The 57671-nt window shown below is 48.2% G+C and carries 50 protein-coding genes and 2 tRNA genes (1 of these 52 cut by a window edge); 23 read left to right on the top strand and 29 right to left on the bottom strand.

Translation table 11 applies throughout. The annotated features are described in order from the left end of the window. Together QVP94_RS05470 and QVP94_RS05465 are read right to left on the bottom strand one after the other, a co-directional pair. Nucleotides 1-482 carry the 5' portion of an RNA polymerase sigma-70 factor gene (locus QVP94_RS05470; protein ID WP_008780573.1) on the bottom strand. Its footprint begins 121 nt before the window's first position, so the window shows 482 of its 603 coding nt (coding positions 1-482); the start codon lies at nt 480-482; its stop codon lies off the left edge, out of view. 284 nt (nt 483-766) lie between these two features. After that, nucleotides 767-2032: a DEAD/DEAH box helicase gene (locus tag QVP94_RS05465; RefSeq protein WP_005856813.1), complete on the bottom strand. Its 1266-nt coding sequence runs from the start codon at nt 2030-2032 to the stop codon at nt 767-769. A 108-nt stretch (nt 2033-2140) separates the two neighbouring features. Between QVP94_RS05465 and recQ the strand changes: the two genes are divergently transcribed. The 11 genes from recQ to QVP94_RS05410 all read left to right on the top strand — a co-directional run bounded on the left by recQ (nt 2141) and on the right by QVP94_RS05410 (nt 20365). Further along, on the top strand, nt 2141-3976 hold the full coding sequence (recQ, locus tag QVP94_RS05460) for a DNA helicase RecQ (RefSeq protein WP_022192151.1): 1836 nt from the start codon (nt 2141-2143) through the stop codon (nt 3974-3976). Nucleotides 3977-4070: 94 nt separating this feature from the next. Further along, nucleotides 4071-5249 (top strand): DUF4876 domain-containing protein, encoded by a 1179-nt coding sequence (locus tag QVP94_RS05455; protein WP_009275980.1) that lies wholly within the window; start codon nt 4071-4073, stop codon nt 5247-5249. 6 nt (nt 5250-5255) lie between these two features. Further along, the gene (locus tag QVP94_RS05450; protein WP_022192150.1) at nt 5256-6773 is read left to right on the top strand and encodes a DUF6850 family outer membrane beta-barrel protein; all 1518 of its coding nucleotides are present in this window, start codon (nt 5256-5258) and stop codon (nt 6771-6773) included. Nucleotides 6774-6787: 14 nt separating this feature from the next. Then, the gene (locus QVP94_RS05445) at nt 6788-9277 is read left to right on the top strand and encodes a TonB-dependent receptor plug domain-containing protein (RefSeq protein WP_022192149.1); all 2490 of its coding nucleotides are present in this window, start codon (nt 6788-6790) and stop codon (nt 9275-9277) included. A 4-nt stretch (nt 9278-9281) separates the two neighbouring features. Then, a complete protein-coding gene (locus tag QVP94_RS05440) occupies nt 9282-10886 on the top strand; it encodes an AraC family transcriptional regulator (RefSeq protein ID WP_022192148.1) in 1605 nt (534 codons plus the stop codon). 180 nt (nt 10887-11066) lie between these two features. Then, nucleotides 11067-11456, top strand: coding sequence for a helix-turn-helix domain-containing protein (locus QVP94_RS05435; protein ID WP_005862182.1), 390 nt, complete (start codon nt 11067-11069; stop codon nt 11454-11456). Nucleotides 11457-11464: 8 nt separating this feature from the next. Next, on the top strand, nt 11465-12319 hold the full coding sequence (locus QVP94_RS05430) for a hypothetical protein (RefSeq protein ID WP_022192147.1): 855 nt from the start codon (nt 11465-11467) through the stop codon (nt 12317-12319). 21 nt (nt 12320-12340) lie between these two features. After that, nucleotides 12341-14857, top strand: a complete 2517-nt coding sequence (locus QVP94_RS05425) for a hypothetical protein (RefSeq protein ID WP_022192146.1) — start codon at nt 12341-12343, stop codon at nt 14855-14857. A 14-nt stretch (nt 14858-14871) separates the two neighbouring features. Further along, the gene (gene preA / locus QVP94_RS05420) at nt 14872-16365 is read left to right on the top strand and encodes an NAD-dependent dihydropyrimidine dehydrogenase subunit PreA (RefSeq protein WP_022192145.1); all 1494 of its coding nucleotides are present in this window, start codon (nt 14872-14874) and stop codon (nt 16363-16365) included. 4 nt (nt 16366-16369) lie between these two features. Continuing rightward, complete coding sequence (locus tag QVP94_RS05415) at nt 16370-18505, top strand: DUF5686 family protein (protein ID WP_022192144.1); 2136 nt, start codon at nt 16370-16372, stop codon at nt 18503-18505. A gap of 18 nt (nt 18506-18523) precedes the next feature. Continuing rightward, nucleotides 18524-20365, top strand: coding sequence for a hypothetical protein (locus tag QVP94_RS05410; RefSeq protein ID WP_022192143.1), 1842 nt, complete (start codon nt 18524-18526; stop codon nt 20363-20365). A gap of 101 nt (nt 20366-20466) precedes the next feature. Here QVP94_RS05410 and QVP94_RS05405 read toward each other — a convergent pair whose 3' ends face one another. From QVP94_RS05405 to QVP94_RS05385, 5 genes are read right to left on the bottom strand one after another with little or no spacing between them, the layout of a single operon-like run. After that, nucleotides 20467-21081: an aminotransferase class IV family protein gene (locus tag QVP94_RS05405; protein ID WP_022192142.1), complete on the bottom strand. Its 615-nt coding sequence runs from the start codon at nt 21079-21081 to the stop codon at nt 20467-20469. After that, nucleotides 21065-22072, bottom strand: a complete 1008-nt coding sequence (locus QVP94_RS05400; RefSeq protein WP_022192141.1) for an aminodeoxychorismate synthase component I — start codon at nt 22070-22072, stop codon at nt 21065-21067. Before QVP94_RS05400 ends, QVP94_RS05405 begins: the two co-directional genes overlap by 17 nt. Beyond that, a complete protein-coding gene (locus QVP94_RS05395; protein WP_022192140.1) occupies nt 22072-22947 on the bottom strand; it encodes a carbon-nitrogen hydrolase in 876 nt (291 codons plus the stop codon). The genes QVP94_RS05400 and QVP94_RS05395 overlap by 1 nt, the downstream gene beginning before the upstream one ends. Before the next feature lie 19 nt (nt 22948-22966). Continuing rightward, nucleotides 22967-23995, bottom strand: a complete 1029-nt coding sequence (locus tag QVP94_RS05390; RefSeq protein ID WP_022192139.1) for an agmatine deiminase family protein — start codon at nt 23993-23995, stop codon at nt 22967-22969. Further along, the gene (locus QVP94_RS05385; protein WP_022192138.1) at nt 23985-25334 is read right to left on the bottom strand and encodes an MATE family efflux transporter; all 1350 of its coding nucleotides are present in this window, start codon (nt 25332-25334) and stop codon (nt 23985-23987) included. Before QVP94_RS05385 ends, QVP94_RS05390 begins: the two co-directional genes overlap by 11 nt. A 62-nt stretch (nt 25335-25396) precedes the next feature. Between QVP94_RS05385 and msrC the strand changes: the two genes are divergently transcribed. After that, nucleotides 25397-25873, top strand: coding sequence for a free L-methionine (R)-S-oxide reductase MsrC (gene msrC / locus QVP94_RS05380; RefSeq protein WP_022192137.1), 477 nt, complete (start codon nt 25397-25399; stop codon nt 25871-25873). A 151-nt stretch (nt 25874-26024) separates the two neighbouring features. Here msrC and QVP94_RS05375 read toward each other — a convergent pair whose 3' ends face one another. The 9 genes from QVP94_RS05375 to QVP94_RS05335 form a co-directional block, all read right to left on the bottom strand. Beyond that, on the bottom strand, nt 26025-28904 hold the full coding sequence (locus QVP94_RS05375; protein WP_022192136.1) for a PD-(D/E)XK nuclease family protein: 2880 nt from the start codon (nt 28902-28904) through the stop codon (nt 26025-26027). A gap of 69 nt (nt 28905-28973) precedes the next feature. Then, on the bottom strand, nt 28974-29966 hold the full coding sequence (mgrA, locus tag QVP94_RS05370; protein WP_022192135.1) for an L-glyceraldehyde 3-phosphate reductase: 993 nt from the start codon (nt 29964-29966) through the stop codon (nt 28974-28976). Between the two features lie 19 nt (nt 29967-29985). Further along, entirely contained in the window at nt 29986-31521 is a 1536-nt protein-coding gene (locus QVP94_RS05365; RefSeq protein ID WP_022192134.1) for a sulfatase, read from the bottom strand. A gap of 181 nt (nt 31522-31702) precedes the next feature. Beyond that, complete coding sequence (locus QVP94_RS05360) at nt 31703-32164, bottom strand: DUF4293 domain-containing protein (protein ID WP_005862150.1); 462 nt, start codon at nt 32162-32164, stop codon at nt 31703-31705. A 76-nt stretch (nt 32165-32240) separates the two neighbouring features. Further along, entirely contained in the window at nt 32241-32573 is a 333-nt protein-coding gene (locus tag QVP94_RS05355; protein WP_005856752.1) for a DNA-directed RNA polymerase subunit omega, read from the bottom strand. A 24-nt stretch (nt 32574-32597) separates the two neighbouring features. Continuing rightward, nucleotides 32598-33407 carry an outer membrane protein assembly factor BamD gene (locus tag QVP94_RS05350; protein WP_005856750.1) on the bottom strand — a complete coding sequence of 270 codons (810 nt, stop codon included), beginning with the start codon at nt 33405-33407 and terminating at the stop codon, nt 32598-32600. Between the two features lie 66 nt (nt 33408-33473). Beyond that, on the bottom strand, nt 33474-33899 hold the full coding sequence (locus QVP94_RS05345; RefSeq protein ID WP_005856748.1) for an ACT domain-containing protein: 426 nt from the start codon (nt 33897-33899) through the stop codon (nt 33474-33476). Between the two features lie 20 nt (nt 33900-33919). Next, the gene (locus QVP94_RS05340) at nt 33920-35221 is read right to left on the bottom strand and encodes a phenylacetate--CoA ligase family protein (protein WP_005856746.1); all 1302 of its coding nucleotides are present in this window, start codon (nt 35219-35221) and stop codon (nt 33920-33922) included. A 106-nt stretch (nt 35222-35327) separates the two neighbouring features. Beyond that, the gene (locus tag QVP94_RS05335; protein ID WP_022192133.1) at nt 35328-36137 is read right to left on the bottom strand and encodes a 3-keto-disaccharide hydrolase; all 810 of its coding nucleotides are present in this window, start codon (nt 36135-36137) and stop codon (nt 35328-35330) included. 114 nt (nt 36138-36251) lie between these two features. On the opposite strand from QVP94_RS05335, the gene QVP94_RS05330 reads away from it, so the two are divergent. Next, the gene (locus QVP94_RS05330) at nt 36252-36890 is read left to right on the top strand and encodes an HAD family hydrolase (RefSeq protein ID WP_022192132.1); all 639 of its coding nucleotides are present in this window, start codon (nt 36252-36254) and stop codon (nt 36888-36890) included. A 262-nt stretch (nt 36891-37152) separates the two neighbouring features. On the opposite strand, the gene QVP94_RS05325 is transcribed toward QVP94_RS05330, so the two are convergent. From QVP94_RS05325 to QVP94_RS05300, 6 genes are all read right to left on the bottom strand, one after another. Then, nucleotides 37153-37635 carry a porin family protein gene (locus QVP94_RS05325; RefSeq protein ID WP_008772096.1) on the bottom strand — a complete coding sequence of 161 codons (483 nt, stop codon included), beginning with the start codon at nt 37633-37635 and terminating at the stop codon, nt 37153-37155. A gap of 43 nt (nt 37636-37678) precedes the next feature. After that, on the bottom strand, nt 37679-39319 hold the full coding sequence (locus QVP94_RS05320) for a dipeptidase (RefSeq protein ID WP_022192131.1): 1641 nt from the start codon (nt 39317-39319) through the stop codon (nt 37679-37681). Nucleotides 39320-39331: 12 nt separating this feature from the next. Then, entirely contained in the window at nt 39332-40741 is a 1410-nt protein-coding gene (gene nhaD / locus QVP94_RS05315) for a sodium:proton antiporter NhaD (RefSeq protein WP_022192130.1), read from the bottom strand. A gap of 4 nt (nt 40742-40745) precedes the next feature. Beyond that, nucleotides 40746-41591, bottom strand: coding sequence for a deoxyribonuclease IV (gene nfo, locus QVP94_RS05310; protein WP_022192129.1), 846 nt, complete (start codon nt 41589-41591; stop codon nt 40746-40748). Nucleotides 41592-41619: 28 nt separating this feature from the next. Next, complete coding sequence (locus tag QVP94_RS05305; protein WP_005856732.1) at nt 41620-42096, bottom strand: PaaI family thioesterase; 477 nt, start codon at nt 42094-42096, stop codon at nt 41620-41622. 107 nt (nt 42097-42203) lie between these two features. Beyond that, on the bottom strand, nt 42204-42743 hold the full coding sequence (locus QVP94_RS05300) for a pyruvoyl-dependent arginine decarboxylase (protein ID WP_005856730.1): 540 nt from the start codon (nt 42741-42743) through the stop codon (nt 42204-42206). A 196-nt stretch (nt 42744-42939) separates the two neighbouring features. Here QVP94_RS05300 and QVP94_RS05295 point away from each other — a divergent pair, with 196 nt between their 5' ends. From QVP94_RS05295 to QVP94_RS05285, 3 genes are all read left to right on the top strand, one after another. Then, on the top strand, nt 42940-43587 hold the full coding sequence (locus QVP94_RS05295) for a superoxide dismutase (protein WP_005862137.1): 648 nt from the start codon (nt 42940-42942) through the stop codon (nt 43585-43587). A gap of 148 nt (nt 43588-43735) precedes the next feature. After that, nucleotides 43736-43809: transfer RNA gene (locus QVP94_RS05290), tRNA-Thr, on the top strand. Between the two features lie 19 nt (nt 43810-43828). After that, nucleotides 43829-43911 (top strand) — tRNA-Tyr (locus QVP94_RS05285). A gap of 143 nt (nt 43912-44054) precedes the next feature. Here QVP94_RS05285 and QVP94_RS05280 read toward each other — a convergent pair. Both QVP94_RS05280 and QVP94_RS05275 read right to left on the bottom strand, forming a co-directional pair. Further along, entirely contained in the window at nt 44055-44810 is a 756-nt protein-coding gene (locus QVP94_RS05280; protein ID WP_022192128.1) for a NigD1/NigD2 family lipoprotein, read from the bottom strand. Between the two features lie 126 nt (nt 44811-44936). Beyond that, entirely contained in the window at nt 44937-45770 is an 834-nt protein-coding gene (locus tag QVP94_RS05275; RefSeq protein WP_036617977.1) for a DUF5032 domain-containing protein, read from the bottom strand. Nucleotides 45771-45975: 205 nt separating this feature from the next. Here QVP94_RS05275 and xyl3A point away from each other — a divergent pair, with 205 nt between their 5' ends. Further along, on the top strand, nt 45976-48582 hold the full coding sequence (gene xyl3A, locus QVP94_RS05270; RefSeq protein ID WP_022192126.1) for a xylan 1,4-beta-xylosidase: 2607 nt from the start codon (nt 45976-45978) through the stop codon (nt 48580-48582). Between the two features lie 99 nt (nt 48583-48681). Here xyl3A and lpxZ read toward each other — a convergent pair whose 3' ends face one another. Further along, nucleotides 48682-49920 (bottom strand): LpxZ family protein, encoded by a 1239-nt coding sequence (gene lpxZ / locus QVP94_RS05265; RefSeq protein ID WP_022192125.1) that lies wholly within the window; start codon nt 49918-49920, stop codon nt 48682-48684. A 123-nt stretch (nt 49921-50043) separates the two neighbouring features. Next, entirely contained in the window at nt 50044-50289 is a 246-nt protein-coding gene (gene rbp / locus QVP94_RS05260; RefSeq protein WP_005856718.1) for an RNA-binding regulator, read from the bottom strand. Nucleotides 50290-50638: 349 nt separating this feature from the next. Between rbp and QVP94_RS05255 the strand changes: the two genes are divergently transcribed. The 6 genes from QVP94_RS05255 (at nt 50639) to QVP94_RS05230 (ending at nt 55392) form a co-directional block, all read left to right on the top strand. After that, nucleotides 50639-51337, top strand: a complete 699-nt coding sequence (locus tag QVP94_RS05255) for a nucleotidyltransferase family protein (protein ID WP_022192124.1) — start codon at nt 50639-50641, stop codon at nt 51335-51337. Between the two features lie 16 nt (nt 51338-51353). Then, the gene (locus QVP94_RS05250; protein WP_022192123.1) at nt 51354-52217 is read left to right on the top strand and encodes an ATP-grasp domain-containing protein; all 864 of its coding nucleotides are present in this window, start codon (nt 51354-51356) and stop codon (nt 52215-52217) included. Nucleotides 52218-52238: 21 nt separating this feature from the next. Further along, a complete protein-coding gene (locus QVP94_RS05245) occupies nt 52239-53144 on the top strand; it encodes a CDP-alcohol phosphatidyltransferase family protein (protein ID WP_022192122.1) in 906 nt (301 codons plus the stop codon). Nucleotides 53145-53165: 21 nt separating this feature from the next. Further along, a complete protein-coding gene (locus QVP94_RS05240) occupies nt 53166-53888 on the top strand; it encodes an HAD family hydrolase (protein ID WP_009275990.1) in 723 nt (240 codons plus the stop codon). A 90-nt stretch (nt 53889-53978) separates the two neighbouring features. After that, the gene (locus tag QVP94_RS05235; protein WP_005856708.1) at nt 53979-54785 is read left to right on the top strand and encodes a metallophosphoesterase family protein; all 807 of its coding nucleotides are present in this window, start codon (nt 53979-53981) and stop codon (nt 54783-54785) included. Beyond that, nucleotides 54766-55392, top strand: coding sequence for a hypothetical protein (locus QVP94_RS05230; protein WP_005856706.1), 627 nt, complete (start codon nt 54766-54768; stop codon nt 55390-55392). The genes QVP94_RS05235 and QVP94_RS05230 overlap by 20 nt, the downstream gene beginning before the upstream one ends. Nucleotides 55393-55470: 78 nt before the next feature. Here the strand turns inward: QVP94_RS05230 and QVP94_RS05225 are convergent, their stop codons facing one another. The 3 genes from QVP94_RS05225 to QVP94_RS05215 form a co-directional block, all read right to left on the bottom strand. Beyond that, entirely contained in the window at nt 55471-56100 is a 630-nt protein-coding gene (locus QVP94_RS05225; protein WP_005856704.1) for an outer membrane beta-barrel protein, read from the bottom strand. Nucleotides 56101-56130: 30 nt separating this feature from the next. Continuing rightward, nucleotides 56131-56781, bottom strand: coding sequence for a DUF4136 domain-containing protein (locus QVP94_RS05220; protein ID WP_005856702.1), 651 nt, complete (start codon nt 56779-56781; stop codon nt 56131-56133). Between the two features lie 108 nt (nt 56782-56889). Further along, a partial coding sequence (locus QVP94_RS05215) for an endonuclease/exonuclease/phosphatase family protein (RefSeq protein ID WP_288213178.1) occupies nt 56890-57671 on the bottom strand: 782 nt, incomplete at its 5' end.

The raw sequence follows: 57671 nt of genomic DNA, 5'->3' as shown, positions 1-57671 counted from the left end.
GTTATCGCTATTTCCTCATAGGTCTTGTTATGGTAAAGATATTGCACGAAGATATCCCGGCATTTAGCGGGCAAGGAATCCACGGCACGATAGATTTTCTCCTCGAATTCCTTATTCTCCAGATAAGCCAACGGATGGGGGTCCGCGTCGATTTGCAACTCTTGTATCGACAATAAGCTTTCTTGTACATCTGATAAAGGGACTTCTTGCTGACGTTTATCTCTTAAATAATTCAGGCAATAATTACGTACCGAGCGAATTAAATAAGCGTTTACCGGATGTATTAACGCCGAATGGTGATTCCATACATTCATAAAAACATCATTAACGATCTCACGTGCCGCCTCCGAATTATAGACATATTTAGTCGCTACGGCGCACAAGTACACGTAGAAGGTCGTATATAATTGTTCAAATGCTTTGGCATCGCCATTATTGATCCGAGATATTATGTCCTCCTTTACAATCAGCACAAACGTCAACCCTTAAGTTTCACTCACAATTGAATCACAAAAATAATGAAATATTCCAGAGATTACCTCATTTTAAAAGAAAGTATAGGGTAATAGCGCCAAACAGCTCGCTAAAGCGGACTGTTTGGATACTTAGGTGACGAACCGGATGCCATACGGGTGGCATAGCTGTGCCATCCTTGTGGCACGCCCTTGCTATCCTTGTGGCACTGCTATGCCACCGGCGTGGCACGACTGTGCCAATGCTATGGAAAGGACTGACACTATACGTCGTTACAATACAACAACTTAGATTACTTAGAAGAATTGGCGGCACGCTTCTTGTTACGCCAGTAACTACCGTCACGTTTGCTTCCGAACATATTACGGCGTTTCGACTCTTGCTTGATCGCTTCTTTCTTCTCGGCTACGGCGGCTTTCACCTCCTTGGTCTCATACATATGGCCACCGGCTATGGGGACTTCCTTGCCGATCAGTTTCTGGATATCTTTCAACAAAGGTACCTCCTCGGCGTCGCAGAAAGAGAACGCCACACCTTCACGGCCCGCACGACCCGTACGCCCGATCCGATGTACATAAGTCTCGGGTACGTTAGGAAGCTCATAGTTAATGACGTGTGTCAGATGATCCACGTCGATTCCACGGGCGGCGATATCCGTAGCGATCAGCACACGGGTCGTATGATCCTTGAAATTCGTCAAGGCACGCTGGCGGGCAGTCTGGCTCTTGTTGCCATGGATCGCCTCCGCCCCTATCTCCGCTTTCGACAAGACACGGGCCACCTTGTCCGCCCCGTGTTTCGTACGGGTAAAGATCAATACGGATTCCAGTTCCGGGTTCTCCAACAAGCTTTTCAGCAAGTTGATCTTCTCGGCCTTCTCGACGAAATAAACGGATTGGTCGATCGCGTCCACGGTCGATGAGGCCGGGGTTACTTCCACCTTTTGCGGCTCGCTCAAGATCGTACCTGCCAAGCGCTCGATCTCAGGGGGCATGGTAGCGGAGAAGAACAAGGACTGGCGTTTCTTGGGCAATAGCGGTAAAATACGCTTGATGTCATGGATAAAGCCCATGTCCAACATACGGTCCGCTTCGTCTAAGACGAAATACTCCAAGGTATCCAAGTGGATGAATCCTTGTCCAATCAAGTCCAGCAGACGTCCCGGCGTAGCGATTAATATATCGATGCCTCTTTCCAAGGCTTCCGTCTGGGGCTTTTGCCCTACTCCCCCGAATATCACCGTATGGCGTAATCCAGCGAAACGGCCGTAAGCGGCAAAGCTCTCTCCGATCTGGATGGCAAGCTCACGGGTAGGCGTAAGGATCAATGCCTTGATACCCCGTTTGTAACCTTTCTTCTTCTGGAGATATAACCGCTGGATAATCGGGATGGAGAAGGCCGCCGTCTTACCGGTTCCTGTCTGGGCGCAACCCAATAAATCATAACCTTGCGAAACGATGGGAATCGCTTCTGATTGTATAGGTGTTGGAGTCGTATAACCTTCTTGCACGAGAGCCTTACGTATCGGCTCTATCAAATCTAAATCTTCAAATGTCATTCTAAAATAGGGTGAGCCATCACGGCTCGTTATGTAAATAATGTGGGCAAAGGTAGTAAAACTTTATGATATAAACTATCTTTGCGCTTTTTATGCCCGTAAAGCGATATGAAAGAATTATTACTACTACTGAAAAAGTTCTTCGGATATACCTCCTTCCGTCCCTTGCAGGCGGACATCATACAGCGTATCTTACAGAAAGAGGACTCGTTGGTGCTGATGCCCACGGGTGGAGGCAAGTCGATCTGTTTTCAGCTACCGGCTATCTATCTGCCGGGTACGGCTTTGGTGGTGTCCCCCTTGATCGCCTTGATGAAGGATCAAGTAGAGGGGTTGATCGCCAACGGCATCCCTGCGGCGGCGTTGAACAGTATGATGCCGGAAGAGGAGCAACAACAGGTGAAGCAACTTTGCGTGCAGGGCAAGATCAAATTATTGTATATCTCCCCGGAACGGATCAAGATGGAGGCGGACTGGTTCCTGCCCCGGCTGGACATCTCGCTCATCGCTATCGACGAGGCACATTGCGTATCGCATTGGGGACATGACTTCCGTCCGGAATACACGCAACTGGCGATATTGAAGGAACGTTTCCCGAAAGTCCCGGTCGTGGCCCTGACCGCTACCGCCGATAAAATCACCCGGAAGGATATCCTAGAGCAGTTACGGCTTCGTACGCCCCAAACGTTCATATCATCGTTCGACCGCCCGAACATCTCCCTCACGGTACGCCGAGGGCTTAACAAGAAAGAGAAGATCGCCGCCATCGTCCATTTCATCCGGGGGCACCGGGAGCAGAGCGGTATCATCTATTGCATGCGCCGCAACGATACGACCGAGCTGGCCGATGAGTTGGCGATGTATAATATCAAGGCGATCGCCTACCACGCCGGCCTCCTGCCCGCCCAACGGGAACAGGCCCAGAACGACTTCATCAACGACCGGGTGGACGTGGTGTGTGCCACGGTAGCTTTCGGGATGGGTATCGACAAGAGCAATGTCCGCTGGGTCGTGCATTACAGCATGCCGGGGAGTATCGAGAATTACTACCAAGAGATCGGCCGTGCCGGAAGGGACGGGATGAAAAGCGATACCCTCCTGTTCTATTCCTTGAGCGACTTGATCGTACTTCGCCGTTTCGCCGAGGAGAGTGGCCAAAGCGAAGTGAACTTGGAGAAGCTAAACCGGATGAGACGGTATTGCGAGTCCGACATGTGCCGCCGCCGTGTCTTGCTCAGTTACTTCGGCGAGGAGGCGGACCATGATTGCGGCAACTGCGACGTGTGCAAGAACCCTCCGCGACGCTTCGATGGCAGTGTCTTGATACAAAAAGCGCTGAGCGCCGTCATCCGGACCGGCGAGCATGTAGGCATGCAAATGTTGATCGACATATTACGTGCCTCCGGTCGGGCGGAACTCTTGGAGAGAGGATACGATAAGCTAAAGACGTACGGCGCCGGACGGGACCTCTCTTATAAGGAATGGAAGGAGTACATTTACCAGATGATCCAACTCGGGTACATGGAGATCGACTACGCCGCCGAGCGTGTCTTGCGGATGACCCCGTTAGGCAGGCGTGTCCTGTACGGGGAGCAAAAGGCCCAGCTCGTCATCTATCGGGAACCGGATGAGCTGACACGCCCCGTCCGGAGAGGCGAGCGGAAATCCTCCTTCAAGGCCCAGCCGATCCGGCCGATCCGGTCCGCCTCCACGGACGAGACCTTGCTGGACTCCCTCCGCCAGCTTCGCAAGCAAATCGCCGAGCGAGAGCATACGCCGGCTTATATCATCTTCTCCGACGATTCCTTGGAAGACATGGTGGAGAAGAAACCGGTCACCTTGGACCAGTTCAGCGACATCCGGGGCGTGGGGCAAATCAAGCTGGACCGGTACGGGAAGGTGTTCGTGGCCTTGATCCGGTTCGTGCTGAAGCTACCGAAATAAGAAGAACACATGTTAATGTTTTTAGCTCCTAAATGGAAATATAAAAAAATCACATATATTTGTCTACAGTTATTAAGCACAATGCCCCATATTCATGATAGACAAACATCTTTCTCTCCTCACCCACCTGCTCTGTCTGTGTTTTCTGGCAGGATGCGAGAATGAGTATTTCAAAACGGGGAGTATCCATATCCAATTGAAGAAACCTTCCGGATACGCAGATATCTCCTTGGCGAATATCCCGGTCACACTAATCAATCAAAGTATAGGCTGTGTCTACACCACGACCACCGACACAAATGGACTAGCTCTATTTGAACTAACCGCTGGCATATGCGCAATCTCCGCAAATCAGGAAACCACGACTGGCAACAGGGATTATATATTGAGTGGTAGCCTCTCCAATATCCAGTTCGAGGCCAATGGAGAAGAACGATCCGTGGAAATACCTTTGGAAGTGTCCGAACGAGGCCGTCTGCTGATTAGCGAGATTTATTTCAGCGGTTGTCTCTGGCCTGACGGGAAAAATGTCTATAACAAAGATCAATACCTCACGTTGGTCAATAACTCCGATGACTTGATTTTCCTAGATGGCCTATGTATCGCACAAGCAGGACCCGTAAGCGTGACAAAGCCTTCCGGATGGATGCTCCATACCGATATGAAAGAAATACCTTTATTCATGATGTGCTGGGAGTTTCCGGGAACGGGAACCGAATATCCCATTCAACCGGGGGAGCGACAAACGATAGCGATTAACGCCATAAACCATACCAATAGCGAAGTGGGAGTTCCGGCCTCGCTCGATTTATCCAGCGTGGAATGGGCTTTTTGGGATCCTATCTTGACCGGAAGCCAAATCTCCGCCGGTGTAAAACCTCTAAACTTGGTATGGCGTGGCACCGGTTTCTCCTATCTGTTTTCCATGAACGGCCCGACGATCCTCTTGTTCCGTCCCAAAACGGACTTAAGAGAATGGATCGCCAATCCGGATCACATCCAAAAAGAACCTGAGAGTTTCAATACGCTAAAATACCTCCATATACCCGCTGATTGGGTGCTGGATATCGCAAATTTCGTCTCTTCAACCTCTACGGTAGCTTACACACGTATCCCATCTTCTATGGATGTGAGTCCGGGTATAGCCACATCCGGCGGCTCCGGCCTGGCAATGCGTCGGAAATATGAGCAAGAGGGGAAACGCTTCCGCTGGAAAGATTCCAATAACACCGCCGAGGATTTCGAGAAAAGTCCACCTTCCTTAAAACGGTAAGCCTCTATGAAGATCACTATCATTCTATATATGATATCACTATCTGTCTATGCCTCACGGTCATGGGCTCAACAAGAGAGCGCATGGGCTTTATCCGCCAATCCTGTCAGCATCAGCTATGTGCCTAAGGACAGCGCTATGGAAGCTGGTTTAAGTTATTTGATCCATCAAGCCGCCTTACCTGCCAGCGACCAGCCGGATCAAACACAGACCTATAGGGCTTATGTATTCGGTAACCGAAAGCTGGGTCTGCTTTGGCTGGCGGGTGGTATCAATTGGTCGCAAAGCCTACTGGAAGGGAGAAAATGGAATTTATTATCGCAACCGGACTATCTGATTACGGCCGGCGATTCCTTGGGAGAGCCACAACGCATCGAGAAATACAGGATCTACGGACAAGCGGCTTACGTCTTATCTCCGAAAATCAAGGTCGGGATAGATGGAGACTATACAGCTACAAGCAACGAAGATCGCTCCTCTTACCATATCTACCATGGGATGGCACACTTAATCCGGATATCAGGAGGTATCGTTTACGAACAAGTACGCAGACGTTTTGGAGCCTCGATCCATTATACCCATCGTACAGAGGAATTAACGTATGATACGGATAGTAAAGATAAACTTTATACATTTCCTCTGGGTTATTGGCTTCCGATGCAAGAATTATCGGGAAGTTTCCTGTTTCGCAGCCAAGGAAAACGCCTAGGTGTTTCCTTGCAAACGGAAACCCTAAAAGAGCATTGGAGTCTTTTCCATGATCTCTTCTACGAGACCCAGCAATTAGCGGACAATCCAAATAACTCCGGCAACTTGAGAGGCTGGGAAGAACGGCTGCATCAAATCAGTTACCAAGGTCGTTTTACCCGAACGAATAAATCGTGGACGCATATCTGGTCGCCCACAGCCCGATTCAACCAAACTACGGCCAACCGCATATTACAACGGAATCCCACCACAAGCTCGTCTGCCATATGGACTACATTCGCCACCTATCGCCTAGCAAGGCAACGGATGTTATCTACCCAACTAAGTTACGAGGCGACAAAGAATGATACTTCGGGCGAAAAGGTATCCACATGGCAAATGACTGTCGGATGGAATCGTTTGGAAAATGATTTCTACATATATCCTTTTACGGTCAAACAATATACAGGGCTCTTCCACGGAGAGATCGCGTTTCTTCGACAAATCCGCCTACCTAAAGAAAGCAAACTAGGCATCCGCCCATCCGTGTACATCGTGTCGGGCTATGGCACCGAGATCAAATGGGAGAAGGATACGCAGAAGGATGAGAATGGCTCAGCAGAAATCAAGCTAGAGCAGAACATGCAAAAAGTGAACGAGGATTTTATTGCTCGCACGGCAACCCGTCTGGGTATCGGTGCGGAAATGGAATATCGGCATCCCATTCATTCCGCCTTATCAGCGGGATTTCGTTTAATGGGTAGTCTCGAACAAACGACAAGCCCTCAATCGCCCCTCGGAGGGGGCGGAAACCTCAGTATTGTCATCTGGCTATAAATAGGTCTAATACTATGCGTTACTCAACTTTGTACAAAATACCAATAAAGATCGTGACGATATTTCTCTTATTGTCATCACTTCATCCGGGCAATTACCTTCACGGGCAAAAGCAACCGGATACTCTGTCCTTCTATTTACCCAACATTTTGGTAACAGCCATAGAGTCTAAGACTCCGGGTACGGTTTCCTTGCTTCCAGCGTCAACGTTGGAACATACGCAACCGATCACGATCTCTGATCTGACACAATTATTACCGGGAGGTCTCACCAATAATTCTGGGGTGACAGACGCACAATATTTCTCAGTGCGGGAGGTTTCTTTAAAGAACGGGGTAAACCAATTTCATAAGAACGCAGCTATGGGTGCCCAAATATGGGTAGACGGCTCTCCTCTTCATTTCAACACCGGCATCAACGAGCCTTACGAAGGATATGATGCCCGTTTTCTATCTCTCAACCAAGTGAAAGAGGCGGAAATCATCCGGGGAATACCTTCTGCCCGGTACGGAAACTTAACAAATAGCGTATTATTACTCAAGACTCATCAAGGTAGAATGCCTCTCTCCACCAGCATACGTTACAATCCGAAACTGAAACAATATATGCTTGGAAAAGGCTTCTGTATCTCCCCACAAGGCCATACGCTCAACCTGTTAGCGGACTATACCAGCCAAGGCGATTTCCATACCGGCGGCATACGCTTGGCAAACCTTTACCATTGGTTGCCCGCAGGGAAAAAACTAGAATTAAGCCTTACTTACACCTCTCGCATAGGAAAGGAAAAGCAATTCGTCAACGAGCAGAATCATACACAAAGACAACGATTGGATCAGCGTTTTTCCATACAAGGGGAATGGCAACCCGACCGACGTTGGCTCAAGAAGCTGTCTCTGAGAATAGACGGTTCCCTTCAAAAAAGCAAACAAACAAAGAGTCAGGTCAACAATGCCTCTAGCCAGCTTTATACAGACCAGAAAGAGAGCGGCGAATGGGAAGCCCGTGTTTTATCCTCAAACTACATGTACACATTAGTCAATGAAAGCCGACCTTTTTATGTAGAAACCGAGATGCTGGCGTCTACCTTATTCCCTCTACGACAAGGGAGGGATATCAGCTTAGTAGCCGGATTCTCATACCGTAGTGAGGGTAACGAAGGGCGAGGCAGGGATTTCGATCGGCAGAGGCCTCCTTCTACATCTATCCGTCCCCGCTCATTCCGGGAAATCCCGTCCTTGCATACGTTCGGTGGCTTCATTGAGGCCACATACCGGACTTCCAACCTCCATGTAGAAGCCGGATTAAGAAATCAAGGATTGAAAAGCCGGGATTATGCCTTAATCTATCAGACAGAACCTCGCCTGAATCTCTTATGGTCTCTCTTCTCCTCTCCCTCCGGCTATACATTGAGTTTAAAAGGTGGGCTCGGATGGATCAGTTTCATGCCGACATTGGATAAACTCTACCCGGAAGCTATTTATAATGATAAGGTCTCTTTCTATTATAATGATAGCAATGAAAGTGGAAACACCCTTGGTATTCTCACGACACATGCCCCCGGAATGGAACAAAATATGAAATTAAAACCTACCGTAAATCGAAAGATAGAGGTTGGCCTTATAGGGAAGACTCCGGCCATCCGACTTGACATGACCGCTTTTTTCGAGAAACAAACGGATGGCTTTTCCTCCTCGGCGCAATATATTCCATTCAGCTATCGGGAATATGATTATCTATCAACCGCCCAACTTCGTCCTGAATACAAAGATGGACAGGTATGGGTGAACGGTAAGGCTGTCCCTTATCAAGAGAAATATAGTTACACGCCGGTATCTGTACCAGTCAATACACTCCATAGGAAGAAACATGGGATCGAGATGGTAGCGGACCTCGGGACTTTCTCACCCTTGCGTACCTCCCTAATCGTAGACGGGATCTGGTTATATGTACGAGAAAAGAATACGGCCCTTAACGGGATCTGGCCGATCCAGTACACAGATAAAACAGAATACCCCTACGTAGGTTTTTACGACAAGCAAGGCGGACCGGGAAATGAAAGTCGTTCGGAGATCATCTCCACGAACTTCCGTTTCATCACGCGCATCCCCAGAATCGGACTGGTCACTACCCTTACGTGGCAAATGATATGGCTCTATAAATATCGTACGCTCTACAACGGTAGCACTGGCGAGAATGTATGGCCCCTATATTGGTGTGGAACAGACGGAATCATACATCCGTTCACCGAGACACAGAAAGAGGATCCAGCCTTCGCGCCTTTACTCTCCACCACCGCACCGGAACGATTCCTGCCAAACTCTTATAAACCATATGGTATGCTGAATATTCGGGTAAACAAAGCTTTCGGAGAGCACATCACGCTGGCATTCTTTGCCAACAACCTCGCCGATTTACGCCCCACTCGCTATTCGGCCAGCACGAGATCTTACCTTCAACAAAATACCCAGCCTTTTTTCGGTCTGGAATTACAAATAAAACTATGACATCATGAAAACAAGCATACTTTACATATTCCTACTGTCAGTCCTTTACGCCTGCGACTCCCACTCTCTTCTTCCACCCAAGCAGCAATTGGATCAGCAAATAGCGCAACTGAATGATTATTCTTTGTTGAGCGGTCCCTTGAACGACCAGCTATGCGAAGAGATAGAAACCCATGCCCAAGAAATAGGGAATGACTCGCTTTTGCTGGCAACCCGCCAAATCATATACACCCGCTATTGCAGATTACAGGACACGGCCCATGCGAGAATGCTACTCGACCGCATGAAACCTTATGCCATCCGCATAAAAGACAAGCACCTTCTCATGAATCACCTGCGTATGGCATTTCTTCACGCACAGATACGCCAACCCGCAGAATGCGAGCGATGGATAAACGAGGCACGAAAATATGCATATATAAATCCTCAAAACTGGTATATCACGGCGGCTAGCGCTTGTCTTGAATGTGGATTATATCCCCAAGCACTCATCTATGCGGATTCAGCATTGGTGAACTTGAAATATAAAGTGATAAGCTCTCCTCACTTAGTAAAAGCTATAGCATTAAGCCGTACGGGAAAGACCGCCGAAGCGGAGGAATGGACCCAACGATGCATTACCGATATCCGCCACTTTCAGGCGAAACACCAAATACACACGATCAGCTATCTGCAATATCAACTCTTCATGGAATACGCCGTCTCTCTCCGGAAACATGGAAAAAACAAAGAGGCACTATCCGTATTGGAGGAATTAGACAGAGTCTCATTCAATAATGTCGCCACGCCTCTCTTGAGGAACAAAGACAATATCGAGGAATATAAGGTGCGTGTGGCACGTATGTTGTCCGAATGCCATTATGCGACCGGAAATCAATCGGAAGCCATCCAACAGGCAAACCGGGCAGACTCCCTACAATCCCATTATGCCCAAGAGCAAATGAACATACGCAGAAAGATGATCAGCGAAAGCCTGCAAAACGAACTATTATCCACCCGCTTAAAAAGTCAGAAGGTGGAGGCGGAACAGGCACGGCTCATCCAGTATATCCTTACCGGAATCATTATTTTGCTCATGGCTATCCTAACCGGAGGATATCTTTGGTGGAGAAATCATCGCCGTCGCCTACGCCAGTTATTCGATTTATTGATAAGCCATCATGCGGCTTGGTTGCTAATACACGATCCGCTTCCGCTAATCTCCCGGCCACAAATAAAGTTACCAGATCATTCAGAGGCAAACACCGAGGTCACAACAAAATCTGATAATCTCCTATATCAACGAATCCTATCAGTTATGAAAGAGCTAAAGCCTTTCTTAAATCCTAATCTCGACCTTGTGACCCTCTCCCGTCTAGTGGGTACTAACCGAACACAACTATCCACCACCCTCAATAGGCAGACGGGAATGAACTTTAGTCGTTGGCTGGCTGAATACAGGGTACACCACCTCCTTTCGCTCGTCGCCCTACGTCCCGACAGCGACATCACCGCACTAGCCTCCGAATCAGGCTTCACCTCCCGAACCTCCTTCTTCCGGCAGTTCCGGCAAGTCACCGGACTTACGCCCAACCAATACAGAAACGTACGAAAAGAGACCGGCAAATAATCTGTTAAAGTACGTGTCTAGCCTTTGATGCAGGGGCTTTACGGCCTTTGGTGTACCAGATCGTTCGGATCAAGTTTCAATACGTTCGCATCTTTTCTCATCCCTTGATTTACCAAATGGGACTGTCTATATTTGACCTCGCAAGTCCCTCTTATGCGGGTTACTTAAGACAGTACCAATATGGAAGAAAAGCAAAAGCCATCCCTAATCGAACGCAGGCTATATGCCCGCATCTTACAAATCATGGAGGATAAGAAGCCTTATCTCGATCCACAGTTCAATTTGTGCCAGTTGGCCAACCTCGCTTGCACGAACCGTACCCGGCTATCCTCTACCTTGAACAATCAGACGGGTATGAACTTCAGTCGCTGGCTGGCTATCTATCGGGTAGAGTACCTCATACGGGAATTTTCCAAGTGCCTCACACAAGAGCCGCAGGAGTTATACAAGACGGCTGGGTTTACCTCCCGTACCTCTTTCTACCGCCAATTCAAGGAGGTGACGGGCAACACTCCCATCGAGTACTTCGCCAACCTATATTATAACAACGTAAATGATTCAACTAAATAAATAGCGATATGAGACATTTTACACTCCTACTCTTATCCGTTTTTACTGTCTATCAAGCCAAGGCGGATATATTGATCCCCTTAGACAAATATCCTACGGGGGAAAAACGTTTCAACTTACAGATCAACGGAAGTCACGATACCAGTACCCCTTGGCTCTCCACCACGTCATTTGGCGTGGATGAAGATGGGCAGATGGGAAACCCGGAGAATTGGACATCCGAACAAATCGACGAGGACAATCACTCGGTAAGTCACCGACTCATCATGAACAGTATTTCCCTGCGCCTCTCCTATCGTGTATGGGACAATCTCAGCCTGTGGGCAGGCATCGGTACCACCAACTTCACCCACGAGGAGACTTTCCGAGATGATGACGACCTAAGCAGTACCATCTTCAGCAAGAACATGATACCCATCTACAGCGGAGGGCTAGGTTACGGCCATGCCTTCACCGACCGCTTTTTCATGTCTACCCAACCCGGCGTGCGCTATGCCAACAGCGATAACATGACCACCGAGGTGTATTACCAAGGCAAGACCATCCCCTTGCGAGACCTCAGCCTCAACCGCCGTTACCTAGAGTGGGCCGTGCCCGTGGTGGCCGGATACGCACTGGGGAATTTCGTGCCCTATGCCGGCATCCTCTACAAGGACTACACGATGAAAGACCGGTACGAGTTCACCAAGACATATGCCGGCGAGGACTATACCGTTCGTATCGACGAGACCTTCCACGCCCGTCACAAGCTGTACGCTTTGGCCGGGGTGAACTATTTCCTCGCTGACAACATCTCGCTCGGAGTAAACGGAAGCTTCGGCAAGAGGCAGTCCGTACAGTTACAATTCAATATCAGTTTCTAAACCTCTTAAACAGATATATACATGAGAACGACACTCAAAGCACAAGCGATACGGCTGATCGCCATATTTTTGCTTATCTGTGCCTCTACCACCACCGTCAAGGCACAGATCAGCCAACATCCCGAACTGTATAAGGTGAAAGAATTCCACAATATGGATAAAGACGGAGGTGCCTATTACTGCTTCACCGACGCACAATACTACCAAGGGAAGCTCTACGGGGTCTACATAGATAATAACGGCCCCTCATCCATACGCCTCATCGCTTTCGAGGTGAACGGCGAGACCCGGACAATGGAACAATCCACCGTTGGCGACACCGGTAAGAAAATGATCTTTCTCAATGATTTCGGCGTATACCAAGATGCCGAGATCATCGTATACCGCAATCGCTTCTACGTGCTCTGGAAGAATAATACCAATGGCCAGATATGGATCGGCGAGGTGGATATGAAAAAGGGAGAATACAAGAAAACTCGTATGCTCGATGACGGGAAAACTTACGCCAACTTCGCCGCCACCATCTACCGTGACAAGATCTGCGTCATCCTACACCGCCGCACCAACAAGAAACTGCAAGTCTACCAATACGGCGACCCCGAGCTGAACAGCGGCTGGGACTGGTGCGGCACCGTGCGCAACGCCGGACACGATAATATCGAGCTAAAAGGCTCAACAGGCATATCAATGGAATACGATCCCGACGACCACTGGGACGACACCTCGTGGTACGGCTACGACGACACCGAGAAAAAGAACGTGGAGAAACTCATCATAGGCCGACTCAAGAGCGGTACCTTCGAGGCATTCAGCTACAGCGGCGAGTATGGCAAGGATAACATATGGCCCTCCAACTGGGAAGAATACGCGCATCACGACATAGGACGCTCGAAGACCTTCTCGCTCAAGCTCATCCAAGCCGATATAGAAGGCTACGCAGCCGACAATACCAGCGGCTACAAAGCTTCCTCAAATCCCCTGATCTTCAGCTACTGTACCTATGATGGCAAGGGAACGGGCGAACACTTCCTAAAGAAATTCTACCCCGGCAGCAACAGCTTCGCCACCGACGCACCCATCTACACCGACCTGCCCTACGGCTACACGGTCGTAGCCACCGCGGCAGATCCTACCACCGAGACAGCTCCCGGCGGAGGGCTCTACTACAAGCAATATATCTACCTGCTGCGAGGTAACCAGACTCCATACCATTGGTACAAGCACGCCTACATCGCCTCCATCCGCTCCAACGAGATCGTGGAGAGACGCAGTTCCTTCAACGACGAGAAGGCCCTGTTCGGCAACAGCGAGCTACGCAATCTCGTGCGCCTCGTCGGCATCATCGAAGGACCACCTCCAACGGTAGTGGATAATAACGAGTGGTTCGGCGACCTCGGCGTAGCCTCAAGCCTTGCCTTCACCATGGGATCGGGCACCAGCAACTCCGTGAGCCGACTCTATAAAAGTGACCTAAAATGCTCCTTCGGACCGCATACGGATAAACTCACGGCAGCATTCGGCGGCGGATACTCCTTCCAGAAACAACACGAGGAAGTAACAAGCCAGTCCGAGTCCATCACCGTTACCTTCGAAGCAAACGACACAGCAGACTACCGGGCCATCGCCCTCTACTCTGTACCCATTCTGACCCGTTGCGACCTAGAATACCTCTCCCCCACCCGGAGACAGAGTGTACGAATGCCCATATTCAGCTATACTTACATGACACGGCAGAGTATCAAACAAGTAGAAGTGCCTCTCGACCTAGAGCCTTTCCGCATAGACAATCCAAGCAAACTTGGAGACTGGGAGGCCCGTGAGATCCTCACCATGACCGCCAGCGAGCCAAATGTCAGCAAGTCCGTCAACTTCAGCCTCAACTCCGAACGGATCGACATGACGCTGGAAACCAGCGGCACAATCTCCGACAGTCAGACCAAAGGTGCCATCAGCCTTATGGATTTGAAATTCCCCTTCTTCCAACTAGAGAACCAAAGTTCTTGGGAATGGACAGACCAGACCACGGCGACAACCTCGCAGGGTATCAGCGCATCCTATTCGAAGATACGACGCACGGACAAGCACGTCAGGCCGGAAGAGACAGCCGAGTCCTTCTCATCCACCCTCTATCTGCTCACTGCCGAGAAGTCGAACACGCTCCGTGACCAGTACTACCCCAAGCTACTCGAACGGAAGATCAGCTTCGGCACCGACACCTTTCCCTTCATGGTAAACAGCGACAAACCCTTCGTATTGGCGTGGGACATCAACAACATCACCTATGTACGAGGTGACGTGAGCGCCACTGGCAATGAGGAGGTAACGACCGACGAGCCCCTGTCTATCCGCTTCCTCGACGGCATGCTTACGGTAGACTGCCTGCCGGGGGCCACCGTCAACGTCTACAGCATGAACGGCACGTTAACCGGTCACCAGCAAGCGGTATCCGGAAAAGCAATCTTCAGCCTGCCCGGACACCTGTACACCGTGGAGGTAGTGACCGAACGTTACCGGAAAGTACAGAAAGTAGTGAGATAATACAGTTAGAAGCCATGAAGACAAACCTCCTCCAGAGAAAACGCCTCCTAACGGAAGAATCGAATCGCTGTTATCTGTGCGATGACCCTGTCTGCACGAAGGCATGCAAGCCCGGACTAGATCCGGGCCGCTTGCTGCGGGCCTGTAAAATGGACAACCTAGCGGGAGCTATCCTCCGGGCCTACCGGATGGAAGCCTGCAAGGATTGCGACGGGCATCCTTGCGAGAAGGCCTGCCTCCGCGGACGAACCGACCGGGCGATATCCATCACCCAGATCGTACGGCAATTACAAGATATGCCAAACCCGACGGATAGTTCTCCCCTCACTTCGTCTCCGGACTTGGCGATCGACTTTTGTGGTGTCCGCTGCGCCAACCCCTTTATACTGGCCTCCTCGCCCGTAGCCCATAATTACGAGATGTGCGTCCGGGCCCTCGAAGCCGGTTGGGCCGGTATCTGCTTCAAGACGATATCATTCTATCCGAGCCATGAGGTATCTCCCCGCTTCGACCAAATGGAGGTGGATGGCGTGCCTTTCATCGGATTCAAGAACATGGAACAATTGTCGGAAGCCTCTGTCGAAGAGAATTTCGATACTCTCTATCGCCTCAAGCAACGCTATCCTGACAAATTAATCATCTCCTCCATTATGGGACGGACAGACGATGAGTGGACACGGCTTGCCCAATATTCCACGCAGGCTGGGGCCGATATCATTGAGTGCAACTTCTCTTGCCCACAAATGACGCAAGAAGGGATGGGCAGCGACGTAGGACAAAGCCCGGAACTGGTACGCCGGTTCACCGCCGCCACACGCCGGGGTACCCATCTGCCGATACTAGCGAAGATGACACCGAATATCGGGCAGATGACACCCGTGGCGCTCGCCGCCCACGAAGGAGGAGCCACCGGGATAGCCGCCATCAACACCATCAAATGTATCACCCGTATCGATGAGAAAGCGCTTACGGCCCGGCCCGTTGTCTGCGGACTGAGCAGCGTGTCCGGCTATTCGGGGAAAGCCGTGCGCCCTATCGCTCTCCGGTTCATACATGAGCTGGCGAGCGATCCTTCTGCCGGCAAGATGCCTATCAGCGGGATAGGCGGTATAGAGACTTGGCGGGATGCCCTCGATTTCCTGCTACTAGGCTGCACGAACCTACAGATATGTACCGCCGTGATGCAATACGGCTTCCGGATCATCAACGATCTATGCGAAGGGTTACGACTGTTCATGCAAGAGAACGGATATAAAACCCTATCCGACCTCATAGGTATCGCTTTACCGAACATCGTACCCCCCGAGAAACTGGAACGTACGCAGATACACCGCCCGACAGTAGATAACAGCCTATGCCTCGGCTGCGGACGCTGTTTCGTTTCCTGTAACGACGGTGGACATCAAGCTATCCGTTTCACCTCTATGCGCAAACCGGTGATAGACGAGCAAAAATGTGTCGGCTGCCATCTTTGCGCATTAGTATGCCCAACCTTCGCCATACATTGACAGGATGAGGATCGAGACGGGACACCTTATTCTACTATCCATACTTCTTCTGTGCCCGCTAGTCCATTCAGACCTGCGGGCACAAGAGAAGACACCCGTCACACGAGCCGACTCCATCATGCGGCAGGTAATCCATCAAGCCCCCATCTACGAGCACGTCCTCGAGAGCTATGAAGCGGAGACCTACGTGAAAGGCCGTACGCACGTTCCCCGGAAGAACAAGCTGCTACGATACGCCTATCTGGTCTTCCCGATAGAGCGTCATCCCCGCGATGCCTTCTTCGAGATGAGTGGCCTCACCCGCTACGACGCTCCCAACCATTATCGCAACGAGATTGTAGCCATCAACAGCAGCCATCTCGCCGCCGGAAGGCATTACAAGGAGATAGCCTCGTTCGTCAACTTGAACGTCTACTCCCCCACGATCTACAATAAGGGAATGATCATGCCACTCTCGCCCGATGCTTTCAAATATTACACGTTTCGGCAGGAAGGCACGGACACGATCTCCGGCATCCCTGTGTATAACATCCGTTTCACCCCTCGCCAATGGAGCCAGAAACTACTATCCGGAAACCTGTACGTAACCGACGAACTCTGGACCATCGACCGTATCGAGATACAAGGGCACTCCTCTTTCTCCGAGTTCAACCTAAGCATACGTTTCAACCGTGACGAGAAGCATTTCATCCTCCCGGAAGAGGCTGACCTGCAAGTCTGCTACCATGCCCTAGGCAACCGGATAGAGAGCGACATCCACGCCGCTTTCCGCTATAAATCGATCTCTTGGGTAGAGGAAGACCATGAGAGCAGGAAATTATACTCGCTCGATCAAACCCAATACTATACGATCACCTCCGACACACTCTCCTTTACCCAAGACAGCGCTTATTGGAACAGCCGGAGGGACAAGCCGCTCACTACCGACGAGAAAGCCTTGTACATCACCGGAACGAACGTGGTGAGGACGGAAGCGGACAGCAGCGTTCTCACCCGCTACCTCCAACTCGGCGAGCGGCTCACCAGCACGGTCAACAGGGATTACAAGAGTACTCGTGTGAAGTATTCCGGCCTTCTCAACCCGTTCCAGCTATCTTTCGGAAGCAACGGGATCACCTATAAGCAAGAAGCACGTATCAGTAAGACATTCGAGCATGACCGTCAGCTACGCTTCCACCCCGAGATCGGTTTCCTATTCAAGGAGAAAGAGCTACGCCTACGGCTAACAACCGACTGGGAGTATCACCCCGAGCGTCAAGGCATCCTCAACCTCACGATAGCCAATGACAACCAAAGCTATTCCTCCGAAGTGATCCACCAGATCAACGAGATCCTAAAAGATACCCCAATCCGTTTCGAAGATCTCAACTTGAAGTATTTCCAGCACTACTATGCCAAGCTGATGAACCAGATAGAACTGATGAACGGCTTCCGGCTCTCGGCTGGACTCGCATACCACTATCGTACGCCCGTGAAAAAGAATAAGGATACCGGATTGGATCTAAAGGATCATAATGAGTTCACCCCGGTTATCGGCCTTACCTACACGCCCCGGCAATATTACTGGATGGACGGTTACCGGAAAGAGTACCTGCATTCCCATTACCCGACCTTCCGGATCGAGCTGGCACGAAGCATACCGGACCTGCTCGGCTGTACGGGAAATTATTGGCGGATGGAGGCCGGCATGAACCAGACCGTACGGCTGGGCTTATCCGAACGACTGAGTTACAATCTAAGCGGTGGACTCTTTTTTAACCAGCATAACATGTACTTCGCCGATTTTAGCTATTTCGCCAAACGTTATTTCCCCGAGCCTTGGGGCGACCGGTTTGGCGGGATCTTTCATAATCTAGGTGGGGATTGGTGCAATGCCTCCGACAAATATATTCAAGGGCACCTCATGTACGAGAGCCCATTCATTCTATTGCGATTCCTCAAGCCCAATCCCAAGGCGCATAAATACCTCGTGTCCGAACGTTTCTACCTCAGCCAGCTATGGACTCCCGTATTGCCGAATTACAGCGAGCTCGGGTATGGTATCGGTAGCGACCTTTTTCATATAGCGCTTTTCCTAGGCTTCGAGGAGTTCAAGTATCAAAGCGTCGGGTTGAAGTTCGCGCTTGAGTTATTCAGATAATTATAAACAAGTATAGATATGAACAAGAGAAACACTATTAAACGACTTCTTCACCGCGGATGCCTACTTATGGGTATCAGCGCAATAACAAGTTCGGCCTTCGCATGGGATTTCGCCGAGCATCGTAAGATCGGCGACCGTGCCATGAGCCTTCTCCCGCGTTATCTGGTGGAAAACGGGATCTTCCCCAACGAGGCCGTCGCCGATAGCGCCTTGCTGCAAATCCTCAACATGTCGCATATGCCCGGCTCGAACGCCTACGCCATGAATGAGCTGACGCAGTTGCCGAATATCGTGACCTACGGTACGCTTTGCGGATTGGCCGGCGACCATGTGGAAAATCCCATGCTCTTGGAGACAGGCCTGCAGACCCATTTCTCCAAGACGAACCGTACGCTGGCTTTGGAGACACAAGCCATGAACGAGTTCCTCACCGGAGCCAACAGCAAGGAGCTGCTCGACATCAATCTGGCTTACGGTATCCTAGCGATCAAGGATCTCTCCCACTTCTACGCCTATGGCAAGGGATTGAACGAGCATCTGAAGATGATCGACCCCGAGCTGATCCGCCGCCTTCAACGCCCCTCGGAAGTAAACAAGGTCTTCGATAAATTAAATCAGTTGCCCTCCATGAGCAAGTATTTCTGCATCCACATCTTCGCTATCTACCTAGCGCAAGAGGCAGGCAAGGAGATGCGTAAAGGAGATACGCAAATGGCCAGCAACCTTATGTTCTACGCCACGATGTACGAGGCTTTCGCCGAGCATTTCCTACAAGACTCCTTCGCCTCCGGACACCAAATGGTACGTAGGGGCTTCTCCGCCTCCGCCGTATCCAACAATAAGAGCTTGCACGATTTCTACAATACCATCCCCGTACAGACCGCTAACCTAAAAGGCGAGACATGGAGTGCTTACGGCGATAAACGTCTGAACCAAAACATGATGGAGTACAACGAGGCCGATGATTACCGGCATATCCGGGTCACGGAGAAGCACCCTTATTCCTTGGAGAAAGGCGATAGCTACGAGCGGGAGACGAAGGTATTCTACCAAGTCGTGACCGCCACCTGCGAGTCTATCGTAGAAGTCTGGAAAGCCTACCAGAATGCCTTGGAAGGATCATACGAGAATATCTTGAACGAGATCCCTTCCGAACGAGACGACCTGCCCCAGTTCGTCTACGATCGTTTCCCGGTAATCAAGGATTTCCCGATCCCCTTCGGGACGGATCTGGATGACGTCCCCTTGGAAGCTTCTGTCGCCGACCGCAAGGATGAGCTACAGCTGATCGTACAAGAGCCTTTTACCCGCAACTTTATCCGGTCGAGGGTAGCCAACTCCTTCATGTTCCTGATCGGTACGCCGATCCATAGCAACCGGGACGGTGTCATGACGTATGGCGGTCGCTTGAACGTCAGCATGATCAATTGGCATAAGTTCGGGAAAGGGAAAGGCATGATCATGGAGCCGGGCGACATCGCTCATTGGGTATCCCCTACGATCTCCGGTTATTATATGCACGCTCCTTCCTCCTCCTACACGATCAAAAACTGGAACGTGAAGGCGGGCGCCAATTATAACATGGATATATTCGTTTCCCCGAAACGTTTCCTCGGCCTGTATAGTTATTTCGAGATGGGTATAGACCGCCGTAATGACGAGACCCGTTTCTTGGTAGCCCCCTCGGTCGGTATCCAGCTAGGTTCCCTGATCGGTGTCCATAATTTCAATATGCCGGGATGGTTACGCATCCCGTTGGGAATTATCCTCCCCTTGAAATTCGCCGTCACTTGCAATAAGGTGGCCGGCCGGCCGGTAGAATGGATCAGCAATATGGAGGTGGATATATTGTTCTAGGAAACACCTTGATTCATGCCTATATAGGTAAGAGGCCACACAGATATCGGCGTAACCCCTTACCTATATAGGCACAGGGCCACGCCGATACTCGCGTAGGGTCATACGTATATACGCATGATCTCATCGATTTCACCGAACCCGATCAAGGCGTTAAACAGACGGATCCGGGTATACTTAGGCAGATCCTCTACCGGGATATCCTCGGCCTGTACCAAGCCTTTATCCAATAAGTAAGCACGCATCGTACCACATAACAAAGGGCGTGCGGGAGTGATCCAAGAGGCACCATTCCAAAGGGCGACATTGCAAATGGAAGTATCGGTCAGCAAACCGTCACGGATTATCAAGATATCGTCATGTCCCGCTCGTTGGGCGAATAAATCATTTAGGCATTGACGATCCGTACTCTTATAGGAATAATCGATCTCATCGCATGTAACCAATCGCAAGGAATGAACCGGACGCATACGGTAAGGAACGTATTCTACCTGTAAGACCTCGCGGGTATATTCCACCCGGCATTTGGTACGTTCTTGATGAGGCCCCGGATGAATATAACCTGCGAGATCAATTTCTTCTCTCGCTCCGAATAGCTCCCTGCGGGTACGGTTCATCCGGGCATTATGGTACGGAAGGTTATGTATCCGTCCCTTCTCGATACGGATCGTCTCCACAAACGGACTCCCTGATAAGGTCTCAATAGATGGGCACATATACTTTTTGTTTCATTTCGTTATACTCCGATCTCACATCACTTTTAGAGGTGATTCCCCCACCGCTTTTGAAAACAAACGAATGGGGAGAGACTTGTTCCATAAAACGGATCATCACGGCGCTGTCTAAATCTTGGCCGTCAAAATACCCCATCACCCCCGTATAGAAGCCCCGCTCATAGGTTTCCGCCTCGGCGATGATCTCCAAGGTCTTTTTCTTGGGAGCGCCCGTGATGGAGCCGGCAGGCAAGAGGCTGAACAAAATCTCCCCGACATGGCCGTTCCATCCTTCCGGCAACCGGCCTCTTATCTCAGAACTGACCTGCAACAAACTTCCGTTATGCGTACGCAATTCATCGATATAACGATACCGGGGAACACAAACCTCGGAGGCTACGATACTCAAGTCATTCCGGATCAAATCCACGATCGTGGCATGCTCCGCCGCTTCCTTGGGATCATCGAGGATACGTCTCCGGGCATCGGGCAGCGTAGCGTCAATCGTACCTTTCATGGGATACGAATAGATGAGACCATCCCGCGTCCGCACGAATATCTCCGGCGAGAATACCACGAAACGATCCCGCATCCAAAGCTTATACATCGCCTTGGAATGGTAAAAGATATCTTTCAAGGAGAGGTTCGTATATACCGGAGTAGCGCATGTCAAGTTTACCAAATAAGAATTACCCGCATGGATATGCCGGGAAACGGTCTCGAATGAATGGGCATACTCCTCGAAAGAAACATACGAGGGTTGCCATTCAACAGGTTCTCCGGATATAAGATGAGAGGAATCCCGCAAGTTACATTCATGATTTGTATTCGTAAAGCCGTTCAAATCGTACAATAACTCGGAGGGAGCGATCTCTTCCGGCCTCTCCACGTAGATCCGCTCTCGTTTATAATCAATGATAAAAAGGAAAGGCCGTCCCGCTTTCCCCATTTCGTTCATGCGGAAGACCGCCTCTTCTTGCGTGTATTCGGTCATTATACTAAAAATCGTTCTGTCAAACCACCAAACGCATCGATACGGCGATCCCGGAAGAAAGGCCACCAACGACGCACGTTCTCACCGCGAGTCTTGTCGATCTCTATCACACGTACCTCCTCCTCGTCATTCGGGAATACGGTTAATAGCTCACCTTGGGGACCGGCCACAAAACTGTTTCCCCAAAACCGGATACCGCCCGTTTGTCCCGAAGGGTCCGGCTCATGCCCGGTACGATTTACGGAAATGACCGGGAGTCCGTTCGCCACGGCATGTCCCCGCTGTATGGTCACCCACGCACCCAGCTGACGGTCCTTCTCTTCCTGCGTATCGCTACTTTCCCAGCCGATAGCGGTCGGATAGATCAACATCTCGGCGCCACGCATAGCCATCAAACGGGCTGCTTCCGGATACCATTGATCCCAGCAAACCAACACACCAAGACGCCCCACAGAGGTATTAATAGGCTCAAAGCCTAAATCACCGGGGGTAAAATAGAACTTCTCGTAATAAGCGGGGTCATCCGGGATATGCATCTTGCGGTATTTTCCGGCGATCGTACCGTCTTTTTCCAAGACGACGGCCGTGTTATGGTACAGGCCCGGGGCACGCTTCTCGAAAAGGGAAAGCACCAAGACGATACCCAATTCTTTCGCCAAGGCACCGAAGGTTTCCGTCGATGGGCCGGGGATCGTCTCCGCCAAGTCAAACATATTCGTATCTTCCGTCTGGCAGAAATACAGGCCGTTATGCAGTTCTTGCAAAACGACCAATTCCGCTCCCTCCCGGGCAGCTTTACGGATATTTACCTTTAGCTTCTCTATATTCGCCGCTCTATCAGCGGTATTCTTTTGTTGTATTAATCCTACTTTCATATTTAATTGGTTGTAGTTGTTATTCGATAAAGCCTTCCGGATACTGCATCGTTACGCAATGCAGGGAACCGTGTTGCTTGATAAGCGGAAGGCAATTGATACCCACGATCTCACGGTCCGGGAACGCCTCCCGCAAAGCCGCTTTAGCGATCTCATCCTTCGGTGAGTCATAGAACGGAACCAATACGGCCCCATTCATGATCAGAAAATTAGCGTAGGTAGCGGGCAAGCGTTCCCCTTCCCATTCCACCTTATCGGCCATCGGAAGTGGAATCAGACGATAAGGCTCACCATTCGCCCTAGTAAACTCCTTGATCTCCTCCTCCATCGCCTTCAGTTCCTCATAATGCTCGTCTTCCTCATCCTCGCAGCGGACATAAGCGATCGTATCCTCGCTACAGAAACGGGCGAGCGTATCCACGTGGCTATCCGTATCGTCTCCGGCTAAATAACCGCTGGTAATCCAAAGGATACGATCCAAGCCAAATACGTCTTTCAAATAACGTCCCAATTCCTCCTGTTGCAAATACTCATTACGGTTTACGGATGCCAGACACTCAACGGTAGTCATCAACGTACCTTTCCCATCCGATTCGATACTACCGCCTTCCAGCACGAAAGGTTGCATATTAGCGGGCACCACCTCACCGGAGAAGGTCTTCATATGACAAAGATTACGGGTAATCAAATTATCATGATTGGCGGCGAACTTCATTCCCCAGCCATTGAACACGAAATCATAAAGCATGGGCGTTCCCTCATCGAAGACGGAGATCCCCCCGTGATCCCGTGCCCACGTATCGTTCGTATCCATCTCACGGAAAATGACACGGTCATAATCAACCTCACCCAATTGTTCACGTACGGCGGTCTCGTCCGGACAGACAATCAATAACTTCTCTCGCTTGATCACTTCCTTGGCGATAGCCACGAAGCAAGGAATCACCTCGTCCAATATCGGGGCCCAATCCGTATTCTCATGCGGCCACGTAAGCTGCACGGCACTTTGCGGATACCATTCCGCAGGTAATATCACGTTATGTTCCATATTTGAATTGTTTAAATTGTTTCACAAGCACGATCGCCGTCACGATCGCCGCCACCGTATCGGCGATAGGCATACTGATCCAGACACCGAGAGTTCCGAATAACGGGGGGAGGAGGATTAAACAGGGTATCAAGAAAAGCATCTGCCGGGTCAAGGAGAGAAAGATCGCTTTCTTAGACATGCCGATGGAAAGGAAGAAGTTAGTCGCCACCATCTGGAAGCCCACGATCGGGAATACGGCGAAGACGATGTGCAGGCCATAAGAGGCGGCACTGATCAACTCCCCGTCACTCGTAAACATACGGACGATCCACGACGGCACCAACTGGCAAAGCAAGAACCCCAGCGTAGCCACTCCTACCGCCCAGCGCATCGTCAGCCGGGTCACGTCCGTCACCCGGGAATAGAGTCGGGCACCATAATTATAACCGGCTATCGGTTGCATACCCTGATTAAATCCCATGATAATCATCACGAAAAGAAAAGCGATACGGTTCACGATACCATAAGCGCCAATCGCCATATCTCCCCCATGCTCTTTCAATCCCCGGTTGATAAGGATCACGATCAAGCAGGAACAAAGGTTCATCAAGAACGGAGATAAACCGATCGACAAGATACCTTTCACGATCTCCGAGCGCAGCCTATAAATACCTTTCTTGAAATGAAGGAGTTGTTTCGGTCCCGAGAAATGAATCAACTGCCCGGTAAGCGAGATCACCTGCGAGATCACCGTCGCCCAAGCCGACCCCTTTATACCCCATCCAAACCCAAAGATAAACAACGGATTCAAGGCGCAATTGATAACGACCGACGCCAACGTAGCATACATCGCCATCTTCGGGAAGCCCGAGGAGCGCAAGACCGCATTTAATCCCAGATACATATGCGTAACCACATTGCCATACAGAATAATCCGCATATAATCACGGGCATATGAGATCGTGTTCTCACTAGCACCGAAAAAGTACAGCACGGGATCAAGCAAGAACAAGAAAGCGATCGTGAAAGCGACACCCAAAACCACATTCAAGATCAACACATTCCCCAACACCTTATTCGCCCCCTCATAATCTTTCTGCCCCAGCTTCACGGCCACCAACGTAGAGGCGCCGACTCCCACCAACGAACCGAAGGCGGCCGCCAAGTTCATCAACGGAAAGGTCAAGGCTAGGCCGGAAATCGCTAACGCCCCCACTCCATGGCCAATAAAAATGCTATCGGCCATATTATATAAAGAAGAAGCTGTCATTGCGATAATCGCAGGAATCGCATATTGCGTAAGTAATTTACCGATAGGCTCGGTCCCTAATACCAATGGAGAATTTTGTTTTGTCATGCCGCAAAGATACGGATATTTCGATTTATTCTTTATATTCGCGACCTTATAATAGTTTAAATATGGCAGAGGAACTACGGATTAAAAACGGTGATAAACAGGAAATGTATGAGACGTTGCTCCCGCAAATCGCCTCATTGGTAGGTAACGAGACCGACCTAATCGCTAACATGGCGAACATCGCCGCAGCACTCAAGCAGACTTTCGGTTTCTTTTGGGTAGGTTTCTACCGGGTCATAGACAATCAGTTGGTATTAGCGCCTTTTCAAGGCCCTATCGCCTGTACACGTATAAAATACGGAAAAGGGGTATGCGGCACGGCCTGGAAAGAGACCCGTACGATCATCGTACCGGACGTAGACGCTTTCCCGGGACATATCGCTTGTAGCTCCGCTTCACGCTCGGAGATCGTGGTTCCGGTGATATGGGAGGATAAGGTAATCGCCGTTCTGGATATAGACAGCGACAAATTAGACAGTTTTAATGAGACAGATCAGATCTTTTTGGAAAAGATAGTGGAATTGCTTCCTCATCAGTAAGCCTCGCCTCAGTACTTCGCAAGAGGTACCGCAGTACTGCCTAAGAGGTACCGCAGTACTTTGTAAGGAGTACTCCAGTACTATCCGGAGAAATACCACAGTACTTTACAAGGAGTACTCCGGTACTCTCCCAGAAGTACCGGGACAAATGCTACTTACCGCAAATACCCTTGAACGGACAATAAGAACAAGCCTTCCCCGTAGGGGTTTGCGTAAAGGGAATTTCTGGATTGAAGATCTCGTCCAAGCAGCCTCGCAACCCCTCCTCGAACGCTTGGGCATAACCGGAGAAATCCTCTACCTTCTCCGACTTCCCCCGTTCGATACGGTGGTAGACAGATGGGTCGAACGGATCGGCGAAAAGGGAACGGACGTAATAAATGCCCGGTTGTATCGTCTTTCCTTTGTTCTCGGTGAGATGGGCGTACATCCAGCAATACATGAATACCTGCATCACGGCTTTCGCACGATCTTTCTCCTCCTTGTTGAATAGGCTCTCGATACTACTGAAAGTCGTAGTTCCGCTACCGCTCTTGTAATCGATGATACGGATAGCGTCGCGAACCTCGTCCACACGGTCGATAAAGCCTTTCAACCGGATCTCGGAATGGTCGGAAAGGCTGATCAGACCGTTTATCTTACGCTCGGACTCGATGTAAACGAAAGGGGTCAGCTTGCCGTCACGCTCCAAGATTTTCTCCACGTATTTGCGGATCATCTCGCCGATCAGGTAGTTTTGTCCGGTAAGGGAGCGAACCACCTCTGTCTTGAAAAACTCGCTGGCGAAAGCCCGGGCGATAGCTCCGGTAAGCAAGGCCGTATCCTTACGGATCGCTTTCAGCAAATCCACGGTAACCATCTTCCCTTGGAACGGCTTGTAAAGCTCCTCCATCACTTTATGTAAGATACTTCCGAATACATCGCTCTCGATCGTCTCGCTCACCTCCTCTTCCTCTCGAATGCCTTCCACGACGGAAAAATAGAATTTCAACGGGCAATCCAGATACGTATTGATAGCGCTCGCCGAGATCGCCTTGCTCCCCCCTTTCCGGTAAGCGTCTAAACGGCGCATGATATCCTCCCTTTTCGGCACGGCCAATGGCGGGGTCTTGGAGGAAGATACGTTATAGACCACCAATTTATCTCGCATCGGCACCTCGTAATGATAATGCAGCTGGTGAACAAAGCGACTTACCTCTCCCGTCTGCAATCCGTTGCTGCGGGTATCGTATAAAAGGCTCACGTGGCTGGCACGCTCTATCAAACGATAGAAATGGTAGGCCCATACGCTATCTTGATGCTCGTAGGTAGGCAACCCGAAACCCCTGCGTAGGTTATAAGGGATAAAGGAGTTCGCCGCTTTCCGCTGCGGGAAAATACCCTCGTTCATGGATAAGATAATCAGACGGTCGAAATCCAAGGCACGGGTCTCGAGCACACCCATAATCTGGAGGCCGGAAAGCGGCTCGCCGTGGAAGGGGATCGTGATCGTATCAGTCACCCGCTTCAATAGGCGGAAGAAGGTATCTATTTTCATCTCTATACGAGCGTCTTTCATTACCTCTTTCATGCGGTTTACCGTGGTGAAATAATGGAAGATGAACTCTTGCTCCAAATCGTTCGTCCGTAGGGTAGCGTCCTCCTCTTCTTCATCGGAAAGGGCGGACATAACCTTGTTCAGCTCTTCCAACACCTTGATCAGATAGTCCGAGAAGGCCTCCACCCCTGTCACCGGCGTGAACAGGATTTCTAGCAAAGGCGTTTTCCCTAACTCCGTATGCGAGATATAGATCTTGTTGTTCTCCGTGATTTCTTTCACTAAGGAGGAAATAATCTCCGGTGAGGTGGAGAGGATGTAGCGATGGTTCAATACCGGCAGCACGTCACGAAAATAGAACAACGGATTCCGGTCTATGTAGCGTACGTTCTTCTGCAACGCCAAGATATACTCGATCAACGAGGCGACCGGGGTTCCCGCCAAGGGATAACCCATCGTGACGTTGATACGCCGGATTTGCTCCGGTATGGCGTTCAGCACCGGGATCAACAGATGCTCATCGGGCAAGATCACCGCCGTACGCAGGGCTTCTTCCGAGCTCATCTCCGCTTCCTTGCACCAATCGCTCAACAGGGTGTAGACGTGCTTGGCCTGCCCGATACCGGAAGGGATGCCGATCACCTCGATCTCAGTCTTTACCTTCTCCTCGGGGGGTAATTTCATCGAGGAAGGGAAGCTCTTCAAGTTACGGGAGACGAAGTAAGAAGCCTTATTATCCGGATCGGTTACCTTATCGGATACATAATCCCAATAGAAATCCGCTATCTTCCGCTTCTGCAACTGGGCTAAGAAACGTTCTTCCGATACGGACAAGGCGTTCAAACCGACAAAGACAATTTGCTCGTAAGGTAAATCCGGAGACTCGCCCCGTTCCATGCTTTCCACGACCTCCCGGAAGATCATGCCCTCGTAGCCTTTTCCCTCGGCGGCCAAGGTCGCACGGAATTCCTCATAGAGATCGTATAGCACTTGCCAGACCGCCAAGAACTGTTGCTGGTTCGGCGTATCGCCCCGGGGATAAAAACTGGACCAGAAACTACGGATAGCGGCGATCTGCTCATCACTTAAGAAATCGAAATCATTCTCTATCTCCCGTAGGTCCGTCACGTTACTGAATAGCATGCGGGCATTTGCCATGTACTTATCGATATCGTCGAAGTCGTTGAGCAACATCTCGCCCCAATACAGGAATTCATCGAAAGTCTCGGTGGAACCGCTTTGGCGGATGTAGATGTCGTACAGGGTAAAAAGCATACTGATCCGGTCGGCGGATTGTTTTCCGCTCAACTGGATAAAGAGATCGTTGATCGTAAGGATTGTCGGAGAGAAAAGGGGAATATCGGCTACCTCCGAGAGATATTTCTGGAAGAAAAGTCCCGTACGCCGGTTTGGGAAAACAAAGGCCAGACGACTGACCTCCGCTCCCCATTTCTCGTAAAAAAGAGACGCTACTTGATATAAGAACGGTTTCATTTATTCAAAAATTTGTACAGGCTGTAGAGACGGGGCACGCCCCGTCTCTACAATCGGATACGATTCACGTTATATTAAGATGTTCTCTATCTCCTGCAATTCTTCCCCGGAGAAAGAGATATTATCTAACGCTTTCAGGTTATCCATCAATTGGGCGACAGAGCTAGCGCCAATTAATACGCTAGTTACCCGTTCGTCCTTTAATAACCAAGCGAGCGCCATCTCCGCCAAGGTCTGTCCACGGCGGGCGGCTACCTCGTTTAGCTTACGGGCCTTTTCCACGGCCTCCGGGGTAACTTGAGAGGTCTGCAAATGACCGGTCGATTTCGCCGCACGGGAATTCTCCGGAATTCCACGCAAATACTTATCCGTAAGCAAGCCTTGCGCCAACGGCGAGAACGCTATCATACCCACACCCTCTTCCTTCAATACAGGCAATAAATCCGGTTCCGTCCAACGATCGAACATCGAATAGCGGGCTTGGTGAATCAAGCAAGGCACCTTATGTTCTTTCAGTACGGCCAAGGCCTTACGGGTCTGGTCCGCATCATAGTTGGAGATACCTACATACAAAGCCTTTCCTTGCCGGACGATATCAGCCAAGGCCTCCATCGTCTCCTCGATCGGAGTCTCCGGGTCCGGACGATGGGAGTAAAAGATATCCACGTATTCCAGTCCCATCCGTTTCAAGCTCTGATCCAAGCTAGCCATTAAATATTTACGGCTTCCCCAGTTCCCATACGGTCCCGGCCACATATCGTAGCCCGCCTTCGTAGAGATAATCATCTCATCCCGATAAGCGCCCAAGCCCTTCTTCAATATCCGGCCAAAATTCTCCTCCGCCGATCCGTAGGCCGGACCATAGTTATTCGCCAAGTCGAAATGAGTCACGCCATGATCGAATGCGGCGTGAGCGATCTGGATAAAATTACTGAACACATCCACACTACCAAAGTTGTGCCACAATCCCAAGGAAACGGCCGGCAATAAGATACCGCTCCGTCCGCACCGCCGATATATCATATCCGCATAGCGATTCTCTTCCGCTTTGTAAAACTCCATATGCTCTTTCTTTTTTTAATTAATATATCTCATCCGGCCAAGGAACCGGTTTGCCTGTCGCCTTAAACGACGGACGTTGCCCGTCCACTTTCCGTAAATACGTACCCAATTCCCCGGACAGACGCTTTACGATATCGGGATGCTGCCTTGCCACGTCATTATGTTCCCCTATATCCTCCGTGATATTAAACAATTCCTTCTTCCCCGTCTCGTAATAATAGATCAGTTTCCAGTCTCCATTACGAACCGAGCAAGTCGGACCGATTCCCGGCCCGTCATTACCCCATATATTCGGGCAGTTCCAGAATAAGCTACGTCCCACGGAAGGATCTCCCGTACCTTTTAATAAAGGCATGAAACTGACGCCATCTATCGGCTGTACGGTCTTATACCCCTTTATGCCTGCCATCTCCAAGATAGTTGGATAGAAATCCTCTATAATCAAGTATTTATCACATTTGCTTCCCGGCTTCACCACCCCCGGCCAACGCACGATCATAGGCTCACGGACTCCTCCCTCATAGGCGGAGCCTTTACCACTGTTCAAGGGATAGTTTTGCGTATGGATCTCTCCGTCACGCCATCCGGGCTCGCTGGAAAGACCGCCGTTATCGCTCATGAAGATCACGATCGTGTTATCCGCCTCGCCATTCTTCTCCAACCAGTCCATCAAATCGCCCAGACTCTTATCCATTCCCTCTATCAAGGCAGCGTAAGCCGCCTCTTTAGCCGTTAACCCCTTATCGATATATTTCTGGTAGAAACGCTTGTCCTTATCAATCGGGATATGGATCGCATAATGTGACATATATAGGTAGAACGGCTGGTTATATTTCTTAGCCTTGTCCAACGCCTTGATCGCCTCCTGCGTCAAGGCCTCCGTAGCGAAGGTGTCGCTTCCCCAATACTTTTCCAATCCGGGGATAGCGTTCGGAGCGTAAGGTTTACCATCCTTGGTATGCCCGTAATTATTCTCGCCGAGGTAACTGGCGAGACCTCCGGCGGCATGCCCGGCTATATTGACCTCGAATCCCCAATGATGCGGGTCCTCCCCCGGGGTATCGATCGCCCCGAAATGCGCCTTGCCGCAATGGATCGTGTGATATCCGTTATTCTTCAATATCTGCACGAATGAAGTACCCACAAACGTATTATTCGTCCCGCCCACTTGGGCCACGCCGTTATAATTCCAATCCGGCAGGGTAAGCACATCACTCTCCCGGTCGGTCGTCTTATCCTTAAAAAGTGTCCAGTTCGTAACCCGGTGACGGGCGGCGTTCGTCCCCGTGATCAAGCTGCAACGGGTAGGCGAGCTGATACTACTAGCGTAGGCTTGGGTAAACATCATACCCCCTTTCGCCAATCGTTCCATGTTCGGGGTCTCATATACCTCATTATAATGCGTCTTTTGAGTCCAGAAAGGCAAGGACGTATCCTCCCATCCCATATCATCCACCAAGAACAGGATAATATTCGGGGGACAACTGGTATTCTGGGCGTTCGCTACCGCCGATACCGACAATAAAGCGATGGGGATAAGCTGAGTCTTCTTCATGATTGGTAACGGATATTTGTATTCTACGAAAGTAGATATATTTCACCGAAAAACAATATTGTTTCATATACAAAATAATATTGTCTTATGTATTATACTTTTCCGGACATAAAATAAGGGGCCCTTGACAAAAAGAGTCCCTTACCTAATATCTTATACCCAATGATTTATCTGGAAAGCCTTAACGCAAACGATCCAAAGAACGTACCAGCGCCTCATCGGCCCCGATATTACGGATCGCCAGATAATCCAAGATCAGATTGACCAACGGGAAGGAAAGAGCGATCTTAACACTTACGCTGGCACCTTCCATATCCCCCTTCAAGGAATAGATCAAGAAGGCAAAGAAACCATAAAAGCCCAATATCAGCAATGCGTTGAACACGCAAAGACGGATTTGCAGGATTCTTTTCTTATATAAGAAGATCGTCACTAAGGCAATGATAGCGATGATAGCAGTCAAGGCAAATAAGCCCCATGCCGGGTATAGTAATTCCGGCTCACCGATCATCGTGCTCAACCCGCTAGCATCGAACGAAAAGAGAGCGTCTCCTTGTTGCAACACGGCCAACGGCAAGAATAAGGTAGCGACCGTAAGCGCCACGATAATTAGCAGGTAAACAGTTTGTATTCTTTGTAACATGGTAATTAGTTCGTTTTAAATGGAAAGGCCGACTCATTTGAGGGTCAGCCTTTCCGATGTTCAAAAATATTTCTTCTTAGAAGTTATTCTTCTCTTTAGCAGGATTCTTGTAATAAACCTTGCCATCCTCGTACTCTTGAGCGGCGATCAACGTTGATTTCGGAAGTTTCTCATAGTAGCGTGAAATCTCGATCTGCTCACGGTTTTCAAAGACTTCCTCCAAGTTGTCATTGTAAGAAGCGAACTCTTGAAGTTTCTTTTCCAGATCTTGTTTCATCTCAACACTAATCTGATTCGCCCGTTTTGAAATGATAGCGACTGTCTCATATACGTTACCCGTTTCTTCACTTAACTTCATCATGTCACGGGTTACCGTATTGGTAGGAGCGTTTGATTTTCTGTAATCCATTTTCGTTTTATTGATTAAATTCGCTTAATATGCATCTGTAATTCGCTTGCTGGCATAGTCGTAGAACTTCGTTACCTGCTTTACGTAGTTACCTTCCGGATACTCGTTCATGTAGTTGTAATACTCGTCAACCACATCCCGGTAACGGCCCTGCAACTTCTCCTCTACGGATACTAGCGCCAACTCGTACTTCGCACGGATGATAAGGAACATGAATTCCTCACGATACTTGGAATACGGGTAATTCTTCAAGGCGTTCTGCGCCGTGATCACGCAAGACTGGAAGTTATTCCCCATATAGGTACCTAGATTGAAATACAAGCGGGTGGCCATCAATTCCTTGTAAGCCAACTTCTCCTGAAGCTCGAACATGATGTTCTGCGCTTCCTCGGCCCGTTCACTTTGCGGATAATACTCCAAATAAAGTTGCAACTGCTCGATCGCCTTATACGTCTGCGACTGGTCTAACCGGGGATCCGGAGAGTCCAGATACAAACCATAACCGGAATAGAAACGGGATAATTCCGTAAACTCCCCTTTCGGATAGGTCGTATAATAGGTCTCGAAGTATTGCGAAGCCGTCTGATAATCTTTCTGACCGTAATAGCTTTGCGCCAACAAGTACAAGGACTCCTCGGCATAAGCTGTTCCTTTAAAGATTGTAACCAGTTCATCCAGCAGAGTAGCGGATTTCGAGTATTGCTTCGCGTTGAAGTATTTCTTCGCGTACGAATATTTCAATTCGTAATCCGTGCTCTTCAGTATCTTATTATACTCTCCACAAGAGGATAATAGTACTGTCATCATCATCAGTAAAAATACAACCTTTTTCATTCACATACTTTTAGCGTGCAAAATTAGTGCTTTTAGGCGAATAAATGAAACCCAAAACGTTAATATTTACAACTTATATAAATCGCTAGCAGCGATCAATTCCAATTTATTCGCTTTCAAAACCTCCGCGCACTTATTGACATCGTCCGGACGGATGATCACGTTAGCAGCGTCGCCTTGAGAAAAAGCGTACATATATTCAATGAAGATCCCGGCCGAGGTAATGATATCCATCGCCTTTGCCAAGGCTCCCGGCTGGTTGGGACAATGCAAGCATACCACGTCGGCCACGCTTACAGCGTATAACTTTTCACGAAGCACGGATATCGCTTTCTCCGTATCGGATACGATTAGGCGAAGGATACCGAAATCGGAATTCTCGGCTACCGTGAAAGCGGACATATTGACCCCTGCCTCCCCTAATATCTTGGCGACTTCCGTAAAACGGCCTTTCTTGTTTTCCAGAAAGATTGATAATTGTTTTATTAACATAGTACTTAATCTTTTAGAGGTTATACTAACTTACGTTTATCGATCACGTGTTTTGCCTTACCCATACTACGTTCGATACTACGCGGCTCCACGATCTTGATGTCCGGTTGCAAACCGATCACGCTCTGCATGCGGGCGGCGATCTTCTTTTTCAAGGCGATCATCTTGTTCATCTCGTCCGAGTAGTATTCTTGGCGAACCTCCACCTGTATCTGGAAGGTATCGGTATTGTTCATACGATCCACCACGATCAGGTAATGCGCCTCAAACTCCGGCAGCTCCAAAATTACGGATTCTACCTGAGACGGGAAAACATTTACGCCACGAATAATCAACATATCGTCACTTCTACCTAAAATACGTCCCATACGAACCGCCGTACGTCCACAGGCGCACTTCTCGTAAGTCAGCGAGGTCAAATCACGTGTACGGTAACGAAGCATCGGCATACCCTCCTTCGTAAGCGTGGTGAAGACCAACTCTCCTACTTGTCCCGGTTCCACCGGTTGTAAGGTATTCGGGTCCACGATCTCCGGGAAGAAATGGTCTTCCCACAGGTGGGTACCGTTCTGGCACTCACACTCGCCTCCAACGCCCGGCCCGCAGATTTCCGTCAAGCCATAGATATCGTAAGCTTTGATATTTAGTTTTGTCTCTAATTCCTTACGCATATTCTCCGTCCAAGGCTCGGCACCGAACGCTCCGACACGTAGCTGGAATTCCTCCAAGGGAATACCGGACTGGTGGATGGTCTCCGCCAGATACAAGGCGTACGAGGGCGTACAAGCCAAACCCTTCGCACCGAAGTCGTGCATCAACTGGATTTGTTTTTGGGTATTACCGCTACTCATCGGGATCACCGTACCACCGATATTCTCCACTCCGGCATGGGCACCCAAGCCTCCGGTAAACATTCCGTAACCATAGGATACTTGCACGGAATCGTTCTTTGTCAAACCATAGGCGGTCAGGCAACGAGCCACCACCTCGGCCCAAATACCCAAGTCCTTACGGGTATATCCCACGACGATAGGCTTACCTGTCGTACCGGAAGAGGCATGCAGACGGACGATCTCGGACATCGGCACGGCCATCAAGCCGAAAGGATAGTTATCACGCAAGTCTTGTTTTACCGTGAACGGTAATTTCGTTATATCATCTATTGTCTGTATATCGTCGGGAGCAATGCCCATCTCCTGCATTTTCTTGCGATAAAACGGGGAGTTATGGTAAGCATGTTCAACAACTCTTTTCAACCGTAGGCTCTGTAGTTTCCGCATTTCCTCACGGTCCATACATTCAATAGTTTCGTTCCAAATCATGGTATTTGTCTGTTATCTTTTAAAGTTAGTAGTCTAAATTCGCCGCAAAGTAACAACTTTTTTTAAATCGGCACCCTTTTGTTACGAAAAATTAGTCACGAGGCGATCATTTCAACTCCTTCACCTTGATATTGCGGAACGCTACCTCATCCCCATGATCCTGCAAAAGGATGTGTCCTTTCGGAGCCTCGCCGAAAGCACCACCCGCATTATAAGATGGATCAGCGTATTTACTGCCCTTCACCAAATCACGGAACTCCTTGCTGCCACGCTCGTACTCCAATACCTTCACACCATTCAGCCAGTGCTCTACGTGGTTGTTCGGGAATACCTTCACCACGGCCGTATTCCACTCTCCTACGCCGTTGAAATGGATGTTCTCGCTTTTCTTCAGATCATACAAGCTTCCAAGGGTACGACTACCGGGGAAAGTCGTGTAAAGCTTGGCATCCGGGTGCTTAGCGTCATCCAATAGCTGGAACTCCAAGCCGTAAGCGGAGCCTTTTTGCTTCTCTTGCTCGGTCACGAAGTATTTAATACCGCTGTTGGCCCCTTCGGTGATCTTAAAATCCACACTGAACTCAAAGGCGGAATATTCATCCTCCGTAACGATATCGCCTCCGTTCGTAGACTCGCTACCATCGGATTTCTGCACGATCAATTCGCCGTCTTTCACCATCCATCCGTGATCCGGGAAAGCGTCTTTGTGCGCTCCACGCCAACCTTTCGTTGTCTTACCGTCAAAAAGGAGCGCCCAACCCTCGGCTTTCTCTTGGTCGGTCAATTGATTGATCGCCGGTGTAATTACGGCCATCGGTACTACCTTAGCTGTCTCTTCCGTGCTTTGCGTGTTTTTTCCACCGCAGGCGCAAAGGATCATAGCGCTCATGGCGGTACAAATTACTAGTGTCTTCATGTCTTATTTATTTTTAATATATATATAATCAAGCTATGTGTGCGTCCACAAAGATAATTGATTTCATAAAAAATAGACGTATCTTCGCGATATAAATATTAAATGATTATTTATATGAAACAACCAAAGACCGCCTTGTTCGATTTTGACGGCGTAGTAGTAGATACGGAACCTATTTACGATTTATTCTGGAACGATGCCGCTAAACGTTATGGCTTAGGTATCGATAATTTCGCTGATATTATAAAGGGTACGACCCTACCGTATATTCTGGAGAAGTATTTTTCCGGATATACGGAGGAGTTCCGCCAAATGGTGACCAAAGAATCCACGGAGTATGAGAAGACGATGCCCTTGCCTCCCATGCCCGGCTCCATCGAGTTCATCCGTATGCTGAAGGAGCACGGCGTACAGATAGGCTTGGTTACCAGCTCGGATAACGCGAAGGTGAAACGGGCTTTCGGGCTTCTACATCTGGACAATCTATTCGATACCCTAGTGACCGCCGACCGCATCACGCAAGGTAAGCCCGATCCGATGTGTTATCTATTGGCGGCGAAAGACTTGAACGTATCTCCCGAGGATTGTATCGTATTCGAGGATTCTTTCAACGGCATACAGTCCGGGAAGGACGCAGGGATGCGTGTCATCGGGTTAAGTACGACGAATCCGGCGGAATCTTTAAGAGATAAAGTATATGAGGTAATCCCCAATTTCGAGAAAGTCACGTTCGAGGATTATTTGAGATGGTAAGCAATCGAGAAAAAGGAAATGATTATTTCCTTCATTCCTTCACCTACCCCTTTACACACACCCACACACATGTATGCGTACATTAATAATACGCGTATGCGTATACGTGCGTGTGTGTGTGTGTGTAGGAGCCGGTGAAGGAATGAAGGAATAAAGGAAACGCCTGTACCGGCAATGGGCTACACCAGTATCGGCGAGAGCCGGAAGCAGTACTGGTGTAACCCCACGGCAGTACTGCCGTGGGGCTGTGACTATATTGGGATCAGAAACTATATCCTACGCGAACACCCAGCATGGCCTGATCGAAATCCTTGATGATATTATACTTCACCTCCAATCCTATCGAAAGATTGTCGGTAGCATAAACCTCACCGCCTAAACCGATATTGGCTCCCAGACGAGTCTCGTTATGAGAAAGGCCATGGCCCGCATCCCAATTCCAAAAGGACAGACTAAGCCCCGCTAATGGATAAAAACCGAACATCTCACTTAACTTCACTACATAATGAGCATTCAAGTCGATCGCCCAAGTGCTGTGATTATCATTCTTTACGAAATAAGTAAGAGAGGGGCTCAAACGTACCGCATCCGTGATACAATAGCGGTAATCAACTCCTAACGTGGCATTCTTCGAATCGAATCCATAACCGATGTTAAATCCCACGGCAGATTGTCCTTGCTGCGTCTGCGCATAAGCTCCCAGACTAAAGACTGCTAACATCAGCATCATTACAAACTTTTTCATACGCTTTCTTTCGTTTAGTTCAACATTAGATTATTATTGGTATTTATTTTACTTTCAGTCGATCGCCGGCACTCTTCACGATGCTACGGTAATAGTCCTCGTCATATCCGGGAAAATCGGGAGACGCAGGCTGGCCGTACGGATTACGCTTGAACTGTCCGTTCACCTCTTTCTTCACGTTTCCATCAATGTATTTTACCAGCAAATACTCACCCAATTGCTTCCAGCGGGCGGTAGCGGAGTCTGAATTAGTCGTGCTATACCACGTCAAGAACTTGACAGCCTCCGCCGGGTCCTTGGCATACAACTCCTGAGCCGCCTTATCGATAGCCGGTACGGTCTCTTGATAACCATTCTCCAACTCTTGCTGTACCTTACGGATATCCTTAATCATGAAGCTATATTTGTGGTAAGCCATATTAGCCACCCAGTTATGAATCCAGAAAGCGGAAGTCCAAGAGAAGTTCAGCAAATCGCCGTTTCCCACCCGATAGCACTCCGGAACATCCGTTACCGACGCATATACAGGAGTGAAGACCGCCATATCAGCGTCGTCCACGGCAAACCACAAGATACCACCGATAGCATCCGGCAACCAGTTACGCATTTGTGGAACAATCACGAAGCCCGTTTGTTGCGTCGCTATGGCACGTTCATTCGTATATTCCTGCCCGTCTACCTCGAACGTCATCGGCCGCCAGCGGTAAGGAACCTTATACGAGCCGGCACCGGCATCTTTCGTCATATCCAGATCCGTTCCCTCGTAATGGTCGCGCATGCCATTCTGTACGTCTTGAACGGAAAGCTTACGATTCGGCTTCACATACAGAGGCATCGGCTCCTTGGAAGGATCACCCTTGATAAAATCCGTATACTGATCCATCGTGGTATCATATTTACGGAAGAAAGACCATACACGAGCCTCGCATCCACGCAAGGCGCTGAAATCATACGGGCAATAAGCCTTGGCGAAACTGAAATCAGCGTCCTTTCCCTTGAAATATCCTTTCTCACGGGCGAAAGAAACCACATCCGGCGAGTACATGCAATTCTCCTTATCGTCAAACGGTATCTGCTGGATACGGGACTGGTTGGCATGCGCCGAGATACAATCGTCCGGGATGCGGATCGCTACCCAAACGGCACCTTTGTTACCCGGTCCCTTACCGATCATCTCCATCACCCAAGCCTCGTTCTTATCGGCGATAGAGAACGTCTCGCCACTGCTGTAATAGCCATATTCCTTTACTAAGTCCGTCATGACCTTGATCGCCTCACGGGCCGACTTGGAACGTTGCAAAGCGATGTAGATCAAGCTACCGTAATCCATGATACCCGTCGTATCCACCAATTCATGGCGTCCGCCGAACGTACTCTCCGTGATAGCCACCTGATGCTCGTTCATGTTACCCACTACGGAATAGGTCTTCTCCACTTGGGCGATCTTGCCCAGCGGTTTCCCCGTATCCCATTCCTTCACTTCCAACATGGCGCCCTTCGGCCATGTAGCGGCGGGCCAACGATACATCTCCCCATACAGGGAATGCGAGTCCGCCGCATAACTAATCATTACCGAACCGTCTGTCGAAGCCTTCTTGCCCACCAGCAAACCGGTACAGGCGATAGCCTCCACCCCGGATAACAGGGCGGCGCAAGCGGTTAATAAAATCCAACTCTTCTTCATATAAATAAAGTTTTAAGCAAATAAAAGCATATATACACCGGCGCCGCAACAATAGCCGATCAACGCCAAGATAGAGAACCGTTTCGTATAATACATAAAATCGATCTTCTCCAATCCCATTACCGTAACGCCCGTAGCCGATCCGATGATCAAGATGCTACCACCCGTCACGGCGCAATAGGCCAAGAAGGTCCAGAAACCACCGTCCGATACGAAGAACTGGGCGTAAGGCGATAAGTCGGCCACCTGCTCCACGATCGGGTACATACCCATCGTAGCAGCTACCAAGGCTACGTTATCCACGCAGGAGGACAAGGCGCCGATCACGAAGCTGATCAGATACGGCTCATGCACATGCTTATCCAAGAAAGCGGACATGATCCCTAGCTGCCCGGAAGTCTCCAATGCTCCCACGGCCATCAAGATCCCCAAGAAAAAGAAGATCGTAGCCAAATCGATATTCGGCAACAATTGGGAAATACGGAGTTTCTGGGACTCATGCATGTGCAGCTTGCTATACATCAAATCCGTATAGAACCAAAGGATCACCAATCCCAGCAAGACGCCCAAGAACGGCGGCAAGTTCGTCACCATCTGGAAGACAGGCACCAACGCCAAGGAAAGCACGCCGATCACAAAGATCATCCGACGTGAGCGGTTCGGTATCTCTGGTATGTACTCGTCACCTTGCTCCTCCTCGCTCAACACACGCAAGGTAGATCCTTTCTTGAACAACCAGAAATGGGCGATCGTCAACGGCACCAACATATTAACCAAAGCAGGGATAAATACGTGAGAGATCTGGTGCATCGCCGAGATATTCTTTCCGACCCAAAGCAAGATGGTCGTCACATCACCAATCGGCGACCATGAGCCACCGGCGTTCGCCGCTATAATCACCATACAGGCATATTTCAAACGATCCGTACGATCCGGTACCAGCTTACGCAACACCGCCATGATCACGATAGCGGCTGCCAAGTTATCCAACAAGGCGGAGAAGAAAAAAGTAGCGAAACTTATATACCACAACAGCTTACGTTTATTCGGCGTACGGATATACCCGGTCACGGCCCTAAAACCACCATGCTTATCCACGATATCCACGATCAACATGGAACACATCACGAAGAAAAGCGTCTCGGAGACGTTTCCTAAATGATAAACAATCGCACGGTTCGATATAAAATTAATAAATTGCTCATGCGGGGGCAAGCTGGCCATCTCCGGGTTCTGGGTCAAGAACTCTTGAAAGATCGTATTAGAGCGTTCGACGAAAATATTGTAGGCATCGAACATCAATATCATCCACATAGAGATAGCCATGAACAACGCTATGGCCGCTTTATTTATTTTGATCTTATCCTCCAAGGCAATAGCGAGGATTCCTAAGACAAAAATGACAGGCATTAAAATGAACATATAATCAAGATTTTAATTGTTTATATAGAAGCTGTATCTCCTCCGGCCAAAGCGCCTCGTCCGGGGTCTCTAGGATTAAGGGCATATTGTCGAAACGGGGGTCCGCCATGATCATGCGGAAGGTATCAAGGCCCATCAAGCCTTTACCGATACTCTCGTGCCGGTCCACACGTGATCCCAGCTCCTTTTTAGAATCGTTCAAGTGCATACCCCTTAAATAAGAAAAGCCGACCACCTCGTCGAAATGACGGAATGTCTCGGCAAATCCTTCCGGTGTCTTTATATCGTAACCGGCGGCAAGCGTGTGCGCCGTATCGAGGCATACTCCCACCCGGCTCTTATCCTCTACCTCGTTTATAATATAGGCGATCTGCTCGAAGGTATATCCCAAGTTCGAGCCTTGCCCCGCCGTATTCTCTATCACGGCACATACGCCACTCGTCTGAGCCAACGTGATATTGATCGACTCGGCGATGCGAGACAGGCAGGTATCCACCTCCATCTTCCCCAAATGGCTTCCGGGATGGAAATTCAGCATTTTCAGTCCCAGTTGCTCGCAGCGTGTCATCTCGTCCAGAAAAGCGTCACGGGATTTCTGCAATCCCTCGGCGTCCGGGTTCCCCAGATTGATTAAATAGCTATCGTGCGGCAAGATACATCCCGGATCGTAACCGTACGCTTCACACCGCTCCTTAAATAAATGAATACTGTCCGCCTTCAACGGCTGCGACTTCCATTGCCTCTGATTCCGGGTGAAAAGGGCAAAAGCCTTCGCACCGATCTCATGGGCATTAACGGGGGCATTCTCAACCCCACCGACCGCACTCACGTGAGCCCCAACATACTTCATAATAACCTAACTTTTCTTTTTATTTATACTAATGTTCATCCTCAGTCTTACACCCACAAAAACCAAACTCCTCCATCGCACGTTCTTGCGGGGTGATGAAATAAACCATCTCGGCACGGGTACACAACTCATTCGCCGAGTTATAGATCTCGGTCTCTATGAAGATGGCGTTCCGTTTCCGGTCTGTCATCCGTCCCCGTATCGTCAGCTGGGGCTCGTCCGTAGAGATACTCTTCATAAACTTGGCGTCGAGGCGTGAAGTCACCCCGGAGGTCTGCAACTTCCGCAAGACCACCCAGCCGGCCAACTCGTCCATCAGCGTAGTCTGTATACCTCCGTGCAACGTACGCAGCCATCCTTGGTAAGTACCTTGAGGCTTCCAGAACGCCACGATATCGTCACCATCCTCAAAAAACTCCATATGCAGCCCCAGCGGATTGTTTGGAGCGCAACCGAAACACATATAACCGTCCAGCCCTTCCCACGGATTAATTATCTTTTTCATATCACGAAAACAATATTTATATGTTTTTTGTTGCTCAAAGTTAACAAAAAAGCCGGCTCTTGAAAGGAACCGGCTCTATAAATATCACAAAAAATACTCAACACGACTTATTCCTCGATCTCCGGTTGAAGGAAATCCACAAAGCAAAGGGCGGCCAACGCCGTTCCATAGCGTTTCTCGATCGTGATTCCCTCGGTGATAAAGTTAAGCTCTCCAAGATAATACTTCCCATACGTCTTCTGATGAAGATCGTTGATAACACGGATCAGACGAGACTCAAGCTCCTCGATACGGTAACGTCCGCTGACCTCACACACAAGGCCACCAACCTTCTCATCAAAGTTCTCATCCTTATACATCCATGCGTAAACCACACCAGCAGACACGAACTCATCCTGATATCCATGGGATACAGCCATGATCGTTTTCATTTCCGAACCAAATGGAGGAAGGTCTAGTTCATCCATGGTTGCCAGATGTGCCGTAGCGGGTATCACTGACGAATACGTCATGATATTGAAATCAGAGATACCGGCGTCATAAAGAGCCATGTGGTAAGAACCAGCGTGTTTCTCCAAGTCTGATTCGCCACTTCCTTTTGTAATAAAAAAGGTGTTTGGAATTAAATTCCCAACTTTCTTTACCATCTACAAATATGTTTTACTAATTAATAAAAGCTTAAGAGCGCACAAAAATAGAAACTTTCGCGATATATAACGCATAGTTTTCCCTATAAAACTTTAGCCGCAAACATATTTTCACTAAAAAATCATCACCGAACCCAGAACTTTCATCCCCTCGGCTCTGTTTATATAGTAAATCAACATAAAAAACTAGAAGACAATGCTTACATTATGTTTAAGTTTATTATTAATGATCACAAATAGTCAAATAACAGATAAAAAAGAAGAAGTTATGAAATTCGAGTTAATCCAGTTACCGTACGCAAACGACGGTTTAGAACCAGTTATCAGCAAACAAACAATTGATTTCCATTACGGAAAACATTTATTGAACTATGTAAATACCCTTAATAAGCTGATTGAGGGCACGAAATTCGAGAACGCTCCGCTGGAGCAGATCGTTCGTGAGTCTGACGGAGCCATTTTCAACAATGCCGGCCAAGTATTGAATCACAATCTATATTTTACCCAATTCTCCCCGAACGGAGGTGGCGAGCCTACGGGTAAGCTAGCCGAGGCTATCAAGTCTACGTGGGGATCGTTCGAGAACTTCCAGAAAGAGTTCGTGGCTGCCGGTACAGGCTTGTTCGGCTCAGGATGGGTATGGTTGGCTAAAGATAAAGACGGCAAACTTTCAATTACCAAAGAACCCAACGGTAGTAACCCGGTCGTTAAGGGATTGACTCCGATCATGGGATTCGATGTATGGGAGCATTCTTACTATCTGGATTACCAGAACCGCCGTGCGGATCATTTGAACGCATTGTGGGGGATTATCGACTGGGAAACCGTTGGTAAGAGATATTGATTTAATTTGATGTAAGTTACGTGTAGAGAAGAGCCGCCCGGGAGTTTTCCCGGACGGCTTTTTTCGTTCCCTTTTGAAAAAAAATACCTCCAGCTATTGCATCGTAAGATATTATTACTACCTTTGCACCCGCAAACGAATAACAGATGCCTCTTTAGCTCAGTTGGCCAGAGCACGTGATTTGTAATCTCGGGGTCGTTGGTTCGAATCCGACAAGAGGCTCAAGAAAATATATTGGAATGGGCAGTTACCAGAGTGGCCAAATGGGGCTGACTGTAACTCAGCTGGCTTTCGCCTTCGGTGGTTCGAATCCATCACTGCCCACGAATAAAAAGGACTCTTCTTAGAGTCCTTTTTTGTTTCTATCCATAAAAAAAGTCCTTCCCTATCACTAGGAAAGAACTTTCAAAAAGCAAGGGAGATTCACTCCCTGCCAAATCCCCATCTATTTAAACGATCAAACCGACCTATTTCAAATTTAAGGTGCTTCTCTCGGCAGCTATGGATGCTTTTGCCGGAGTAGACTTGCGTGAACAATAATTGAATTCCACAGACTTATCGCCATCGAATGACTTCCATTTTAATTTCAACTTAACCGTCTTACCATTCGTATCCGGAAGGCTATCCAATTTAAAAGCGACCAGTCCATCCGCATATGCACCATATACATCGCCATAAGCATTATGGCGGAACTCTACCTCATAAGGATTCTCCGGGTCCTTGCCCGTCAGTAGGTTTACAAAATGAGCCTTATTGCGGTCTCCCCAGATCGTCCTGAAACGGAGTGTCAGATATCCGTCCTCGGCGATGGTAACCCAATCGTTCACGATCTCCACAGGGTCGGAGCCATAGATCGAATCGTTGCTAGTCACCCCCAAATCCGGAGCGATTGGTTTTGTAAGGATACTGTCGATCCAATTAATATTTACGGCCTTGCTGTAAATTCCGCTAGACTCGTTCGTCTCGTCAAAATTCACCAACGCTCTCACCTCCTTCTGCCCGAAGGGAGAAGAGGTCATATTGACAGGCAACAAGGTCGTGCTATCATCCAATTGAAGAAAATATGAACCATCATCGACCGGCTTAACCGTCACCAACGCATTCGGCAACACTTTACTGTAAGGATAATCATCATCATCGTCCAAGCAAGATTGAAATCCCATAAAACAAGTAGCCGCCATTACACCTACAACTAATTTCCTAAAATTAAAGAATCCGTTCATAATACTTCCTTTCTAAGTTTATCAATTAAACTAATCAACCTTTTAATTCTATAAAATTAGAAATGCGTTTTAGGGCGGAAATGCTGCATATGCGTATGTTAATTAAACCAAACAAGGCATGGTTCCTTATTTCACGGCGAAATTATACTCGAAAGTATACTTATAAGAGCTTGCGGTTCCTCCGTCATTCTCATCGATAGTCATACCCGTTATATAATCTCCCACGGTGGTATAGGTGTATTTGTACTCAGCTTTCACCTCGCTCTGGTTAGGGATCGTATAGGTGTAGGCACGGATCGGAAGATTCCGGTTCTGGATACCATATAACAAGTTCAGAGGAGTTACAGACTCAAAGCCAACCGGCGAGAAAGAACCGATCACTCGCAGAGGGAAGTTCTTAGGAGCCTCCGCCACGCTATACTCGTACCTCATCTCCCGGCTATCCAATGACTGGGCATATAGAACCACGTTGCCGTTCTCCCATGTATATTTCTCGTACTCCGGATAACTTCTCTCCTCGTATCCCGTCCCAAGCTCTTTCGGCCAACGGGCATTCCAAGAAGTCAACACCCAATTCGAGCCTGAATAACGATAGGAATATTCATCGCTTACATAGATCTCGTTGCTGGCGTATGGATTCTCTTGAGAGATCTTCTTACTTGTAATTACATTTCCGCTTAACGTATATTCCTCTATAACCTCACCGGAATGAATGCCTGTGACAGAGAATTTACCATCCGAATAAATGAACAATAACTTATCCACTCCCAAATTTATATTTGAGATCTTGCCATCGCTCGTATAATTGATATCAGCGGTAAAAAGCGGACTTGAAGATCCGTCTTTATAACAAGAAACTTTCGTTAGCTTATTCAATTCCGGAACAACGGGATCGTCATCGTCTCCGCAGGCCGTCAGGCTAGCGGCCCCTATTAGTAACAAAAATAGATACTTCTTCATCATTCTTTCGTGTTTTAATCTGTTATGGCAAAAATAGGGCTTTTAAATGAATAACCACGAAAGTAACCTATTTTAAGTATTCCTGTTTGAAAAAATGCTTCTAAAATCGTAGTTTTGCATCATCAATATCAAAGATAACGATCTATCTTAAAATAGTTTACAATAAGTAATAATGTAAGATAAACAATATCTAAAATTTAATAACATGAAAATGAAACAACTGACAGTAGCGATGATCACCCTCCTACTCACCGCCTCTTGTAGTGAAAAACAACAAGATTACCCTTTCCGGAATCCGGATCTTCCCTTGGAGGAACGTATCGACGACTTACTATCCCGACTGACACCGGAGGAGAAAATCGGCCAAATGATGAACGTAACCCCCGCCATCGAGCGTTTGGGAATCCCGACTTACGACTGGTGGAACGAGGCTCTTCACGGCGTGGCTCGTGCCGGACGTGCGACCGTATTCCCGCAAGCGATCGCCATGGCGGCTACCTTCGATGATAACGCCGTTCACGAGACCTTCACGATGGTCAGCGATGAGGCCCGTGCCAAATACCATCAATACCAAAAGGACAAGGAGTACGACCGTTACAAAGGTCTTACTTTCTGGACCCCGAATATCAATATCTTTCGTGACCCTCGCTGGGGACGGGGTATGGAAACTTATGGAGAGGACCCTTACTTGACCGAGAAGATGGGTGTAGCCGTAACCCGTGGATTGCAAGGTGATGATCCGAATTATTACAAGACACACGCTTGCGCCAAGCATTACGCCGTACACAGCGGTCCGGAATGGAACCGTCATGAGTTTGACGTAGAGGCTACTCCTCGTGATCTGTACGAGACGTATCTTCCAGCTTTCGAGGCATTAGTTAAGGAAGGCGATGTACAAGAGGTAATGTGCGCCTACAACCGTTTCGAGGGTAAACCTTGCTGTAGTAGCGACAAATTATTGATCGATATCTTGCGTAACAGTTGGGGATACGACAATATCATCCTGTCCGATTGCGGTGCTATCGATGATTTCTGGAGGAAAGACAAGAATACGCCTCGTCATGAGACGCACCCGGACGCTGAGAGCGCATCCGCCGACGCCGTATTGAACGGTACCGACCTAGAATGTGGCGGTAGCTACCGTGCGCTAAACAAAGCCTTGGCCGACGGTAAGATCTCGGAGAAAGATCTGGACGTATCCTTACGCCGCCTACTGAAAGGCCGCTTCGAGCTAGGTATGTTCGATCCGGACGAGCGGGTTCCTTATTCTAAAATACCTTACAGCGTAGTCGAGAGCCCGGAGCATATCGCCAAGGCACTGGATATGGCACGTAAAAGTATCGTTTTGTTGAAGAACAAGAATAATATGCTTCCTCTGGACAAGAATATCAAGAAGATCGCCGTAGTCGGACCTAACGCGGCGGACTCTACTATGCTATGGGCCAACTACAACGGCTTCCCGACCAAGACCGTCACGATCGTGGAAGGTATCCGCAATAAAGTCCCGAACGCAGAGGTTATCTACGAGCTGGGTTGCAACCATACCGCCGATTTTGTCGTGACAGACCTAGGTAGCCACGTATCTTCCACAGCGGGACAGGGTTTCGCCTCCGAATTCTTCAACAATACCGAGTTCGAGGGTACCCCCGCCTACAAGGGATTAGCGAAAGAGCTTCATTATACCACCGGAGGTAACACCCAATTCGCCCCGAACGTGAACTTGACGAATTTCACGGCTCGCTTTACGGGTGAATTCGAGTCTCCGATAGATGGTCCTGTCGAGTTCAAACTATCCGGAAACGACGCATTCCGCCTGTATATCGATACGGCTAAAGTCGCCGAGGTATGGGAAAACGAATATGGAGCGGAAAAACTCTATACGCTAAACGCTAAGAAAGGTGAGAAATATCCCATAAAGATCGAATATATGCAACGCACGGGTAGCGCTGACCTGAACTTTACGGTAGGCGTACGCACACCCGTAGATTTCCAAGCTACGGCCAGCAAGGTTAAAGACGCTGATGTCATCGTATTCGTAGGTGGTATCTCTCCACGTCTGGAAGGTGAGGAAATGCCGGTAGACGCTGAAGGTTTCCGGAAAGGCGACCGCACGAATATCGAGATCCCGGCCGTACAGAAGGAAATGGTCAAAGCCTTGGTAGCCACCGGAAAGCCTGTAGTATACGTGGTATGTACGGGTAGCGCATTGGCATTGAACTGGGAGAACGATCATGTAAACGCTATCTTGAACGCTTGGTATGGCGGACAAGAAGGTGGAACAGCCGTGGCCGACGTTTTATTCGGAGACTATAACCCGGCCGGACGCTTGCCGATCACGTTCTATAAATCCGTAGACCAGCTTCCGGACTTCCAAGATTACAGCATGAAGAGCCGTACCTATCGTTACATGACGCAGACTCCGCTTTATCCGTTCGGTTATGGCTTGAGCTATACAACATTCGATTATAAGAACGCTAAGTTGTCAAAGGATAAGATCGCTTCCAACGAATCGGTTACCCTCTCCTTCGATATCGCCAATACAGGCAAGATGGATGGTGACGAGGTCGCTCAGATCTACATCAAGAACCCGAACGATCCTTCCGGACCGCTAAAAGCGATGAAAGCATTCAAACGTGTGAACGTGAAGGCTGGCAGCGAACAACCGGTTAGCATCCAATTGGAACCGAAAGCTTTCCAATCCTTCAATGACAATACGCAGACCATGGAGGTTCGCCCGGGTAAATACCAAATCCTATATGGAGGTTCCTCGGACGATAAGACACTGAAAAAGATTGATTTAGTAATTGAATAAAAACACTATTGTATTCACGGCTGAACACAATAGTATTCATAGAAAAACACAGTAGTATTCACAATCGAATACTACTGTGTTTATGTATGAAGGTAATGATCAGAATTTTTTAATCAAGAAAGACGGATTGATACGCATGTAAACCCCTGCCGTAAAACTCGTGGCGCTTCCCATCGGTTGTTTTACTCCATCCGCATCATTCATATCTCCGGAGAGATGATGAAAAACGTCCACATCTACCCCTATCGAGAAACCCTTCGTTAGTTGCCGGGAATATTCCACCCCCAGATAGATCATTTGCGGACGGTTGAACGTAACCCCCTCATCAATCATCGAGGCCGCCCCGAAAAACGGGCTACCAAACATAGAGATGAAATCCTTGCAGGTCCAATACGACGTTTTCACCCGGAAATCATAGATATCGGCGGAAGCACGGGCATACAAGCCATATCCGCTGTCAAAAGGCCATATCTCTCCCGCTTGCTGATAATAACCGGTAGCATCCAGTTCCACGTTCAAGTTCTTGAAAATACGATGTCCGGTATTCCATACACCTCCGACACCGATCGCGCCATTCATCAAGGTTTGCACGGAATTGTTGAAGATCGTGTCGATCTCGCCTCCCCTATGCTGCACCAATCCTTGCACCGGCGTATAGAAATGGAAACGGGAAGCCGGGTCGTTATACTTTACCCGCGAAGAGATCCCGACGGTAAACGCCTCTTGATGCACATCCTCCCGGAAAATAAAGCTCTGCCAGTTCACCCACACATCCAAGTCGAAAGCCTTCGAGTCATACAACAACTGCAAGCCCGCCTCGGGATCGCAGGTCAAATTCAACTCCGGATTATAAAGAGGCTCTATCAAATTATGGTTGGAAGCGCCGTAAATATTTCCCAGCACGATGTTCACATGATCCGAGAGGGCCATCTGCGCCCGGAAATAGGGCAACACATGTACCCCTTTTTGGTATTGGTCTCCCTTCCAATAAGCGATATCCTGATAAGCCATGCTCGGATATTTATTCGCCCCATGATAGATCAACATATGGACACCCGCCTCCAACTTGATATTCCGCAAGGGATAATAAACCGCTTTGCCTTGTACCCAAAGCCCCGGCAACGAATACCCTTTGGTAAATTTACCCGTATACTCGTTATCCTTGAAGAAGCTAATATTATCCAACTCCACGGACAACTCCCGGGCCTTCTCCGGGTCGATATGATAATCCGTCTTATAGACACGATCCGCGATCTGCGCCTTCAGCGAGGGAGACCAACTCCCCAATCCCATCAAGCAAAGACCCACAATGAGACTCCTAACACCTATATTCTTCATCACTCTTAAAATTTCTCGCGAACATAAACAAAATACACTGAAAAAAGAAAGCGGGGAAACGGAAGTTTTCACCTCGTTTCCCCGCTTTTTCGTCTTATTTTAAAAATTTCTTTCTTCTAAAATTTAACGTCTAGGGATAGCTTCTTTAACAACCATCTGACGACCTTCGTACTCAGCTTGGTTCAACTCCTCGATAGCTTTTTGAGCCTCTGCAGCGTTAGGCATCTCAGCGAAAGCGAAGCCCTTAGAACGTTTTGTGTCACGGTCAACAATGATTTTAACTGAGTCTACAACACCATACTCTTCCAGAATCTGTTGTAAGTCTGATTCTCTTACCCGATAATTCAGGTTTCCAATGTAAATATTCATACGAAAATGATATAAAAAAATAAAAATTAATAATAAAACAAGGATGGTTGGTGAAGTCAATCTCTAAAAGAAAGTATTATCATCGCTGATGAATAAATGCTAAAAGATAAAAGAGCTATACAAACTATCTTTTGTTCATGGCACAAAGGAAAGCATTCTATTTGAATTAGCAACTATAAAACGATAATTATTTTCAAAAAAACATTCAAGCTCTTTATAACGTCTTTGTTGTTCTAGTCAAATAGTCCTAATTTATAGAAATTTTGACCAATTATATCAACGATATAGCCTAAAACTATCTCAGAAATCTCGTAACTTTGCGAAATTATTATTTGAACTAATAAAAGTTATGGATTACGCGATCATTGCCGCCGGCGAAGGCTCCCGCTTGGCGCAAGAAGGTGTTAAGTGGCCAAAGCCTCTGGTTAGACTCAACGGTGTCGCTTTGATAGACCGGTTGATAGACGTTTTTTTGAAAAATAACGCTACCTCTATCAGTATCATCGTAAACGAGGAGATGACCGAGGTACAGGATTACCTGAAGGCCCTGCGACTACCTATACCCTTTTACCTGTTGGTAAAATCCACCCCCAGCTCTATGCACAGCTTCTACGAGCTGAGTCATTATCTGGATGGTGATAAGATTTGTTTAACTACTGTAGACACGATCTTCAAGGAAGAAGAGTTCAGCGGCTATATCCAACAGTTCATCCAAGAGGATAAACTGGACGGATTGATGGCCGTCACCGATTTTATTGATGACGAGAAACCCTTATATGTAGAAACAGACAACGAACTTTACGTCCGGAATTTCCTAGATCAGGCAGACGGTGATTGCCGTTACATATCGGGAGGTATCTATTGCTTGAGGCGTCCGGCTCTGGGTGTATTGAACAACGCCATCTCGCAGGGAATGTCGAGAATGCGCAATTATCAACGGCAGCTCATCGCCGAGGGGTTGAGGCTAAAGGCCTATCCTTTCAGCAAGATCATCGACGTGGATCACGCCGATGACATTTTGAAAGCCGAATCATTTTTAAAGTCATAAAGAATACTGTCTAACAATGAGTAAATTAACTTTAGCAGGTATCCGCAGAGGAAATCAATTCTCCCCCAATCATATCGGCAACGACGCGGCGATCTTCGCCTTGACAGCCCAGCATTTACGAAAATTGGGATGCGATGTAAACGAATATATCGAATCGGATCTGCTGCTACAAGACCCGAAGGAAAAGGGTATCTTTAATATGGTAAGAGACTGGAAGTCCATCCATAAGCTGCAAGAACTAGAGGATAAAAATTATTTCGTGGTGAACTCGGGTTACGGGATCGAGAATTGTACCCGTGAGAAAATGACCCGCCTCCTATTATCCAATCATATCTCCCATCCGGAAAGTTTAATCTTACGGACAGATGAGGATCCGACAGAAGCCCTTGAGAAAGCCGGTTTCTTTAATTGCTGGATCAAACGGGGAGATTTCCACGCCATCCACCGGGAAGACGTCACCTACGTAAGAAACCCGGAAGAGGCGAAAAGCATATTGAAGGAATACGCTATCCGTGGTATCCCGTCGGCGGTAATCAATGAGCATCTGGTAGGCGATTTGGTGAAATTTTACGGGGTAGCTGGAACCGATTTCTTTTATTGGTTCTATCCATCGAACATGCATCATAGTAAATTTGGTTTAGAAGTTATCAATGGTACAGCGAAGGGGATCCCCTTCGACGAAGCGCAGCTTCGTCTGCTTTGCCACAAGGCTGCGGAGGTATTGAACATACATATTTACGGGGGAGATTGCATTGTCTCCGAGGATGGTGTCATGCGGATTATCGATTTCAACGATTGGCCTAGTTTCGCCCCTTGCCGGGAAGAAGCGGCTCCAAACATCGCACGTCGTATCTGGGATCTTATGCGAGAACACATCTAAATCGTTTTAACAAAATCAATCATGAGTGAGACTAAGTCTACTCCCAGTCTGGAGTCAACCTTAAAATCTTTGGACACCGAGGAGTTTATCGATATTCATTTCTATCGTCCTATTGGCTACCAATGGGCTTTGTTCTTTAATAAATTGGGGGTATCGCCCAATAGTATCACGATCGCCAGCATCTTTATCGGCATAACGGCAGGTATCTGTTTCTATTTCCAGAGCCTCGCTATCAACGTGATCGGCATGTTACTGTTAATCTGGGCAAACTCGTATGATAGCGCAGACGGACAATTGGCCCGTATGACCGGACAGAAAAGTGCCTTGGGACGTATTTTGGACGGTGCCGCCGGCGATTTCTGGTTTATCGCTATCTACGCAGCTATCTGCTTACGCCTCACGCCGGAATGGGGAATATGGATCTGGCTATTGGCGGCTACGACGGGATTCTTCCATAGCAAGCAAGCGGCCATGGCGGATTATTATCGCAATATTCACTTGTTGTTCTTGAAAGGTAAATCGGGTAGCGAGCTCTCCCACTCTCCCCAATTGAAGGAGAATTATAAGAAAATGAGTTGGAAACATGACTTTATCTATAAATTGTTCGAGACCTTCTACATTAATTATACGGTAGGTCAAGAAGCATGGACACCTAAATTCCAACACATGATGAACATCATCCGTGAGAAATACAACGGACAAGCGCCGGAATGGTTCCGTAAGGCTTTTCGAACACAGAGCCTGCCATTAATGAAATATACGAATATGCTATCATTCAATACCCGGGTGATCGCTTTGTTTGTCAGCCTTTTCATCGACATGCCTTGGCTGTATTTCGTATTCGAGCTGACCGTATTAAACTCGATGTTGCTCTATATGATCAAAAAGCATGAGCATATTTGTGAAGATTTCAGCAAACAGTTATAACGTTTTTTACCCCATTCGATTATGTTCAATTTAGACAAAGTAAAAGGAATCCTCTTTGATTACGGCGGAACGATAGACAGTAACGGCATGCACTGGGCAGAGGTGATCTGGATGGCGTATGAGGCCTTGAAGGTTCCCGTATCCAAAGCGGTTTTCCGTGATGCTTATGTACATGGAGAAAGAACGCTTGGAAAGAATCCGATCGTGAAGCCTCATCATACGTTTCTGGATATGCTGCGCTTGAAAAGCGATTTACAAATCCAATGGCTGAAAGAGAACGGGCATTTATCCGCCGAGGCGGTTACCCCGGAGTTACCGGAACAATTAGCGGATTGGTGTTACGAATACGCCCGGAAGGCAATCGATAGCGCCCGCCCCATTCTGGAGCAATTAGCGGAACGTTACCCATTGGTATTGGTATCGAACTTCTATGGGAACATAGAATCCGTGTTGAAAGATTTCGGTTTGGATCATTTATTCGGCGCTATCGTGGAATCGGCGGTCGTAGGTATCCGTAAGCCGGACCCGGCGATCTTCCGATTAGGAGTGGATAAACTGGGATTTCCCGCCGACGAGATTGTTGTCGTAGGTGATTCCTATGATAAGGATATCGTCCCCGCCACCCGGATCGGATGCCAGACAATCTGGCTAAAAAGTATTGGTTGGAGCGCTTATAAAGGAAATGAGACTGCCGATATCGTATTATCCGACTTCACGGAAATAAAGCAAGTATTCGCTTTATAGAATATACATTTTAGACCAGTATAAGCTCAGAAATGACCTTTTTTGGTACTGATAGCATCCTAACTTTGCATATAAAAAAGTTAGGATGCTATGTTTTTAAAGAAATACATATGGCTTTCTGCCGCTACACTCCTCACGGCTTGCGACTTAATCGACTATCATCCGTATGACGGTCGTCTGGATTCCGATACTTCCCGGGAGATCAACCCGACCAATATCGAGCGTATCGAGAAAGTCTGCGAAGGGAAGGACACGATCCGTTTTATTTTTATGGGCGATACCCAGCGGAGTTATAATGAGACGGAAGATTTCGTCAAGTACGTTAATCAATTAGATAGCATCGATTTCATTATCCATGGAGGAGATTATACGGAGTTCGGCTTAAAGAAGGAATTCGAGTGGAACGATGATATCTTGTCCAAACTAAAAGTGCCTTACGTAGGGTTGATCGGTAATCACGACGTGATCGGTAATGGCGACCAAGTATTTCGTAAAATCTTTGGGAATGAGAACTTCTCGTTTGTCGTGAGCGACGTGAAATTCGTATGCCTCAATACGAACGCTATCGAGTATGATTATTCCCATCCGGTACCCGATTTTAATTTCCTAAAGAATGAGATAGCGGATAGTACCCGTAATAAACGCACGATCGTAGTCATGCACGCCCCTCCCGGGAACGAACAGTTCGACAATAACGTGAAAGACGTGTTCCAACTTTATATCAAGACATTACCATCTTTAATGTTCTGCTTGCATGCACATAATCATTGCGTATCGGCAGCTGATTTGTTTGAGGATGGCATTATCTACTACGGTTGCGCCAATATCGCCAAACGAAGTTATCTTCTTTTTACCTTAACCCCTGACGATTATATGTATGAAGTGGTCAATTTTTAAGCTTCTCCTCTTAACTTGTGTCTTTTCCCTTACACTCCATGCGCAAGAGGATAAATACACGAAACGAGTGCAACGGTACGAGAACGCATGGCAACGGGTCATCCCCCGCTATACAAAAGTACAATTCGCAGGTTCCATGGCGATGCTATCCGTGGGTACCGGTTGGAATTATTACCGGAATCATTGGGAAACGGATATGTTGCTGGGTATCGTCCCCCGCAACGCAAATGATCACGCAAACGTGACTTTCACCTTGAAACAAAACTATTTTCCTTGGAATATCGATCTGGGAGAAAAAGTATCTTTCGAGCCTCTTTGTTGCGGTATCTACGTAAATTTCCTATTTGACCGGGATTTCTGGGCCAAGCAACCGAATAAGTATCCCCCGGGATATTATTGGTTCTCCACCCGCATCCGTAACCATATCTTTATCGGGGAGCGGATCACACTCAAACTGAATCCAAATAGTAGCTGGCATAAATCCATCAGCTTCTTCTATGAGTTAAGCACTTGCGATTTGTATATAATAAATGCTATCGGCAACAGCTACTTGAAGCCAAAAGATTATTTAAGCCTTTCATTCGGGGTGAAACTACAGATCTTATAAAAGCAAGAAACGGAAGACATTCACTGCCCTCCGTTTCCCTAAACTACATAAAACACTTAAAAGAACAAACGTTGTCTATCAGAACGCTAGACCTAAGCGGATACCCCAGTTATTCAAACCATCGATATGATAGCTGAGGACATCACCCTTGTTGGTAGCGTAGTTATAATAAGCGGCCATATGTACGCCGATCTGTTTCTGAGGTGTGAAGTACACGGTCATACCGATCTCGGGAGCTACATAGAATCCCCAGTTACGATCGTAAACCTTCAACACGTTCATGTAGGTAGACATCTCACTATAGCTAGCACCTAACTGAGCGCCAACATACGGTTGGAATTGTCCTTCCGGAGCGAAGTTATAACGGAAAGCCGCACCAAAAGGCAACTGGAAGATAGAATGCTGTTGATCGGAAGTGATTACGGATGTTGAGTTTACCGGAATCGTCTGGCGGTCCACATACTCATTATTTGTATGATAAGAGATGAACGCACCTATAGCGAAATTAGGAATCACATAGTAACCACCCTCAGCGTGAGCACCCCAACCGCTGGTCTTCTTAGAAAAGTCTTGACCGAACGGAGAGTTGATTTGCCAGTCTACATTGAAATACGCGTTTTTCAAAACCTGGGCGCCAGCCAGAGTAGGCATCGCCATACAAACTACGAGTAAAGCGATTAACTTGATTGATTTATTTATCTTTTTCATAGAATCTCAAACTTTTAATCATTCGAATTATTATTTCTTTACGTACGGAGATTGTACAAATGCTTGCTCGATAGCACGAACAGCCAGCTGAGTATCGAATTTATCGGAACCAGACAACAAGCCACTCATGTAAGCAGTCCAAAGAACCGGAAGTTTAGCGTCTGCCTTAGAAGCGGCAGGAGTATCCAAATCCACTAACTCTGTCAACAAGGAACCTACACTATAGCTATACACTACAGGATACGGGTAATACCAATTTCCCCAACCTGGTCCCCAGTAACCCGGACTCCAATATCCCGGATAGTTCCACCACCAGTACGGGTAGTTGTAGCCATCGTTGTAGTCAGCGAAATATTGAGTACTTTGTACGTAAGAAACTTGCAGACCTAAGTCGGCGTTATCTTTGTCTAGCGTGCGTTTGAAACCGCGGCTTTCCATATTATTCACCAATGTAGTGATAATATCGTCTGCTTCATTGGCTGTCCAGAACTGAGGTTTCTCGCTTGTGCCGATAACCAATACACTATCCGGAATGTAGAACGTAGTGAACGATTCGAATTTCGCGTCCTTATCGTGATTCGTGAACACCAGAAAATCATTGTCCAATTTCGACATGTCCGGGTCCTTTTGGCAAGAAGCCAACAGAAGAACTAACAGAAAAAAAGGAAAAATCTTTTTCATCTCATTTTAACGTTTAAAACAGTTTATACTATTATTTGTGCTTATATATAAGTCACTATTAAAACAGCATGAGTTGAAAAAGGTTCTAAAACTATCCTTTTGGGTGTGTTAATTAACATATCCTAACCATACGACGGGCTTATGGTCACTGTAGTCTAAATTAGGAGAATCATAAGTTACACCCTTAAAATCAGGAGAATAAATTATGTAATCAATTCGAAATATACGCTTTAATTGACGAAAGGTGTACCCGAAACCAGAGCCGCAGTCACGGAACCCATCCGTTAAATCACCTTTCACGGTACGGTACGTATAAGAGGCCGGTGTATCATTAAAATCACCGCAAATAATCACGGGCCCCTCCCCGGCATCCAACATCTGACGGATATAATCCGCCTGAGTCGCCCGTTTCACGAAATTCTTCTTCATCTGAAAAGCCATATGGAAGGCGGCCTCGGTTTCCTCCAATTGTTTACCCTCTGCATGGGCTTGGTAAAGACGAGGCTTTACGGCATTCACGCTAGTCGTTTGGAAATGGTTATTAAATACACGAACACTATCCCCTTGGATATCCATGACGGCAAACAAGGATTTATTGCTAGACTCCGGGTATAGGATAGACTCAAAACGAAGGATCGGATATTTACTGAAAATAGCGTTGCCCGCCGCTTTCGTAGCCGAACGGGTAGAGCAATAATACGGTAGGAACGATAAGGTCTTGGCGACAGAATCCATCCGCAGGGCCGATTCAACGGGGCATTCTTGGAGGCAAACGATATCCGGGTCCTCCTTTCTCAGCCAATCCGCTATATTAGGAAGCTGTTTCTTTCCGTCCGTATTGAAATTATTCACGTTATAGGTAATCACCTTAACCGCTTCTTTCCCTATCG

Source organism: Parabacteroides sp. CAG:2 (assembly GCF_000436315.1).
In the GTDB taxonomy this organism is placed as follows: domain Bacteria; phylum Bacteroidota; class Bacteroidia; order Bacteroidales; family Tannerellaceae; genus Parabacteroides; species Parabacteroides distasonis.
This window is presented reverse-complemented; position numbering and strand designations above follow the sequence as displayed.

What these genes read in the sequence shown, in the direction of transcription:
- QVP94_RS05465 (WP_005856813.1), bottom strand. Translation starts at nt 2,032, where the DNA reads ATGACATTTGAAGATTTAGATTTGATAGAGCCGATACGTAAGGCTCTC.
- recQ (WP_022192151.1), top strand. Translation starts at nt 2,141, where the DNA reads ATGAAAGAATTATTACTACTACTGAAAAAGTTCTTCGGATATACCTCC.
- QVP94_RS05455 (WP_009275980.1), top strand. Translation starts at nt 4,071, where the DNA reads ATGATAGACAAACATCTTTCTCTCCTCACCCACCTGCTCTGTCTGTGT.
- QVP94_RS05450 (WP_022192150.1), top strand. Translation starts at nt 5,256, where the DNA reads ATGAAGATCACTATCATTCTATATATGATATCACTATCTGTCTATGCC.
- QVP94_RS05445 (WP_022192149.1), top strand. Translation starts at nt 6,788, where the DNA reads ATGCGTTACTCAACTTTGTACAAAATACCAATAAAGATCGTGACGATA.
- QVP94_RS05440 (WP_022192148.1), top strand. Translation starts at nt 9,282, where the DNA reads ATGAAAACAAGCATACTTTACATATTCCTACTGTCAGTCCTTTACGCC.
- QVP94_RS05435 (WP_005862182.1), top strand. Translation starts at nt 11,067, where the DNA reads ATGGAAGAAAAGCAAAAGCCATCCCTAATCGAACGCAGGCTATATGCC.
- QVP94_RS05430 (WP_022192147.1), top strand. Translation starts at nt 11,465, where the DNA reads ATGAGACATTTTACACTCCTACTCTTATCCGTTTTTACTGTCTATCAA.
- QVP94_RS05425 (WP_022192146.1), top strand. Translation starts at nt 12,341, where the DNA reads ATGAGAACGACACTCAAAGCACAAGCGATACGGCTGATCGCCATATTT.
- preA (WP_022192145.1), top strand. Translation starts at nt 14,872, where the DNA reads ATGAAGACAAACCTCCTCCAGAGAAAACGCCTCCTAACGGAAGAATCG.
- QVP94_RS05415 (WP_022192144.1), top strand. Translation starts at nt 16,370, where the DNA reads ATGAGGATCGAGACGGGACACCTTATTCTACTATCCATACTTCTTCTG.
- QVP94_RS05410 (WP_022192143.1), top strand. Translation starts at nt 18,524, where the DNA reads ATGAACAAGAGAAACACTATTAAACGACTTCTTCACCGCGGATGCCTA.
- QVP94_RS05405 (WP_022192142.1), bottom strand. Translation starts at nt 21,081, where the DNA reads ATGTGCCCATCTATTGAGACCTTATCAGGGAGTCCGTTTGTGGAGACG.
- QVP94_RS05400 (WP_022192141.1), bottom strand. Translation starts at nt 22,072, where the DNA reads ATGACCGAATACACGCAAGAAGAGGCGGTCTTCCGCATGAACGAAATG.
- QVP94_RS05395 (WP_022192140.1), bottom strand. Translation starts at nt 22,947, where the DNA reads ATGAAAGTAGGATTAATACAACAAAAGAATACCGCTGATAGAGCGGCG.
- QVP94_RS05390 (WP_022192139.1), bottom strand. Translation starts at nt 23,995, where the DNA reads ATGGAACATAACGTGATATTACCTGCGGAATGGTATCCGCAAAGTGCC.
- QVP94_RS05385 (WP_022192138.1), bottom strand. Translation starts at nt 25,334, where the DNA reads ATGACAAAACAAAATTCTCCATTGGTATTAGGGACCGAGCCTATCGGT.
- msrC (WP_022192137.1), top strand. Translation starts at nt 25,397, where the DNA reads ATGGCAGAGGAACTACGGATTAAAAACGGTGATAAACAGGAAATGTAT.
- QVP94_RS05375 (WP_022192136.1), bottom strand. Translation starts at nt 28,904, where the DNA reads ATGAAACCGTTCTTATATCAAGTAGCGTCTCTTTTTTACGAGAAATGG.
- mgrA (WP_022192135.1), bottom strand. Translation starts at nt 29,966, where the DNA reads ATGGAGTTTTACAAAGCGGAAGAGAATCGCTATGCGGATATGATATAT.
- QVP94_RS05365 (WP_022192134.1), bottom strand. Translation starts at nt 31,521, where the DNA reads ATGAAGAAGACTCAGCTTATCCCCATCGCTTTATTGTCGGTATCGGCG.
- QVP94_RS05360 (WP_005862150.1), bottom strand. Translation starts at nt 32,164, where the DNA reads ATGTTACAAAGAATACAAACTGTTTACCTGCTAATTATCGTGGCGCTT.
- QVP94_RS05355 (WP_005856752.1), bottom strand. Translation starts at nt 32,573, where the DNA reads ATGGATTACAGAAAATCAAACGCTCCTACCAATACGGTAACCCGTGAC.
- QVP94_RS05350 (WP_005856750.1), bottom strand. Translation starts at nt 33,407, where the DNA reads ATGAAAAAGGTTGTATTTTTACTGATGATGATGACAGTACTATTATCC.
- QVP94_RS05345 (WP_005856748.1), bottom strand. Translation starts at nt 33,899, where the DNA reads ATGTTAATAAAACAATTATCAATCTTTCTGGAAAACAAGAAAGGCCGT.
- QVP94_RS05340 (WP_005856746.1), bottom strand. Translation starts at nt 35,221, where the DNA reads ATGATTTGGAACGAAACTATTGAATGTATGGACCGTGAGGAAATGCGG.
- QVP94_RS05335 (WP_022192133.1), bottom strand. Translation starts at nt 36,137, where the DNA reads ATGAAGACACTAGTAATTTGTACCGCCATGAGCGCTATGATCCTTTGC.
- QVP94_RS05330 (WP_022192132.1), top strand. Translation starts at nt 36,252, where the DNA reads ATGAAACAACCAAAGACCGCCTTGTTCGATTTTGACGGCGTAGTAGTA.
- QVP94_RS05325 (WP_008772096.1), bottom strand. Translation starts at nt 37,635, where the DNA reads ATGAAAAAGTTTGTAATGATGCTGATGTTAGCAGTCTTTAGTCTGGGA.
- QVP94_RS05320 (WP_022192131.1), bottom strand. Translation starts at nt 39,319, where the DNA reads ATGAAGAAGAGTTGGATTTTATTAACCGCTTGCGCCGCCCTGTTATCC.
- nhaD (WP_022192130.1), bottom strand. Translation starts at nt 40,741, where the DNA reads ATGTTCATTTTAATGCCTGTCATTTTTGTCTTAGGAATCCTCGCTATT.
- nfo (WP_022192129.1), bottom strand. Translation starts at nt 41,591, where the DNA reads ATGAAGTATGTTGGGGCTCACGTGAGTGCGGTCGGTGGGGTTGAGAAT.
- QVP94_RS05305 (WP_005856732.1), bottom strand. Translation starts at nt 42,096, where the DNA reads ATGAAAAAGATAATTAATCCGTGGGAAGGGCTGGACGGTTATATGTGT.
- QVP94_RS05300 (WP_005856730.1), bottom strand. Translation starts at nt 42,743, where the DNA reads ATGGTAAAGAAAGTTGGGAATTTAATTCCAAACACCTTTTTTATTACA.
- QVP94_RS05295 (WP_005862137.1), top strand. Translation starts at nt 42,940, where the DNA reads ATGCTTACATTATGTTTAAGTTTATTATTAATGATCACAAATAGTCAA.
- QVP94_RS05280 (WP_022192128.1), bottom strand. Translation starts at nt 44,810, where the DNA reads ATGAACGGATTCTTTAATTTTAGGAAATTAGTTGTAGGTGTAATGGCG.
- QVP94_RS05275 (WP_036617977.1), bottom strand. Translation starts at nt 45,770, where the DNA reads ATGAAGAAGTATCTATTTTTGTTACTAATAGGGGCCGCTAGCCTGACG.
- xyl3A (WP_022192126.1), top strand. Translation starts at nt 45,976, where the DNA reads ATGAAAATGAAACAACTGACAGTAGCGATGATCACCCTCCTACTCACC.
- lpxZ (WP_022192125.1), bottom strand. Translation starts at nt 49,920, where the DNA reads ATGAAGAATATAGGTGTTAGGAGTCTCATTGTGGGTCTTTGCTTGATG.
- rbp (WP_005856718.1), bottom strand. Translation starts at nt 50,289, where the DNA reads ATGAATATTTACATTGGAAACCTGAATTATCGGGTAAGAGAATCAGAC.
- QVP94_RS05255 (WP_022192124.1), top strand. Translation starts at nt 50,639, where the DNA reads ATGGATTACGCGATCATTGCCGCCGGCGAAGGCTCCCGCTTGGCGCAA.
- QVP94_RS05250 (WP_022192123.1), top strand. Translation starts at nt 51,354, where the DNA reads ATGAGTAAATTAACTTTAGCAGGTATCCGCAGAGGAAATCAATTCTCC.
- QVP94_RS05245 (WP_022192122.1), top strand. Translation starts at nt 52,239, where the DNA reads ATGAGTGAGACTAAGTCTACTCCCAGTCTGGAGTCAACCTTAAAATCT.
- QVP94_RS05240 (WP_009275990.1), top strand. Translation starts at nt 53,166, where the DNA reads ATGTTCAATTTAGACAAAGTAAAAGGAATCCTCTTTGATTACGGCGGA.
- QVP94_RS05235 (WP_005856708.1), top strand. Translation starts at nt 53,979, where the DNA reads ATGTTTTTAAAGAAATACATATGGCTTTCTGCCGCTACACTCCTCACG.
- QVP94_RS05230 (WP_005856706.1), top strand. Translation starts at nt 54,766, where the DNA reads ATGAAGTGGTCAATTTTTAAGCTTCTCCTCTTAACTTGTGTCTTTTCC.
- QVP94_RS05225 (WP_005856704.1), bottom strand. Translation starts at nt 56,100, where the DNA reads ATGAAAAAGATAAATAAATCAATCAAGTTAATCGCTTTACTCGTAGTT.
- QVP94_RS05220 (WP_005856702.1), bottom strand. Translation starts at nt 56,781, where the DNA reads ATGAAAAAGATTTTTCCTTTTTTTCTGTTAGTTCTTCTGTTGGCTTCT.